Source organism: Porphyromonas gulae, assembly GCF_000765945.1.
GTDB classification, from domain to species: Bacteria; Bacteroidota; Bacteroidia; order Bacteroidales; family Porphyromonadaceae; genus Porphyromonas; species Porphyromonas gulae.
In genome coordinates this window covers 1-57,671 of record NZ_JRAT01000031.1, presented here as the reverse complement: position 1 = coordinate 57,671, position 57,671 = coordinate 1, and the positions used below count along the sequence as shown (strand labels likewise).

General features: G+C 49.5%; 46 protein-coding genes, 1 tRNA gene, 1 pseudogene and 1 riboswitch (1 of these 49 running past the window's edge). Of the genes and pseudogenes, 17 read left to right on the top strand and 31 right to left on the bottom strand.

Translation table 11 applies throughout. From position 1 onward, the window contains the following. On the top strand, nt 1-111 hold the final stretch of the coding sequence (locus HQ49_RS10220; protein ID WP_039419763.1) for a T9SS type A sorting domain-containing protein. Its footprint begins 732 nt before the window's first position; only the last 111 of its 843 coding nucleotides appear in the window; the start codon falls outside the window, past its left edge; the stop codon is at nt 109-111. Nucleotides 112-716: 605 nt separating this feature from the next. Here HQ49_RS10220 and HQ49_RS10215 read toward each other — a convergent pair. The 3 genes from HQ49_RS10215 to HQ49_RS10205 form a co-directional block, all read right to left on the bottom strand. Beyond that, on the bottom strand, nt 717-1,010 hold the full coding sequence (locus tag HQ49_RS10215) for an RNA recognition motif domain-containing protein (protein ID WP_039419762.1): 294 nt from the start codon (nt 1,008-1,010) through the stop codon (nt 717-719). A 249-nt stretch (nt 1,011-1,259) separates the two neighbouring features. After that, nucleotides 1,260-2,015 carry an LPS export ABC transporter ATP-binding protein gene (lptB, locus tag HQ49_RS10210; protein ID WP_010956092.1) on the bottom strand — a complete coding sequence of 252 codons (756 nt, stop codon included), beginning with the start codon at nt 2,013-2,015 and terminating at the stop codon, nt 1,260-1,262. Between the two features lie 57 nt (nt 2,016-2,072). Continuing rightward, nucleotides 2,073-2,939, bottom strand: coding sequence for an NAD kinase (locus HQ49_RS10205; protein ID WP_039419761.1), 867 nt, complete (start codon nt 2,937-2,939; stop codon nt 2,073-2,075). A gap of 77 nt (nt 2,940-3,016) precedes the next feature. Here HQ49_RS10205 and pdxJ point away from each other — a divergent pair, with 77 nt between their 5' ends. From pdxJ to HQ49_RS10180, 5 genes are read left to right on the top strand one after another with little or no spacing between them, the layout of a single operon-like run. Then, a complete protein-coding gene (gene pdxJ, locus HQ49_RS10200; protein WP_039419760.1) occupies nt 3,017-3,733 on the top strand; it encodes a pyridoxine 5'-phosphate synthase in 717 nt (238 codons plus the stop codon). A gap of 38 nt (nt 3,734-3,771) precedes the next feature. Beyond that, on the top strand, nt 3,772-4,506 hold the full coding sequence (locus HQ49_RS10195; RefSeq protein WP_046200628.1) for a MotA/TolQ/ExbB proton channel family protein: 735 nt from the start codon (nt 3,772-3,774) through the stop codon (nt 4,504-4,506). Further along, nucleotides 4,503-4,922: an ExbD/TolR family protein gene (locus HQ49_RS10190; RefSeq protein ID WP_010956094.1), complete on the top strand. Its 420-nt coding sequence runs from the start codon at nt 4,503-4,505 to the stop codon at nt 4,920-4,922. Before HQ49_RS10195 ends, HQ49_RS10190 begins: the two co-directional genes overlap by 4 nt. Nucleotides 4,923-4,926: 4 nt before the next feature. Next, the gene (locus tag HQ49_RS10185) at nt 4,927-5,754 is read left to right on the top strand and encodes an energy transducer TonB family protein (RefSeq protein WP_018965042.1); all 828 of its coding nucleotides are present in this window, start codon (nt 4,927-4,929) and stop codon (nt 5,752-5,754) included. A 14-nt stretch (nt 5,755-5,768) separates the two neighbouring features. Next, on the top strand, nt 5,769-6,314 hold the full coding sequence (locus tag HQ49_RS10180) for a DJ-1 family glyoxalase III (RefSeq protein WP_018965041.1): 546 nt from the start codon (nt 5,769-5,771) through the stop codon (nt 6,312-6,314). Between the two features lie 108 nt (nt 6,315-6,422). Here the strand turns inward: HQ49_RS10180 and prmA are convergent, their stop codons facing one another. The 6 genes from prmA to HQ49_RS12375 all read right to left on the bottom strand — a co-directional run bounded on the left by prmA (nt 6,423) and on the right by HQ49_RS12375 (nt 13,030). Beyond that, entirely contained in the window at nt 6,423-7,286 is an 864-nt protein-coding gene (prmA, locus tag HQ49_RS10175; protein WP_039419759.1) for a 50S ribosomal protein L11 methyltransferase, read from the bottom strand. Continuing rightward, the gene (locus HQ49_RS10170) at nt 7,283-8,647 is read right to left on the bottom strand and encodes an MATE family efflux transporter (protein ID WP_039419758.1); all 1,365 of its coding nucleotides are present in this window, start codon (nt 8,645-8,647) and stop codon (nt 7,283-7,285) included. The genes prmA and HQ49_RS10170 overlap by 4 nt, the downstream gene beginning before the upstream one ends. Next, entirely contained in the window at nt 8,640-9,680 is a 1,041-nt protein-coding gene (gene thiL / locus HQ49_RS10165) for a thiamine-phosphate kinase (protein ID WP_018965038.1), read from the bottom strand. The genes HQ49_RS10170 and thiL overlap by 8 nt, the downstream gene beginning before the upstream one ends. Nucleotides 9,681-9,685: 5 nt before the next feature. Then, nucleotides 9,686-10,759 (bottom strand): tetraacyldisaccharide 4'-kinase, encoded by a 1,074-nt coding sequence (lpxK, locus tag HQ49_RS10160; RefSeq protein WP_018965037.1) that lies wholly within the window; start codon nt 10,757-10,759, stop codon nt 9,686-9,688. A gap of 29 nt (nt 10,760-10,788) precedes the next feature. Next, nucleotides 10,789-12,576: a signal peptide peptidase SppA gene (gene sppA / locus HQ49_RS10155; RefSeq protein ID WP_026292179.1), complete on the bottom strand. Its 1,788-nt coding sequence runs from the start codon at nt 12,574-12,576 to the stop codon at nt 10,789-10,791. A gap of 292 nt (nt 12,577-12,868) precedes the next feature. Beyond that, nucleotides 12,869-13,030: a DUF1661 domain-containing protein gene (locus HQ49_RS12375; RefSeq protein ID WP_235290126.1), complete on the bottom strand. Its 162-nt coding sequence runs from the start codon at nt 13,028-13,030 to the stop codon at nt 12,869-12,871. Between HQ49_RS12375 and HQ49_RS12850 the strand changes: the two genes are divergently transcribed. Next, on the top strand, nt 12,972-13,094 hold the full coding sequence (locus tag HQ49_RS12850; RefSeq protein ID WP_021666012.1) for a DUF1661 domain-containing protein: 123 nt from the start codon (nt 12,972-12,974) through the stop codon (nt 13,092-13,094). The two genes, HQ49_RS12375 and HQ49_RS12850, sit on opposite strands and share 59 nt — an antisense overlap. Before the next feature lie 143 nt (nt 13,095-13,237). On the opposite strand, the gene HQ49_RS10150 is transcribed toward HQ49_RS12850, so the two are convergent. Genes HQ49_RS10150 through HQ49_RS10130 form a run of 5 tightly spaced genes read right to left on the bottom strand, consistent with a single transcriptional unit; the run spans nt 13,238 to nt 19,774 of the window. Further along, on the bottom strand, nt 13,238-15,358 hold the full coding sequence (locus HQ49_RS10150; RefSeq protein WP_021677691.1) for a TonB-dependent hemoglobin/transferrin/lactoferrin family receptor: 2,121 nt from the start codon (nt 15,356-15,358) through the stop codon (nt 13,238-13,240). A gap of 13 nt (nt 15,359-15,371) precedes the next feature. Then, on the bottom strand, nt 15,372-16,535 hold the full coding sequence (locus HQ49_RS10145) for an adenosylcobinamide amidohydrolase (protein WP_039419772.1): 1,164 nt from the start codon (nt 16,533-16,535) through the stop codon (nt 15,372-15,374). Between the two features lie 23 nt (nt 16,536-16,558). Further along, nucleotides 16,559-17,560: an ABC transporter ATP-binding protein gene (locus tag HQ49_RS10140; RefSeq protein WP_039419757.1), complete on the bottom strand. Its 1,002-nt coding sequence runs from the start codon at nt 17,558-17,560 to the stop codon at nt 16,559-16,561. Between the two features lie 7 nt (nt 17,561-17,567). Further along, nucleotides 17,568-18,602 (bottom strand): FecCD family ABC transporter permease, encoded by a 1,035-nt coding sequence (locus HQ49_RS10135; protein ID WP_039419756.1) that lies wholly within the window; start codon nt 18,600-18,602, stop codon nt 17,568-17,570. Next, a complete protein-coding gene (locus HQ49_RS10130; protein WP_039419755.1) occupies nt 18,599-19,774 on the bottom strand; it encodes an ABC transporter substrate-binding protein in 1,176 nt (391 codons plus the stop codon). Before HQ49_RS10130 ends, HQ49_RS10135 begins: the two co-directional genes overlap by 4 nt. A 158-nt stretch (nt 19,775-19,932) precedes the next feature. After that, nucleotides 19,933-20,121, bottom strand: a riboswitch (cobalamin riboswitch). A gap of 522 nt (nt 20,122-20,643) precedes the next feature. On the opposite strand from HQ49_RS10130, the gene HQ49_RS10120 reads away from it, so the two are divergent. From HQ49_RS10120 to HQ49_RS10085, 8 genes are all read left to right on the top strand, one after another. Next, on the top strand, nt 20,644-21,330 hold the full coding sequence (locus tag HQ49_RS10120; protein ID WP_039419754.1) for a 5'-methylthioadenosine/adenosylhomocysteine nucleosidase: 687 nt from the start codon (nt 20,644-20,646) through the stop codon (nt 21,328-21,330). A gap of 24 nt (nt 21,331-21,354) precedes the next feature. Continuing rightward, entirely contained in the window at nt 21,355-21,834 is a 480-nt protein-coding gene (locus HQ49_RS10115; protein WP_026292177.1) for an S-ribosylhomocysteine lyase, read from the top strand. Nucleotides 21,835-21,977: 143 nt separating this feature from the next. Next, a complete protein-coding gene (tgt, locus tag HQ49_RS10110; RefSeq protein WP_039419753.1) occupies nt 21,978-23,108 on the top strand; it encodes a tRNA guanosine(34) transglycosylase Tgt in 1,131 nt (376 codons plus the stop codon). Between the two features lie 16 nt (nt 23,109-23,124). After that, nucleotides 23,125-24,207, top strand: coding sequence for an LptF/LptG family permease (locus HQ49_RS10105; RefSeq protein WP_039419752.1), 1,083 nt, complete (start codon nt 23,125-23,127; stop codon nt 24,205-24,207). A gap of 32 nt (nt 24,208-24,239) precedes the next feature. Further along, nucleotides 24,240-24,701: an SsrA-binding protein SmpB gene (gene smpB, locus HQ49_RS10100; RefSeq protein ID WP_039419751.1), complete on the top strand. Its 462-nt coding sequence runs from the start codon at nt 24,240-24,242 to the stop codon at nt 24,699-24,701. Nucleotides 24,702-24,740: 39 nt separating this feature from the next. Then, a complete protein-coding gene (locus tag HQ49_RS10095; RefSeq protein ID WP_039419750.1) occupies nt 24,741-26,912 on the top strand; it encodes a S9 family peptidase in 2,172 nt (723 codons plus the stop codon). Nucleotides 26,913-27,025: 113 nt separating this feature from the next. Then, entirely contained in the window at nt 27,026-27,874 is an 849-nt protein-coding gene (lipA, locus tag HQ49_RS10090; RefSeq protein ID WP_018965023.1) for a lipoyl synthase, read from the top strand. Between the two features lie 258 nt (nt 27,875-28,132). After that, the gene (locus tag HQ49_RS10085; protein WP_039419749.1) at nt 28,133-30,343 is read left to right on the top strand and encodes a C25 family peptidase propeptide domain-containing protein; all 2,211 of its coding nucleotides are present in this window, start codon (nt 28,133-28,135) and stop codon (nt 30,341-30,343) included. Between the two features lie 503 nt (nt 30,344-30,846). Here HQ49_RS10085 and HQ49_RS10080 read toward each other — a convergent pair. The 15 genes from HQ49_RS10080 to HQ49_RS10010 all read right to left on the bottom strand — a co-directional run bounded on the left by HQ49_RS10080 (nt 30,847) and on the right by HQ49_RS10010 (nt 50,191). Then, complete coding sequence (locus HQ49_RS10080) at nt 30,847-31,449, bottom strand: HAD-IB family hydrolase (RefSeq protein WP_039419748.1); 603 nt, start codon at nt 31,447-31,449, stop codon at nt 30,847-30,849. 71 nt (nt 31,450-31,520) lie between these two features. Next, nucleotides 31,521-31,976, bottom strand: a complete 456-nt coding sequence (ybeY, locus tag HQ49_RS10075; RefSeq protein WP_039419771.1) for an rRNA maturation RNase YbeY — start codon at nt 31,974-31,976, stop codon at nt 31,521-31,523. Nucleotides 31,977-32,011: 35 nt separating this feature from the next. Next, complete coding sequence (locus tag HQ49_RS10070) at nt 32,012-33,244, bottom strand: nucleoside recognition domain-containing protein (RefSeq protein ID WP_039419747.1); 1,233 nt, start codon at nt 33,242-33,244, stop codon at nt 32,012-32,014. A 19-nt stretch (nt 33,245-33,263) separates the two neighbouring features. Continuing rightward, entirely contained in the window at nt 33,264-33,830 is a 567-nt protein-coding gene (gene gmk, locus HQ49_RS10065) for a guanylate kinase (protein WP_018965016.1), read from the bottom strand. Between the two features lie 32 nt (nt 33,831-33,862). Then, nucleotides 33,863-34,753: a YicC/YloC family endoribonuclease gene (locus tag HQ49_RS10060; protein ID WP_039419746.1), complete on the bottom strand. Its 891-nt coding sequence runs from the start codon at nt 34,751-34,753 to the stop codon at nt 33,863-33,865. Between the two features lie 91 nt (nt 34,754-34,844). Further along, nucleotides 34,845-38,168 (bottom strand): preprotein translocase subunit SecA, encoded by a 3,324-nt coding sequence (gene secA / locus HQ49_RS10055; protein WP_449421066.1) that lies wholly within the window; start codon nt 38,166-38,168, stop codon nt 34,845-34,847. Between the two features lie 112 nt (nt 38,169-38,280). Further along, nucleotides 38,281-39,876: an alkaline phosphatase family protein gene (locus HQ49_RS10050; RefSeq protein ID WP_039419744.1), complete on the bottom strand. Its 1,596-nt coding sequence runs from the start codon at nt 39,874-39,876 to the stop codon at nt 38,281-38,283. After that, complete coding sequence (locus tag HQ49_RS10045) at nt 39,855-41,102, bottom strand: lipoprotein N-acyltransferase Lnb domain-containing protein (RefSeq protein WP_039419743.1); 1,248 nt, start codon at nt 41,100-41,102, stop codon at nt 39,855-39,857. The genes HQ49_RS10050 and HQ49_RS10045 overlap by 22 nt, the downstream gene beginning before the upstream one ends. Before the next feature lie 34 nt (nt 41,103-41,136). Then, entirely contained in the window at nt 41,137-44,160 is a 3,024-nt protein-coding gene (locus HQ49_RS10040; RefSeq protein ID WP_039419742.1) for a PD-(D/E)XK nuclease family protein, read from the bottom strand. Next, complete coding sequence (locus HQ49_RS10035; protein WP_039419741.1) at nt 44,136-44,861, bottom strand: CPBP family intramembrane glutamic endopeptidase; 726 nt, start codon at nt 44,859-44,861, stop codon at nt 44,136-44,138. Before HQ49_RS10035 ends, HQ49_RS10040 begins: the two co-directional genes overlap by 25 nt. Nucleotides 44,862-45,069: 208 nt before the next feature. After that, nucleotides 45,070-45,156: transfer RNA gene (locus HQ49_RS10030), tRNA-Ser, on the bottom strand. 385 nt (nt 45,157-45,541) lie between these two features. Continuing rightward, the gene (gene groL, locus HQ49_RS10025; protein ID WP_039419740.1) at nt 45,542-47,179 is read right to left on the bottom strand and encodes a chaperonin GroEL; all 1,638 of its coding nucleotides are present in this window, start codon (nt 47,177-47,179) and stop codon (nt 45,542-45,544) included. 124 nt (nt 47,180-47,303) lie between these two features. Continuing rightward, on the bottom strand, nt 47,304-47,573 hold the full coding sequence (locus tag HQ49_RS10020; protein WP_004585060.1) for a co-chaperone GroES: 270 nt from the start codon (nt 47,571-47,573) through the stop codon (nt 47,304-47,306). A gap of 216 nt (nt 47,574-47,789) precedes the next feature. Beyond that, nucleotides 47,790-48,698: a tRNA (adenosine(37)-N6)-dimethylallyltransferase MiaA gene (gene miaA, locus HQ49_RS10015; RefSeq protein ID WP_039419739.1), complete on the bottom strand. Its 909-nt coding sequence runs from the start codon at nt 48,696-48,698 to the stop codon at nt 47,790-47,792. Further along, on the bottom strand, nt 48,695-50,191 hold the full coding sequence (locus HQ49_RS10010) for an IMP dehydrogenase (protein ID WP_039419770.1): 1,497 nt from the start codon (nt 50,189-50,191) through the stop codon (nt 48,695-48,697). The genes miaA and HQ49_RS10010 overlap by 4 nt, the downstream gene beginning before the upstream one ends. Nucleotides 50,192-50,888: 697 nt before the next feature. On the opposite strand from HQ49_RS10010, the gene HQ49_RS10005 reads away from it, so the two are divergent. Both HQ49_RS10005 and nifJ read left to right on the top strand, forming a co-directional pair. Beyond that, nucleotides 50,889-52,070, top strand: coding sequence for an AAA family ATPase (locus tag HQ49_RS10005; RefSeq protein ID WP_018965003.1), 1,182 nt, complete (start codon nt 50,889-50,891; stop codon nt 52,068-52,070). Nucleotides 52,071-52,251: 181 nt separating this feature from the next. Next, nucleotides 52,252-55,833: a pyruvate:ferredoxin (flavodoxin) oxidoreductase gene (gene nifJ / locus HQ49_RS10000; protein ID WP_039419738.1), complete on the top strand. Its 3,582-nt coding sequence runs from the start codon at nt 52,252-52,254 to the stop codon at nt 55,831-55,833. Between the two features lie 409 nt (nt 55,834-56,242). Here the strand turns inward: nifJ and HQ49_RS09995 are convergent. Both HQ49_RS09995 and HQ49_RS11010 read right to left on the bottom strand, forming a co-directional pair. After that, a pseudogene (locus tag HQ49_RS09995) lies at nt 56,243-57,333 on the bottom strand (transposase); the annotation flags it as partial. Nucleotides 57,334-57,342: 9 nt separating this feature from the next. Next, nucleotides 57,343-57,671 (bottom strand): transposase (locus HQ49_RS11010; protein ID WP_152569178.1); only part of this gene is annotated, 329 nt, incomplete at its 5' end.

The following is a 57,671-nucleotide window of genomic DNA, read 5'->3' as shown; positions in this document are numbered from 1 at the left end:
GGTAGTTCTAAGTTGAGTATCGATGTTTCCAATTTGGGACGAGGCAATTATGTCGTCGATATGCAGTGTAAAGGCCATAGGAAAATCAGCCGACTGATAACAAAAGAATAAATCGTTATTCTCTCCTGAAGGAGGAGGGGCCATCGATAGGAAGAGAAGGGTGTATCACAACCCCGATTTCGAGCTTGAGTCTCGTGGAATTGGAGTTGTCGATACACCCTTTTTGTCTTATCCTGTACTCAATGGATGGTAGGGCGGTGCTACCGGCTTATCTGGTAAGCTTATACGAGAGGATACTATGGTCTCACACGAGAGGATACTATGGTCGTCTCACATGAGAGGATACTATGGTCTCACACGAGAGGATACTATGGTCTCACACGAGAGGATACTATGGTCTCACATGAGAGGATACTATGGTCTCATGTGAGAGGATACTATGGTCTATTGATAGAGGATACTATCTACTCTGTATCGGATGGCAAGTTCGGGGGGTGGAATGTTCGGTGTGAGGTGTGTTTCGTTGCGGTTGGGATGGCTTGGGACAGGGGCCGTCAGGGTGCAAGCAGATGCAAGACAGGCCGCAGGTGAACACCGTATGATGGTGTGCCTGCGGCCTGTCTTGTAATTCGTGTCGTCAGAATAATAGAGGGAGACCTCTCAGAGAGAAAGCCGTATCGGCGTTGTGATACGGCTTGCCGGAAGTGGGAGAAGGATCAATAGCGATCTTCGTGACGGAAAGTACGGCGAGGAGCACGTTCGGGACGTTCCAGTGCTTCTTTGACGATCAGCTTGCGACCTTGAAATTCCTGGTCGAACAGCTCTTCGATGGCACGGCGTGCATCGTTCTCGTCTTCCATTTCGACGAAGCCGAATCCGCGAGAGCGGCCGGTCTCTCTGTCTGTGATTACTCTTGCGTTCGTTACGACGCCATACTGTTGCAACAGACCTGTAAGGTCTTCTTCGCGAACCCGATAGTTCAGATTCCCTACGTAGATGTTCATACTCATCTTTGGTTTTTTAATGAAACAAGGTAAAAGAGAAATTGCCGAATTCGGTTAACGATCTGTGTGTCATATCTTCATATCCGTACCAAAGAAATAAAGAAATCTACCGGTTCCTGCTAAACCATTCACTCTGCATTACTGCTTTCACTGAACGCAAAGGAAATCAAATAAACTGATTGGACAAGCGGACAGCATGCCTGAAATGACGAAAAAACAGCTATAAGGTACCGGCAGACGGCAGGTGCAGCGAAATCAGTCGAATCGTTTGCGGCGGAGTTCGAAGTCGCGTCCCAGATACTTTTCCCTCACCACTTCGTTCGCAGCCAACTCTTCGGCCGTGCCCTGATACAGCACTTTGCCCTCGAAGAGGAGATAGGCGCGATCCGTGATGCTGAGCGTTTCGTGGACGTTGTGGTCGGTGATGAGGATGCCGATGTTTTTGTCCTTGAGTTTGGCCACGATGGCCTGAATGTCCTGCACGGCGATAGGATCGACACCGGCAAAGGGTTCGTCCAGCATGATGAACCGAGGCGATATGGCCAGACAGCGGGCTATCTCGGCACGACGCCGCTCGCCGCCGGAGAGGCGGTCGCCAAGATTCTTGCGTACTTTCTCAAGGTGAAATTCGGCTATCAGGCTCTCCAGCTTTTCGTGCTGATAGGTCTTGGGCAATCCGGCCATTTCGAGGACGGAGAGGATGTTGTCCTCCACGGACATTTTGCGGAATATGGATGCCTCCTGTGCCAGATAGCCGATGCCGGCGCGTGCTCGTTTGTAGACGGGGTATTGGGTGATGTCCTGATCATTGAGGAATATCCGTCCTTCGTTGGGGACGACCAGCCCCGTGGTCATGTAGAAAGTCGTCGTCTTGCCGGCTCCGTTTGGCCCGAGCAGCCCTACGATCTCTCCTTGCCGAACCTCTATTGACACGTGATTCACGACCGTGCGGTTTCGGTAGCGTTTGACCAGATCTTCGGTGCGCAGCACCATGGTTGTATTTTCTTCCATTATGGGAGTAGTCTATGGTAAGTGTCTGTTGGCTCGTGTCCGCTGTCCTCAGTGTCTTTATCTTACGGCTGCTCCCCACATGAGCTTGCGCCTCAGGGTCTCGGCGAAGGAGTGCGGACGCAGACGGATCATTCGCAGCGTATGAGGAGCGCGTTTGAGTAGGATGGATGTGTCACAAGGGAGCGTTCTGGTTCGTCCGTCCAGCACCAAGAGGTAATTCCGACTGCGCGAGTCTACTTCGAGGCGGATCGCCGTATCGTCCGGAACGACCAGCGGACGCATATTCAACGAGTGGGGAGCGATGGGCGTAAGGACGAAGTTCCGGCAGGCAGGCATGATGATAGGGCCATTTCCGCTCAGAGAATAGGCCGTGGAGCCGGAGGGCGTGGCCACCACGAGACCATCGGCATCGTAAGCCGCCAGATAGTCGTCGTTGAGGTAGGCATTTACCCGAATCATCGAGCCGGTTTCGCGTTTCAGTATGGCTGCTTCGTTCAGGGCGTAGGAGGGAGAGGAGCCGTTGCCTTCGGTCACTTCCAGCAGGGAACGGGTCTCGATGGTGAAGTCGCCATCCAGCAGGCGTGTGATCAGCTCCGAGGCTTCGTGGCAATCGACATCGGTGAGGAAGCCCAGTCGGCCGGCATTCACGCCCAAGACAGGGATCTGCGAAACGCCGATCTGATGTGCCGTGCGCAGGAATGTACCGTCACCGCCCATACAGATCACGTAGTCGATATGCTCGGGCAGGGTGTCTATCACTCCGCAAATGGCCGGATGGAAGTCCAGATCCTGCTCAAGAAAGGAGAGGAATTTGCGCTCTATGTAAAGAGGTGTACCGGCTTCTTCCAGCTTCAGGATCAAAGCCTTGATGGAAGCTCCCTGTTCGCTTTTGTGATGGCTGCCGAATATGGCTATTTTCTTCATGAGTCTCTTTCTCTTCTCGTAGGGATCAGCAAATAAACGTTACATTTGCATGGTTCGCAAAATTAGTAATAATCAGAATGACAAGGCTAAGCGTAAATGTAAATAAGATAGCTACCCTCCGCAATGCACGCGGAGGCAATGTCCCCGATGTCCTCCAAGTGGCTCTCGACTGTGAGCGATTTGGCGCACAGGGGATTACCGTCCATCCGCGTCCCGACGAACGCCATATCCGTCGGTCGGATGTGTACGACCTGAAAAAGGCACTGACCACAGAGTTCAACATAGAGGGCAATCCCGACGAGCGTTTCATCCGGCTGATCGAGGAAATCCGTCCCCAGCAGGTGACCATGGTACCCGATGCCCCCGATGTCCTGACCTCCAATGCCGGATGGGATGTAGCCCGGAACTACGACCATCTCTGTCGTCTGGTGGAGCAGTTCCATACCTGGGGTATCAGGACTTCCATATTCATCGATACCGACTTGGACAATATCTCGTGGGCTGCCAAGACAGGCACAGACCGGATAGAGCTATACACCGAGCCGTATGCAGCCACCTATCATAAGGACATGGCTGCTGCCGTACAGCCCTATGTCAAGGCTTCGGCACACGCTCATTCGCTCGGTCTCGGTATCAATGCCGGACACGACTTGAATCTGGACAACCTCCGTTACTTTGCCGAGCGACTGCCCCATTTGGACGAAGTTTCCATCGGCCATGCACTGATTGCCGATGCTCTCTATTTGGGACTGGAGGAGACCATCAGACAATATCGAGACCAACTTGCGTTATAAATAAAAATCGAAACAGTAACAATCACATTGATAATCCAATGAATATCCCTAGCATTCCTTTTCTGCAAATCCCCGTTCAGTCGGCAGGGACTCCTATCGACTCCCTCGCCACCGTCAATACTCCCGTTGCCGCACCGGCAGAAGCTACCCTGTCCATTATGGAACTGGCTCTCAAAGGCGGTTGGATCATGGTCGTACTGGCAGTCCTTTCGCTTTTGGCCATCTACATATTCGTTCGCAAGGTGATGGAGATCAGGGCTGCCGGCAGGGAGGACAATTCGTTCATGGATCGGATCAAGGACTATATCCACGAGGGTAAGATAGAATCGGCCATGCGTCTTTGTCAGGACAGGGCTACCCCTTCTGCCCGTATGATAGCCAAGGGGATCACCCGACTGGGACGGCCGATGAACGACATACTGGTAGCCGTAGAGAATACCGGAAACATCGAAATCGGTAAGCTGGAAAAAGGACTGCCCATTATTGCCACCATTGCAGCCGGAGCACCGATGATCGGGTTCTTGGGTACCGTAACGGGTATGGTACGTGCTTTCTTCGATATGGCCAATGCCGGCAACGGTGGGGTGGACGTAGCGCTCCTGTCGGGTGGTATTTACGAAGCCTTGGTAACGACTGTAGGCGGCCTTGTGGTCGGTATCGTAACGCTCTTCGCCTACAACTATCTCGTAGCTCAGGTGGATAAGGTGGTCAACAAGATGGAAACCAAGACTCTTGAGTTTATGGATCTCCTTAACGAACCCATCAAAAAATGAGTCTGAAACGTAAAACCAAGGTCACGGAGGTCTTTAGCATGGCTTCTATGACCGACGTGATTTTCTTGCTGCTCATCTTCTTCATGGTGACCAGTACGCTCATCGTACCCAATGCGTTGCGCGTATCTCTTCCCTCTGCCAACAAACAACCTGCCCCCGAAGCTCCTTTGGCACGAATCACCATTTCAGAAGATATGCGCTATTTCGCCGCTTTCGGTCAGGACAAAGGGCATGAGGTCGCTTTCGAAGAGATACTTCCCCTCTTGCTTCAGGAGCAGAGTCGCAATCCCGAAATGTACGTAGCCATATACGCCGACGAGAATGTCCCGTATCGCGAGATCGTGAAGGTGCTGAGTATGGCCGGGGAGAATAAGATGAAGGTGGTGCTGGCCACCAAAGCCCAAAGTAAAAAGTAAGTTCATGCAACAAGAGAAAGTCAAACGCAATGCCGTTGCCATAGCCGTATCGGTGGGGGCACATGTCGCACTGATCGCCCTCTTGTTCGTGCTGCATCTTCGTGCCGCTCCGCGCGAAGAACCGGAAGAGCTGATACTCGTCAATTTCGGAATCACGGAGCTTTCGTCCGGAGCTTTCGAGCCGGCACCACAGGAAACGGCATCCAATCCCGATGTACAGACGGAACAAACTCCAACGCAGAAACAGCCCGCAGTCAAAAAGCCACAGGCACCGGCCGAGTCCGACCTCCATCAGGACGTAGAGCCGGCTCCTCATTTGGCCAAAGCCGAAAAGGCTCGTCAAGAAGCTGAAATGAAACGCAAGCGTGAAGCTGAAGAGGCTCGCAAACGGGCAGAGGCAGCTGCGGAAGCCGAGCGTAAGCGCAAGGCCGAAGCAGGCAAGGCCATCAATAATAATGTGGCCGGAGCATTCGGACGAGGTGCCGAGCAAGGCAATACACAAGGTACGGGCACACAGGCCAATGGCAATCAGGGCAATCCCGGAGGTAGCGGTTCTTCGTACTCGCTCACCGGCCGTACTATCGTGGGCAATGGTGGCTATCCGGAAAAGCCTCGCTACAGCAAACCTATTCGTGGCACGGTACGGGTAAACATCGTCGTAAACAATGCCGGACGTGTGACCGATGCTTCCATCCGTCTGCGCGGTACCAATATCACGGATGCTGCCGCTCAGCGAGCAGCTATAGAGGCAGCCAAGACTACTCGTTTCAATGCCATAGCAGGGGGCGGAGATCAGGAGGGAGTGATCACCTATCATTTCGACATCAAGTAAAAAACATAAGGAATATGAAAAAGACAGCATTAGTATTTCTGGCTCCCGGTTTCGAAGAGACCGAAGCCGTAGGCACGCTCGACATTCTTCGTCGGGGAGGCGTAGCCGCCGAATTTGTTTCCATTACGGATTCGCTCTATGTAGAGGGAGCCAATGGGATCACCGTTAAGGCCGATCGTCTGATGACCGATTTGCCGGCAGTGGATGCTTTGGTTTTGCCGGGAGGACTCCCCGGAGCCGATAATCTGAATAGCTGCGAACCTCTTCGCCGACTTCTAAGCGAACATTATGCCGCCCAAAAGCTTGTGGCAGCTATCTGTGCGGCTCCTTTGGTATTCGGTGGTTTGGGTTTTGTCCGTGGCAGAAAAGCTACTTGCTATCCGGGTTTTGAATCCAAACTCGAAGGTGCCGATTATACGGGTGAGGCTGCCACACGTGACGGACATGTTATTACAGGCAAAGGCCCTGCCTGTGTCTTTGCATTTGCCATAGAAGTGGTTCGTTACCTATGCGGTGATCAGGTAGCCGATGAGATCGCCGCCGGCACACTCTTCAGATAACTCGAATATCCTATACCTCACAAAAAGAAAGTGTCCCGTACTGCAAGGTGCGGGACACTTTCTTTTTAGTTTCCTGTGCTTCCCGAAGCTCTCGCCCCTTTTTATCTTTTAGGAGCCGGCGGTAAACCGCAGTGCAGCCCAGTTGTTACGTGAGCGCGTTTTCGAATGAGTCAGACCCAGCGTTCCGGCGCATTCAGTAAGGATCGGTATATCCTCCGTATAGAAACCGCTTAACAGCAGGGTGCCACCATTACCGAGTCGGGATCTGTATGCGGACATATCGTTCAGCAGAATATTACGATTGATGTTTGCGATAATCAGATCGAACATCGGACAATCGGCAAGAAGAGATGCGTCGCCTATACGAACATCAATATCCCGAATTCCATTGAGAGCTGCATTCTCGCCCGTGTTGCGTATGCACCAGTCGTCTATGTCGATAGCTGTGACAGAAGAGGCTCCGAGCTTGCGAGCTAAGATGGCAAGGATCCCCGTACCGCAACCCATGTCCAGAACTCTCAATCCACGCAAATCCATATCGAGAAGATAGCTCATCATCAGCGAAGTAGTCTCATGGTGCCCTGTCCCAAAGGCCATTTTAGGAGAAATAATCAGCTCGAGCGGTATATCCGGATCGGTCGGATGGAAAGGTGCTCGTACGAGGCATTTGTCTTCGATCCGAATGGGGCGGAAGAAGTTCTTTTCCCACTGTTCGTTCCAGTTGATGTCGGGCTGGATCTCGGATGAGTATTGCCACAGAAGATCCGGCAGCGGAAACTGCTCCAATAGTGCAGGAATGTTGGATACTATATCGGTGGAGGCAGGGATATAGGCACGAAGACAAGTCTCGTTTTGCTCGAAACTCTCGAATCCTATTTCGGCAAGTTCGGCACTAAGCAGGTCGTATGCCGTCTCCAAAGTCAGTTCGTCCGGTCGGCATGTGAGTTCGAATGTGTATGCGATGTATTTCATTGCGAAGCAGGTAGGGGTTGGCTATGTCGTTTGATGCGTCTGTTGAGATAGGGCAGTCCACACACGATGGCTACACCTTTGAGCATGGATGAGAGGCTGATCGCCCACCATACGGATTCCAGTCCGAAGCCCATACCGATAAGCAGCAAAGCCAGCGGAATCCGCAGGAGGTTCCCCCCGATACTGATAACGGCAGGGAAAACCGTCCGTGCTGTCCCGTAGAACAGGCCTTGAGTGGCTATTTCCAGCATCATCAGTAGCTGGGAATAGCCGCTGATGCGCAGATAGATACCTCCCGACAGGTAGGCTTCTTTTTCCGGTACTACGAGCCGGAAAACTTCATTACCGAAGAAAACGAAAAGCACTGTGCCGAGAATGCCGAAAACAGAGCAGTAGAGTAGGGTATAACGATAGGCAGAAAATATACGTTTGCCCTGACGGGCAGCGTAATTATGAGCCACGAAAGTAGCTAGTGCCGTGCTGAATCCTTGCGAAGTATTCCAAGTGATGGCTTCCAGCTGTCCGCCCGTAGTCAGCGTTGCCACTCCGATATGTCCTCCTTGCTGCGAAGCCAGACGGCCAAGCATCATATTGATGATGGCGAAGAGAGAGTTGAGAGCAGCTACAGGCAGACCGATACGCAAGATGCGACCGCTATGTATATTGTCCGGTCGGACGAAGAACGGGAAGCAATCCAACAGCTTGTCCTGCCATCTGAGCCTGTAAACGAACAGAACGAATACGAATATCTGAGCGATCAGCGTGGCTATGGCCGCTCCGATCGTCCCCCATCCCAGTCCGAATATCAGCAACGGATCCAGAATCATATTGAGTACCAGCCCCGTGCTACTGACCTTGAAGGGTATAGAGCTGAGGCCGGCTCCGTTGTAGATGCCACTGAATGCGGTGGCTGCAAAGGTGAAAGGCAGGCCGCATGCCACTATGCGCAGGTAGGTAAGAGCCAAAGCGTGTACATCGTCCTCCAAATGATATATGCCGAGGAAAAGGTGTGGGAAAAGGAAAAACAGAAGAGCGATGACGGAGGAGATCAGCAGGGACATCGAAACGTTGTGCGAAGCGTATCGTCGTGCTTCCTCGATGGAACCCTTGCCGAGACTGTGGCCTATCGTCACTTCACTGCCGGTCTTATTAATAGCCGATATGGAACTGGAGAGCCACGTCAGTACCGCCACAATACCTACGGCTGCTACGGACTTGCTACCCAACCGGCCTAACCAGGCCATATCGGTAAAGCTATAAGCCATCTGCACGAAGGAAGTACCCATGATGGGCAGAGCCAGTCGGAGCAGACGTCCTTTTATTTCCCCTTCTGTGAGGTTTTGTAGTCGGATACTACCCATTCAGAGCCTTTGCTGCATTCCATCCTTGTGCTACCAAGGTAATTTCCGTTCCGTCTCGTGCCACGAGAACGTGACCATCGGCCTCTTCCGTAATATGGCCGATCAGGCGGATGCCCTCTATTCGCTGAATATCATCGAGACGGGCGAGAGGTACGGTAAACAACAATTCGTAGTCCTCACCCCCGTTCAGAGCGGCTGTGGAGAGATTCATGTTGAACTCTTCCGCCATGGCTGCCGTCTGGTAGTCGATGGGCAATTTGTCGTCATATATACGGATGCCGACCTTTCCGGCATGCGCTATATGGAGGAGTTCGGACGATAGCCCGTCCGATATGTCCATCATGGCTGTCGGTTTGATGCCGGCTGAGCGTAGCTTCTCCACGATGTCTTTGCGCGCTTCCGGTTTCAGTTGTCTTTCGAGTATGTACTCATGACCGGCGAAATCCGGTGCAAAGTCCTTCTCTCCCCGGTAAACCGCTTTCTCACGCTCCAGTAGCTGGAGTCCCATATAGGCTGCGCCGAGGTCTCCGCTCACGCAGATCAGATCGGTCGGTTTGGCTCCGCTGCGATACACTATTTCCTCTTCTCGTGCCTCCCCGATGCAGGTCAGGCTCAGACACAATCCGGTAAGCGACGCCGAGGTATCGCCTCCTACGAGGTCTACGCCGTAGACATCGCAGGCCGTGAGGATACCCTGATAGATCTGTTCTATATCCTCTACCGAGAACCGTGCCGATACGCCGATGGAGACCGTCAGCTGCCGCGGTGTGCCGTTCATGGCATATATGTCGGAGAAGTTTACTACCGCACTCTTGTATCCCAAATGTTTGAGAGGGGTATAAGTGAGGTCGAAGTGGATTCCTTCGAGGAGCATATCGGTGGTGACAAGTGCTTTCATGCCTTCATCGAATGAGATGACGGCAGCATCGTCCCCTATGCCTTTGAGGGTGCCGGGGTTTTTCAGTCGGACGCAATCGGTGAGGTGCCGGATGAGTCCGAACTCACCCAGAGAAGATATTTCGGTACGTTTCATTACGCTTATTTTTTGTGTTGGATGACTCCCAGCAGCCTATCGACAAATACTTTTTCCTGATCGAACATCAGCTTTACTTCTACCGGCAGGTAATAAAATCTTTCCTGCATCTCTTGCGGAAAAGAAGATCGCCGTAGGGCCAGTCGCATGGCATCTTTCTCGGTACATACCACTATGGCATCGGCATCTTTCCGGCACAGTTCCTGCCAATCTTCGACGAGCAGACCGATCTCTCTGTCGGTGAACTCATGATGATCCGGATAGATGCGATCCGTTCCGGAGGGGAATCGGGTGCGGATCTCTCGGAAGAACAGTTTCGGACTTGCTATTCCGGCGATAGCCAGCACAGAGTGTACTTCTGCCGAAGGAGGCTGATCGGAAAACAAAGGCTTCAGTCCCTGCCCGTACAGGAATTTGGAGAAAAACAGCTTCTGATGCGGATATAAGGCCAAGTCGCGTTTGGCTGCTCGAAGATCTATGGGAGCAAGATCGTCGGGGCATTTGGTCAGGATTACCATGTCGGCTCGCTGTATAGAGCCGGCAGGCTCTCTCAGACGACCGGCCGGAAGCAGATAGTCTTTGGTCAGAATACGGTTGTAGTCTGTGAGTACTATGTTCAGGTCTGCTTTCACCTTACGGTGTTGGAAACCATCGTCCAGAATGATGAGCTGCGGCCTTTGTTCTTCTGCCAGATCGCATAGATAGCCGATGGCTCTGCTCCGGTCAGCATCTACGATGACGGTCAGGTCCGGATATTTTCGTTTGATCTGACGGGGTTCGTCTCCTATATCCCATGCAGTCGATCCTTCGGTTGCAACGATCATCCCTTTGGTTTTCCGCTTATAGCCACGGCTGACCACCGCTATGCGATAGCGTGGATGCAGGAGCCGAATCAGGTATTCTACGTGGGGAGTCTTACCGGTGCCGCCGATGGTGATATTGCCTACACAGACGATAGGGATGTCGAAAGAGTTCGAAATCAGGACGTTCTTGTCGAAGAGATAGTTGCGCAACCTCACGCCCACCCCGTAGAGGGCGGAAAGCGGTTTGAGCCACTTGTTGATACGAGGCGCATCCATCTCTTCGGCAATTACGGTTGTCTCATTTATCAGTACGGCATGAAGTAATAGGGGAGACGTGCCTGTATGCCCGAAGGACGGGTCGGCATGGAGCGGAGTTCGCGCAGAACTTCTATTTCCGGATCGGAGAGAATGGTACTCAGGATGGCAGACTTCATATCCGCCGCTGATGAGGAGAGCAACTCTTCGAAGAAGTTACGCTTGGTCTTGCCGTACTCTATGCTGTAGTTGCTACCGAGCTGAGCCAGTGTCGCAGCCCGTTTGATAGCTGTGTCCAAACCTCCAAGCTCATCCACCAAACCGAGTGCAAGAGCTTTGTCGCCGAGCCATACGCGGCCTTGAGCGATGCTGTCGATCTGCGCCTTGGTGCGGTTGCGGCCTTCCGATACGCGAGTGAGGAAGAGGTCGTAGCCCTGCTCTATGTAGCGTTGGATGAGGGCACGATCTTCGACCGTCATCGGTGCGAGAGTGTTGCCCAAGTCTGCATACTTGGATGTCTGTACGACGTCCATATTCACTCCTATCTTCTTGGCTACGCCTGCGAAGTTCGGGAACATGCCGAATATGCCGATGGAGCCGGTCAGAGTCGTATGCTCTGCCACGATGCTGTTGGCTGCGCAGGCTATGTAGTATCCACCCGAGGCCGCCACGTCGCCCATGGAGACCACGATAGGCTTTTTGGCCTTGAGATCCACTACCTGCTTCCATATCTGTTCGGAAGTGAAAGCACTACCTCCCGGAGAATTGACACGAAGTACTACGGCTTTGATGTCATCGTCATCGGCTGCTGCCTTGATTTCTTCGGCGAGTTCTTGTGTGATGGAGCTACCATCGGTGTCGAACGGCTTCTTTATTATTTCTTCCGTTATTTCACCTTCGGCAAAGAGAACGGCGATCCGGCTGCCTTTCGTTTTGTTCATCGGGCCATTGGCCAGAACCTGAGAAAGCGATACGAACCGAAGCTCATCTTTCTCTCCGCGCTGGGACATCTTTTTGAGTTCTTTCTCCACATCGGTACGGTAAGCCAGCTCGTCTACGAGCTTCATTTCCACCGCTTTCTCCGCAAGGCCGAACATTTCGCCTTTGTCGGCAAACATTTTCACGGAGTCCATTGCCGTCTTGCGCGACTCTGCAATATCGGATGTGATCTTGTCCCAAAGCCCGTTTATGTATGTGGTGATTTGTTCGCGGTTGGCATCGCTCATCCCGTTGAGCATGAATGGCTCTACGGCTGCCTTGTAGGTACCAACCTTGAAGATCTCCATTTTCACGCCGAATTTGTCGAGGGCATCTTTGTAGAACATCGTTTGGGTAGCAATCCCGATAAGCCCCAGCATTCCTTTCGGATTGAGGTAGAGTTTGTCTGCAATACTGGAGAGGTAGTAACCCTTTTGGGAGTATCTGTCGGCATAGGATACGACGAACTTGCCCGACATCTTGAAATCCTGCAACGCGCGACGCAATTCCTCTGCCGATGCCATGCCGACGGAAAGGTCGTCCAGATCGAGGAAAATACCGGTTATGTTAGGATTATTTTTGGCTTGGCCGATGGCTTCGACTGCCTGTGAGAGCGATACGGCTTCGTCCTTGCCTGTGAGTATGCTCCAAGGATTGGCCGATACGATCTCAGGGAAAGAGGAATTGTCTATATGTAGGATGGAGTTTGCTTCGATTTTCGGAATAGCTCCTCCCGTTGCCTTGGAGGCAATACCGGCTACGATGCCGAAAAAGATAAATAGAGAGATACAAAACAGGATGATTCCTGCCGTTATAACCCCGAGGACCGAGGCGAAAAACATTTTGAAAAATTCTTTCATTTCAGATTTGTTATTTGATTTTGTCTTTTTGTCGTTTTAATGTCACTATTGCAAAGGTAAGTATTTAATTTACAGTGTCGCACGGGTTTTCCCTGCCAATTTCTGTCATTTTCGACGTGAAAGAGTAACGCAAAAGATAGTGATCAAAATATTCAGACTCCCCATAAAGCAGCTTTTTTCGAATGATTTATCACTCATCGTTATAGCAAGGAGAAGATGAATAATTTAGCATAGACAGCGGCCAAATTTTGATCTTTCCTTTTCGATAGAGAAGACCGTTAAGACCTGATTCCTACAAGGCCTTAAATGTATATTTCGCCGGGCTTTTTGTTTGATGGAGAGAGGAGGAAAATGATTTTAGGAACCAAAATTCGCTGATTTTACGAACGTGTTTCTTGAAAAAAACGCGCGACTTTTTTCCCGTTTTGGTTCGGAAATTTTTTGCTTCTCGCACCAAAATCAAATTTTTCTCGCGCCATGTTTTTCAGTGTGTGAAACAGCGATTTTCACGAGCGTAAAGGGCGATGTCAAGAGGAGTTCGGAAGGATGTACAAATCAGAAAGCGGATACCCGCTCTCGATATGAGAGGAATATCCGCTTTGCTCTGTGAGGATTATGCAGGGAGACCGGCTCCTTTTATATCTGCTCTCGGGAAAGAGAATTAGAAGTTGACCATAACCTTACCCATGATGTTACGTCCGGGCATGTGGTAGCCGTCTTTCTCCGTATAAAGCTCATCCAGGATGTTGTTCAGATTCACACCGAAGGTGAGATACTTGTTCATGTGGTAGTAAGCAGAGGCATTGAACACCATTGCTTGCGGATGACGGAGCAGTCCCTGAGCAGCCAATTCAGGCTCTTCTGCTGCAAGCAGTTGCTGGAGTTCGGGGCGAACTTCGGGGTAGTAAGCGTACCAGTTTTGCTCGATCCTGCGTCCCATGAAGCGACCGTTGAGCATCACTTCAAGTCCTTCTTTGCCACGATATTCGATACCGAAGGTGATGTTCTGCTTGCGAACGTAGTACATTTCGCTCCAAGGGGCATCGGTCTGGCTTTTCTTCATCTCGGAATTGAGCATGATCGTGGCATTCGCAAATGCGCGGAGAGAGAACTTGTTGGCAAAGAGGCTGCCGAAGTCATAAGACAAAAGGGCCTCGATACCGCTCATACGAGCCTTGTCGGCATTGATGTATGTGGTGATATTATTAGCATAGTCAGGGCTGGACAAGATCAGATCTTTGTGGTCGGTGTGGAAATAGGTTACGTCGGCTTGGATCCCGCAGCGTGCATTGCTGTATCCGATACCGAAGTCCCAGGTCATGGACTTTTCGGGTTTCAGGTCAGGATTGCCTATGGTCGTGCCGAACGGGCCTACGTATTGGCCTGCTTTTTGGAAAGCATCGGGAGCACTGAATGCACTACCGAATGTACCATGAGCTGTAAGGCCTTTCACAAACTCATATTTGATTCCGACATTCGGATTGATTACGTTATGAGTTTCCTGTTTGGCTTCATTGTTGAGATACTCGTTCGCTTTCAGGTCAAAGAACATGAAGTCGGCACGTGCACCGGCAGAGATCGATAGAGCATCGTTCAGCAGGTAGAAATTGGCCTGTCCGAACAAACCGATATTGTTCGTGGCATATCCGGGGTTGTATGGCTTTGTATTCACTCCTGCCTGCTCGAATCTTTCTGACTCCATCGTCATGTTTCGGCTGTCGACACCGAGTACGATATTTTGTCCTCCAAAGGAAATTTTGTCCTGGAGTAGGGCACCATAGGTGTAGTAGTCGCTTTTGTAGTTGATGAAACCGGTGGGATCGGCATTGTTATAGTTCTCCGATTTCTCTATGTTGAAGTAGGGGGAGAATTGAAGCGTGTGGCAGCCTTGTTTGCCGAGCAGCTCGAAAGATGTCGAAGAACGATTCAGATTTTTCTTGGATTCTCCGTAAACGCCCCATATAGATCCTCCTACGGGAATCGCATCTCCGAGGAATACGTTCTGATACAGATTCAGCGACCATTCGGGCGTGAAGTCGATACCGAAACGCAGACGTCCCGTTGCTACAGTATAGTCGCTCCCCTTCATTTTCTTGTTTTTGGTAGCATTTACATCTACTATAGCTTCTTCCAGTTTGCTCAGGGATAGGAAATTGTTTGATCCGGTCTTATAGTCCTTGTTCTGCTTGTCCAAGCCCAGACTAAGATCGAATGAGAAAATATCCTCGAAGCGGCCACCCAAGTTGAATGATCCGGCCATGGTCTGGTAGCTACCGCCGAAGAGAGAAACGTTGCCATGGATCTTGTCCTTGGATTTGTGGGTGATGATGTTCACCACACCGCCCATGGCATTGGTGCCGTAGATGGAAGAGAACGGGCCTTTGAGGATCTCGATTTGTTCGATGTTGCTCGTATTGAGCGTAGAGATATTGTCCGTTCCCGCAGGGATGCCGTTTACCAATACGGTTACATACTTGCCGGAGGGCTTGAAACCGCGGATACCGATGTTCGAACTAAAGCCCGGGTATTGTATGACATCGAGCGAACTTTGCGTCTTGAGGATGTCGGTCATGTTGTTAAAGCCGGACTGCTTGATGTTGCGCGATGGAATGAGTTCCATCTTGGCCGGTATCTTTTTCAGAGGTACGGCCGTGCGTGTAGAATAGACCGTGACGGTCTGAAGATTGTGTACTCGTAGCGAATCTGTCGGGACATTGTCCGTCTTGGCAAAAGCCTGCGCTGAAATACCAATCGATAGTAGCGCGAAGAAAAACTTTTTCATAATTATTGATATGTTAAAGTGATGAATGAATAATTCTGTTGTGGAGTATTCTTGCAAGGGTATGGAGGCAGAAGGACAGCACTTGACGATATGCCGGCGCATCTTGTCCGCATACAATGTCCTTTCTGTTTGCCTCCTCGGAGATACCTTCCTCCGAAAGTATCGTATGCAATATGTTTTCGGCTGTGCAGGTCATGCTCTTGTCCGAGATGATTTGCCAGCGGTTTTGGTCGCACAAATGAGCAATGGCAGCCACTGCGGCTACCAGACGGTTGTCTCGATCGATACCGCCGATTCCTGCTTCTACAACCTCTTTTTTCAGATGTGGATACAGGCGCAGGCATTCGGAGACGATCGCTTCTCTCGTTATTCCGTAGCGTTTGGTCTGCCATTCGATCGAAGCCTGACGTGTAGGGGTCATCTTTGTCTGTCGGGATAAGGCTTCCGTAATAGCCTCTTTCACGCTTTGGCCTATCATTTCGCCCAAAAGCACGTGTTTGCCACTATTCTGAAGCACTATCTCCGACTCCTTATTGCAGATGGCTATCAGCGAATCCGTTCCTGAGCCGGTGGCCAAATCTTCGGAATACATGCTGTTTGCCATCAGTTCCTGCAGGGCTGCCGATTTCGCTTCGGTGGCGGTGACGAGGGCGCGTGTTAGTGTTCCTGCATCCAATGAGGCGTCGATGAACAGGAATACGTTGATGGTACCCGGCTTAATCAGGTCTGTTTGGGTAAATTCGTTGTATGCGGCAGGTTCTCCTGCGCGTCCCCCATTTACATCTATACCTGCCGTGGCAACCGCCATGACCGTTACTCCGTGGTATTGGCGGGAGGAGGTTGCCGTATTTTCGATCAGGGCAGCAGTACCCATGCCCGTTGTTTTGTCAAGAGGCAGACCCAATTCTTCCGCTAAGGCGGCGTAGTGTTCGGTCAGGGTCTTTCCTCGCATCCCGACAGAGCGTTTGGCTATTACGTCGGGATCCCTCCCGCAACTGTTGTTGAAGGCGTAGCGGAGGTCTTCTCGGTAGCCGCCGTTGAGATTGCAGGTGCTCACGACTCCTCTGCGTCCTGCGAAGCGAACGATCATACTTTCTTTCAAGTGGTAAAGAGGATCGCCCATAGGACTAAAAAACAGAGGCGTTTCTTTGTCGAAATCTATCGTAGGGTTTTGCATATAATTGTTTGTTTCACAAGCATTCATTCGTGGTGAGCGTGCAGCGTTTGTAGCAAGGAGCCGATGGAGTCGAAGCTTTTCGAGGAATCGCCCTCCTGCAGAATCCAGCAGCCCTCTCCCACGGTGATTTTGCGACTGGAGGCATCTGCAGATTCCACATAGCCATTCCGGTGCAAAGCGCTCAGTGTCCATTTGTAGGCAGCACCCTGTCCTTCTACAGAAACAGGTGTAGCCGTTTTATGTTTGACGGAGAAGGCTCCGCTGTCTATATTGAAGGAAAGAGTTTCGTTGCCGAATACTTTTTCAAAACAGTGGTTCAGTACCAAATCCTCCGGTGCCCCACGACAAATCTCCCCTTGGCTGTTCATCAGCCATACCGTGTCCGCCCATTGCAGGGCCAGATCCATTTCGTGGGTAGAAACGAGGATACTCTTGTTCGTTTTGCGTGCCAATTCGCGCAGCATGATGATCACCTCCAGACGGCTTGGCAGATCGAGGTGTGCCGTAGGTTCGTCAAGAAGCATCACGGGAGTCTGTTGGGCTAAAGCGCGGGCTATCATTACACGCTGTTTTTCTCCATCGCTTAGTTCCCCGTATTGGCGCGACTCGAATCCCATCAGTCGGCATGCTATGAGCGATTCATTCACAATCTCCTTGTCCTTTGCGGTCAGGCTACCCCGATAATTGACGTAGGGATAGCGTCCGATGACGACAATATCCCGAACAGTCAGATTCGTCGCTGCTATTTTGTCGGTCAGTACCAGACTGAGCATCTTGGCTTTCTCTCTCATGCGGAGACCGTGTATGTCGCGTCCTGCAATGGTGATATTCCCCGAAATAGGCGGCAGTAATCCTGCGATGGTGTGCATGAGCGTGGATTTGCCGCAGCCGTTCGGACCCATCAGCATTACCAGTTCGCCATTAAGCATGGAAAGGTCGATTAGCTTCGATACGATGCGCTCCGTTTTCTTGCTTCGGTATCCGGTAGATAGTCCCGTCAGGGTCACATTGTCGGTATGGATCATCGCCTGTTCAGTTGAAGATTAAACGCTTTTTGCGGTTGCGAGCGATCGTCATGATTACTACGGGAGCACCAATCATCGAGGTGATGGCGTTGATCGGCAATACAAAGCCTTTGCCCGGTACCTGCGTGATCATGTCGCACACGAGCATCAGCAGAGCACCGCACAGCATGGTGCCGGGGAGCAGTATGCGGTAGTCCGAACTTTTGAATAGGATGCGTGAGAAGTGAGGTACGGCTATCCCCAAAAAGGCAATAGGGCCTGTAAAAGCCGTAATCGTTCCGGTAATGATACTCGTGATGCCGATCAGAATAATTCGCTCTCGCTCCACGTGGATACCTACGCTACGAGCATAGTTCTCTCCTATGTTGAGCGCATTCATATACTTGGGCATCAGCATGGACAGGAAGAGACCGCCCGAAACGATGGGGATCATCAGGGATAGCTGTCGCCATGTCGTGCCGGCCACGCTGCCGAAAGACCAGATCAGATACCCTTTGAGCATTTCATTGTCGGAAAAGAACTGGAGAATGGATATAAACGAACTGGCCAAAAAGCCGACCATTACTCCGACAATCAGCACCGAGACCATATCTCTGAGCCACGCTGCTACAGCCGAGATGAGTAGAAGTACCAGCATGGAACCTATGCAGGCTGCCGTGGCTACGCCCCATGTGTCAGCCGAGCCGGAGTACAGACTGAGGCCCGGAATGATAGCGAACGACATGATATACAGAGCCACGCCAAGGCCTGCTCCGCTGTTGATCCCCAGAATGGAGGTGTCGGCCAGGGGATTGCGGAAGAGACTCTGCATTTGCAGACCTGCGATGGATATGCCGGCACCGGCAAAGAGAGCGGTCAGAGCCTTCGGCAGACGGAAATTGCGAATGACATAGTCATTGGTCGTTTGCATATCCGATCCGTTGGTCAGAGCTTGCAGCACGTCGGCCGGCGATATATCCAGACTGCCCCATATGAGGTCGGCCACGAAAGCCACGGCAGTCAGTAGAAAGAGTGTGCCGAATATCAATGAGGACCGCGTCATGGCCTTTTCAGTTCTATCCAGTATGAAGTCTCGTACTCGGGCAGAAGCTCCGGCCGAGTGATTTTGATGATGTCTTTGAGCAAAAGATCGGGACGATACAGTCCACTCTCCCAGTAGTCATTGCCCCCATTCTCGTTCACGCGCTTGCGGTCGATGTAGACCTTGCCGGTTTGGGTGGCATCGAAATGTCGGTAGCGTTCGTTCAGAGCGAGAAATTCATCTATTGTCTTGATGTTTCCCATCATCGTACATATCCAGATTCCGGCGTGACGATGGCGACTGAAAATATACTCGAAACTGCACGGCTGGCTACTGACTTTGCCGGCTGCATAGTCGAAAGATACTCGTGCATCTCTGAACATGGCTGTACTGTAGCTGTACTCTCCGGGCAGATACCAAGTCCCACTATAATCCTGCCCGTACATGATGGCAATGGTGTCGGTCTTATCTGCTACCAATTTGCGAGCATCCGCATACTCCGATTCTATCTGTTCGAAAACCTCATGAGCACGACGGTTGCAGCCGAGGAGCATCGCCGTCAGCTTCATCCATTCGGCACGGCCGAGCAGATCCCGCTCTTTCCATTCGTTGTATAATACGGTGTTGATGCCCGATGCGATCAGCTCTTCGTCCTTGTCTGAGATGTGGAATAAATCCTGCAGGAGGATCTCCGGGCGGAGTCCGGCTATCTGCTCTATATTTTTGGTCATACCGGTGCCGATCTCCTGTACATAGCCTTTCTTTACGCGGCTGCGGATGTCGGCGTTGCAAATGTTTTTCAGGTTGATGCAACCCACCAGTTTGTCTATCTGATCGAGTAGGGGAAGCGAGCCTATTTGTGTCGTGGACAGACACGCTATACTGCGTGCCGGTACGGGGATATAGAGGGCCTTGGGATGTCTTGTCGCAGGACGTTTGCCGTCACGGGGATAAAGGATATAGACGGCCATCGTGTCGGACTTGTCCGGATGGAATATATAGATGGTTTTGTAGCCGGTATGATTGACGGCCTGTATGCCTTTGGCATATTCGAATCTGACAGGGAAATTAAAATCGGCCGTGTCTATCGACACTGTTTCTGCTCGGGATCCTCTTCCTCGTGAAGAGCCGTTGCAGGAGTATAGGGCGAAGGCGATAAACGCATAGATGAGCCATCCGAACCTCTTGGACATAGCTGAATCGTTAGTCTGATTCGAGACGAATAAAACGGATTCTCAGACTATGCCATACCCTTGCGGAAGCAACTGCCCGATGTGAATCAATCCTCTTCGACCCGAAAGAATTAATACTGTATGATACCGGCCCCAAAAAATGGCAGCATCCTTTCGCCATGTACGGCAGGTCTTCCGACTCGGCCTAAATCGCTACGCCTTCCCGCGCCGGCGCGCAGTGGCATCGTTCTGTAGCGACAGGTACGACCATACGGCTACGGGGATAGTTTTGGCTTTGCACCAAATTCCCTTTTAATCATTCGGCAGACTTCCCGACAGACGGGAAAGTCCGCTTTGTGAACCGTACATATGCGGATCGGCTTTCAATGATAAGTCATGCCGGGAGGCATCGGCTTACCGTCTTCTATGAATCCAATCTGACACAAAGATACTGACAGACTGTGACATTACCAATAGTGTCGCCCGGGACGCTCCGGGGGCATGCGCAGGCTGCTATGATCGCCGGCCAACTCTCTTTTGAAAAAACTCCCACGTTCGGCGAGGCATAGCCGCGGAGATTGCTCAACCTTTTTGCACACCAAAATTTTCTTTTCCCACGTTCCGAAAAACGTGGTTCGTAAACTTTTTCACTTTGGTTCGGGAAGTGAAAATTTTACGCGTGGGATCGAAATTTTTTTGGCGCGACTTTTCCGGAATTTGCGCACCACGATTTGCGCTTTTCTCGTTCGGCAATTTTGTCGGCATCCCCATGCGGACGAATTCTCTCGAACGACTCTAAAGGGGATATGCAGCTGACAACTCTGCATACAAACATAATTGCGACAGATGATATACCTTTGGCCGATCGAAGAATAGAAGCCCGTACAGCAATGAACAAGACTATCGGTGTGGTAGTAGCCATGGAGAAAGAGTTTCGCCTGCTACCGGACATCCTCGAAAATAAGGAAGAAATACGGGATCCGGTTTTCCGTGCCGTCGTCGGAATTGTCGGAGGACACCGCGTTATATATGCCCTGAGCGGAATAGGGAAGGTGGCTGCTGCTGTCTGTGCCGGAGAACTGATCCACCGCTATCGTCCCGACTACCTCATCAATATAGGCGTGAGCGGAGGATTGGGGCAGAATGTGGCTGTCCATGATACGGTAGTATCCACGGCTGTGTGCTATCACGATGTGTCGTGCGGAGCCGATGTCGCTTGGGGGCAGGTGCAGGGCTTTCCCCTGTATTATCCCGTTTCGGAGGGCCTTCTCGCTCTTTTTCGTTCGCTTCCGGTACCTGTCCGAGAAGGTGTGGTCTGCTGTGGCGATCGTTTCCTGTCGTCATCGGAGGAGCAGGACTTTGTCCGTCGTACTTTTCCCGATGCCATTGCCGTGGATATGGAGTCTGCAGCGCTGGCTCAGGCTGCGTATATATACAGAGTCCCGTTCATCGCCGTGCGTATTATCAGCGATATTGCCGGCGAAGGTCGGGATAACTTCGCGGAGTATATGGACTTCTGGTGCAAGGCTTCTCCGGCTACCTTTTCTATTCTCGAAAGAGTATTTAGTGCAATGTAGAAATCAGACAATCCCGATATGGAGATGGAAAAAATACCCAGTTTTCAGTTAGATCATATTCGTCTCAAACGAGGCATATATGTCTCTCGCAAGGACTATGTGGGAGGAGAGGTGGTTACGACTTTCGATATTCGAATGAAAGAGCCCAATCGCGAACCGGTGCTTGGAGCACCCGAACTGCATACGATCGAACATTTGGCCGCAACTTATCTGCGCAATCATCCGCTCTATAAGGACCGGATCGTTTTCTGGGGGCCGATGGGTTGCCTTACAGGCAATTACTTTCTGATGCGAGGTGATTATGTGTCGAAGGATATACTGCCCCTTATGCAAGAGACTTTCCGCTTCATCAGAGACTTCGAGGGAGAAGTGCCGGGTACGGAGCCACGCGACTGTGGCAACTGCCTGCTGCACAACCTGCCAATGGCCAAATATGAGGCCGAGAAATACCTGCGTGAGGTGCTCGATGTGGCGACGGAGGAGAACCTGAACTACCCCGACTGACGATTGCCGGACTGTGCATGGGGCTTACAGTCCGCTCTGCTTCCTACACCTGCTCTCCCCCGCGCTGCTCCTCTTGCTTCCTGCGATGGCATGGGCTCGGGGAAAAAGACTATTTTTGTTTTCCGTAATCAGAGGAATAGCCCATGACATTCGATCTCCAATATACATGTGCCGACTGCGAAGCGCGTGCCGGTCTGTTGACTACAGACCATGGCGCTATAGAGACTCCCATCTTCATGCCGGTAGGCACGGTCGGGAGCGTGAAGGCCGTGCACATGCACGAGTTGGAAGAGGATATTCGGGCTCAGATCATACTCGGCAATACTTATCACCTCTATCTCCGTCCCGGACTGGATGTGCTCAGGCGTGCCGGAGGCTTGCATAAGTTCAATAGCTGGGAGCGGCCTTTGCTCACGGATAGCGGAGGTTTTCAGGTATTCTCTTTGGCGGAGAATCGGAAGATCACAGAGGAGGGTGCCACCTTCCGTTCCCATATAGACGGCTCCAAGCACCTTTTTTCACCCGAAAGGGTCATGGACATCCAGCGCGTTATCGGAGCGGACATCATCATGGCTTTCGATGAATGTTGCCCCGGTGATGCCGACCGCGAATATGCACGTCGCTCGATGCTCCTGACCGGACGCTGGTTGGAACGTTGCCTGCGCAGAATGCGTGAGACAGAGCCTCTCTATGGATATGAGCAGCAGCTATTCCCCATCGTACAGGGATGCGTCTATCCCGATCTGCGCCGCCAATCGGCCGAGATGGTGGCTGCCGTCGGTGCTGCCGGAAATGCCATCGGAGGATTGGCCGTGGGAGAGCCGACGGAAAAGATGTACGAGATGATCGAACTGACCAACGGAATCCTCCCCAAGGATCGTCCGCGCTACCTCATGGGGGTAGGTACTCCGATCAATATATTGGAAGCGATAGACCGCGGTGTGGACATGTTCGACTGCATCATGCCTACGCGCAACGGCCGTAACGGGCAGCTCTTCACTTGGCAGGGTACCATCAATATCCGCAATGCCAAATGGGCGGACGACTACTCGCCGCTCGATCCTGACGGTACATCGTACGTGGACAGCCGCTACAGCAAGGCTTATCTGCATCACTTGATCCATGCACAGGAGATTCTCGGTCTGCAAATCGCCTCTATTCACAACCTCGCCTTCTATCTCGAGCTGGTTCGGCAAGCGCGTAAGCATATTCAGATCGGCGACTATCGCACTTGGAAAACGGCTATGGTGCGACAGCTTGACAACAGGCTGTAGCTTATCATCGTGTCTCATGAAGAGGTTGAACAGGTTAGATAAGTATTTGATCAAGCAGTTTTTGGGGACGTTCGTCTTCTCCATCATCTTGATCATATCCGTTTCGGTCGTCTTCGACATCAATGAGAAGATCGACGACTTTATGAAGCCGGAGGTCAGCCTGCACAGTATCATATTCGATTACTACTTCAACTTCGTTCCCTACTACGCCAATCTTTTCAGCCCGCTCTTCGTCTTCATATCGGTGATATTCTTTACGTCGAAGCTGGCGGAGAAATCCGAGATCATCGCGATGCTTTCGGCCGGAGTCAGTTTCAAGCGGCTGATGGTGCCCTATATGTTGTCGGCAACGGTGATTGCCGTACTGACTTTCCTGCTCAATAGTTTCGTTATCCCACCGGGCAATGCTACACGAATTGACTTTCAGAACAAATACATCAAGAACAAGAAGGTACAGTATGCCGAGAGCGTTCAGCTCGAAGTGAAGAAAGGGGTCTTTGCCTTTTTCGGATCGTACAGCGATGCCATGCAAACCGGCTATCAGTTCAGTCTGGAGGAGTTCAAGGACAAACAGCTCGTCTCCCGTCTGACAGCAGACAGGATTCAGTACGATTCGCTTTACAACTGGCGCATCTTTAACTACAGGATCAGGCACTTCGGCAAGTACAAGGAGACGGTCGAGAGTGGGAGCGAGATGGACACGGTCATTGCTGTACGCCCTGCCGACTTCCTCGTGGCAGAGGACGATGTGGAGACTATGACGACTACCGACCTGCATACCTATATATCGCATCAGAAGCAAAGGGGCGTGGGCAACGTCAAGCTCTTTGAGATAGAGCTGCACAAACGCTATGCAGCCATCTTCTCGGCCTTTATCCTCACCATTATCGGTGCTTCCCTCTCTTCACGCAAAGTAAAAGGGGGGATGGGGATCAATATCGCTATCGGTCTGGGGCTTAGCTTTGCCTATATCCTGTTTATGACCGTTGCCGGCACATTTGCCGTCAGCGGATCTTTGCCTCCGTTTATGGCAGCTTGGCTGCCTAACTTCGTGTTTACGGTCATTGCCGTTTTCCTTTATAAAAAAGCTCCGCGATAGACAGACTTCCGGATCTAACGATACCCACAGCTATGAAAGAGAAAATACAGAAGAATATCCTCATAAAGAACAAACGTGCCACTTTCGACTACGAGATTTTGGACGTTTACACGGCAGGTATTGTATTGGTCGGTACCGAGATCAAATCGCTCCGATTGGGCAAAGGTAGTCTGGTCGATACCTATTGCTACTTCCATCGGGGAGAGCTGTGGGTGAAGAATATGTACATAGCCGAATACTTCTATGGCACCTATAACAACCATGTGGCTCGCCGCGATCGCAAGCTCCTACTCAATCGCAAGGAGCTGCGCAAGCTCGAGGAGGCTTCCAAGAGTGTAGGTACGACCATAGTGCCGATCAAGCTCTTCATCAATGAGAGGGGATTGGCCAAGCTGCAGATCGGATTGGCACGAGGGAAAAAACAATATGACAAGCGTGCATCCATCAAAGAGCGCGATGATCGCCGTGAGATGGATCGTGCGATGAAACGCTAAGCAATAAACCATTTAAGAGAAGATATAATACGCTTTCTTATGAAAAGACCGGTAATAATTCTGCTACTTGGCATCGTAACCATGTGTGCCATGGCTCAGACGGGACGCAAACCCGTGGATTTGAAAGAAATAACGAGTGGAATGTTTTATGCTCGCAGTGCAGGGGGCGGGATACGCTCCATGCCGGACGGGGAACACTATACGGAGATGAATCGCGAACGAACGGCTATCGTCCGCTACAATTATGCCTCCGGCAAGGCCGTAGATACGCTTTTCAGTGTCGAACGAGCGCGCGAATGCCCGTTCAAACAAATACAGAACTACGAGGTAAGCAGCACTGGCCACCATATTCTGCTCTTTACGGATATGGAGAGTATCTACCGGCATTCGTATTGTGCTGCCGTCTACGACTATGATGTTCGCCGCAATTTGGTAAAACCTCTGAGCGAGCATGCGGGCAAAGTGATGATCCCTACATTCAGCCCCGATGGTCGGATGGTAGCATTCGTCAGAGGTAACAATATCTTCATCAAGAAATTCGATTTCGACACGGAAGTACAGGTTACTACCGATGGGCAGATCAATTCTATTCTCAACGGGGCAACGGATTGGGTGTACGAAGAAGAGTTCGGTGTAACCAATCTGATGAGCTGGAGTGCAGACAATGCTTTTCTGGCTTTTGTGCGCAGCGATGAGTCCGCCGTACCCGAATATCGAATGCCTATGTATGAGGACAAACTTTATCCCGAAGACTATGCCTATAAGTATCCCAAGGCAGGAGAGAAGAATAGTACCGTGTCCCTGCACCTCTATAATGTGGCGGATAGGAACACCAAGTTGGTAAGCCTGCCGATCGATGCGGATGGATATATTCCCCAAATCGCCTTTACAGACAATGCCGACGAGCTGGCTGTCATGACGCTCAATCGTTTGCAGAACGACTTCAAAATGTACTATGTGCATCCGAAGAGTCTTGTCGCCAAGCTGATACTACAGGATATGAACAAACGATATGTGGACAGCGATTGGATCCAAGCCTTGAAGTTTACGGCGGGAGGCGGATTTGCCTATGTGAGCGAAAAGGACGGGTTTGCCCATATCTATCTCTACGATAACAAGGGGGTAATGCGTCGCCAAATTACTTCGGGAAATTGGGATGTGACCAAACTGTATGGAGTGGATGCTTCGGGAACGGTCTTCTACCAGTCGGCGGAAGAAAGTCCCATCCGTCGGGCTGTCTATGCCGTAGATGCCAAAGGTAAGAAAACGAAGCTCAGTCCGAACATCGGCACGAATGATGCCCTCTTCAGTGGCAACTATGCATACTATATAAATACGTATAGCAGTGCTGCTACCCCGACCGTGGTTTCGGTATTCAGAAGCAAAGGTGCCAAAGAGCTGCGTACACTGGAGGATAACGTTGCTCTCCGTGAACGGCTGAAAGCCTATCGTTACAACCCGAAGGAGTTTACCACTATCAAAACCGAATCGGGACTTGAACTGAATGCCTGGATCGTGAAACCTCTTGATTTCGATCCCTCTCGCCGGTATCCCGTCCTGATGGTACAGTATAGTGGCCCCAACTCCCAGCAGGTATTGGATCGCTATTCATTCGATTGGGAGCACTACCTTGCATCGAAAGGCTATATCGTGGCTTGTGTGGACGGGCGTGGTACCGGTGCTCGTGGCGAAGAATGGCGCAAGTGTACCTACATGCAGCTTGGGGTATTCGAAAGTGATGATCAGATAGCAGCGGCCACTGCTATAGGACAACTGCCCTATGTGGATGCAACTCGCATCGGTATATGGGGATGGAGCTATGGCGGTTATATGACCCTGATGAGTATGTGTAGAGGAAATGGAACGTTCAAGGCGGGCATAGCCGTCGCTCCTGTAGCTGATTGGCGTTTCTACGATTCGGTTTATACCGAACGCTTCATGCGTACGCCCAAGGAGAATGCCTCCGGATACAAAAAGTCTTCTGCTCTTGATGTGGCAAGCCAACTGCAAGGAAACCTCTTGATCGTAAGCGGATCGGCGGACGACAATGTTCATCTTCAGAACACGATGCTTTTTACAGAGGCACTGGTTCAGGCCAATATCCCCTTCGACATGGCGATCTATATGGACAAGAATCATAGTATATACGGAGGGAATACTCGCTATCATCTCTTTACTCGCAAGGCAAAGTTTTTGTTCGACAATCTTTAATAATAGTATCTCAGTAGCTGTAATGGGATGAGTGCCGAATGTGGCGAACGGGATGACCTTGTTGGCTTGTTCCATTCGACATCCATCTCTAATAGCTCTTTGCTGAAAAAACTATGGCCCAACACGTCAAGAAACCCGAATGGTTGAAAATTCGTCTCGCAGGGAATGAGAAGTTTACCGAGACCAAAAGCATTGTCGAGGGACATTGTCTGCACACTATCTGTACGAGCGGCAAATGTCCTAATATGGGAGAGTGCTGGAGTAGGGGTACTGCTACCTTTATGATCGGTGGCGATATTTGTACGCGTGCCTGTCGATTTTGCAACACTTTGACGGGACGTCCCAAACCGCTGAATGAAGCAGAACCTACCCACGTCGCATTGAGTATCAAGCTGATGGGGCTTAACCATGCAGTGGTGACAAGCGTTGACCGCGATGATTTGCCGGATTATGGTGCCGCACACTGGGTTAAGACTATTCAGGAAATCAGGCGGATCAATCCTGGGGTAACGCTCGAAGTCTTGATTCCCGATTTCAAAGGACAAATGGATTTGGTGGATATGATTATCGAGGCCGGTCCGGATGTCATCTCACATAATCTGGAGACGGTACGCCGGCTTACGCCATCGGTACGCAGTGTGGCCACTTACGATACAAGCCTTGCCGTACTTCGTCACATAGCTCAGTCCGGAAAAATGCCTGCAAAAACAGGAATGATGCTCGGCTTGGGCGAGACTGAAGAAGAAATACTGAAATTGATGGATGATGCTCTTGCAGTGGGAGTATCAGTTATTACTATAGGACAGTATCTGCAACCGTCGAGAAAGAATCTTCCTGTGGTGGAATACATCACGCCCGAACAGTTCGAGCATCTTCGGCTCGTGGGTATCGAAAAAGGCTTCCGTACGATAGAGAGTGCCCCGCTCGTTCGCAGTTCTTACCATGCCGAACGGCACTTATAGCGGATTCTGCGAAGTCGAAAATATGCCATTTCGATAGAAAAATGATATAGAGTTTAGCAGATATGAGAGAAATCTATCGAAAAGATATTGTTTCTGACTATTTTTTCTATATTTGCTGCCGACCTTTTCTAATGTAATCTGTTGCGCTTCAATAGCCTTGAAAGCGCGTAAACACAGAGAAGTTCTGTTTCGGTCAAGTATCGGACTGTGATTGATAGCATTAAGTTGTTTCTTTTAAAATAAAACTAACTCAAGCAGATGAAAAAGAATTTTAACAGGATCGTTTCGATCGTAGCGTTCTCCTCTTTGTTGGGAGGTATGGTCTTTGCACAGCCTGCAGAGCGTGGACGGAACCCGCAAGTGCGACTGCTCTCCGCTGAGCGGTCTATGTCCAAGGTTCAATTCCGTATGGACAATCTTCAGTTTACTGACGTTCAGACAGCCCAAGGAGTAGCTCAAGTGCCTACTTTCACTGAAGGCGTCAATATTTCAGAAAAAGGGATGCCCATACTGCCTATTCTTTCTCGTTCGCTCGCTGTTTCTGAAACGCGTGCGATGAAGGTAGAGGTGGTTTCTTCCAAATTCATCGAAAAGAAGAATGTACTGATCGCTCCTTCAAAAGGCGTTATCTCTCGCGCTGAAAATCCTGATCAAGTCCCCTACGTTTACGGACAGAGCTATAACGAAGACAAGTTCTTCCCGGGTGAAATCGCTACGCTTAGCGATCCTTTCATCTTGCGCGATGTGCGCGGTCAGGTAGTAAACTTTGCTCCACTCCAATATAACCCTGTGACAAAGACGCTCCGTATCTATACCGAAATCGTTGTGGCGGTGAGCGAAACTGCCGAAGCAGGCCAGAATGCGATTAGCTTGGTTAAGAACAGCACTTTCACAGGTTTCGAAGATATTTATAAGAGTGTCTTCATGAATTATGAAGCTACGCGCTATACTCCCGTTGAAGAAAAGGAGAATGGTCGTATGATCGTAATCGTACCTCAAAAATATAAAGATGACATCGAAGAGTTTGTTAAGTGGAAAGAGCAGCGTGGTTTGGAGACTGATGTAAAAGTCGCAGAAGAAATCGCTACTCCCATTACAGCAGAAGCTATTCAGAAGTTCGTTAAGGAAGAATATCAGAAGGAAGGCAATAATCTGACCTATGTTCTCTTGATTGGTGATCACAAAGATATTCCTGCAAAAATTCTCCCGGGAATCAAATCCGATCAGGTATATGGACAGATTGTAGGTAATGACCACTACAACGAGGTTTTCATCGGTCGTTTCTCTTGTGAGAGCAAAGAAGATCTGAAGACACAAATCGATCGGACTATTCACTATGAGCGTAATATAACAACTGAAGATAAATGGCTCGGTCAGGCTCTTTGTATTGCTTCGAATGAAGGTGCCGGAGGTCAAGGTGACAATGGCGAAAGTGACATACAACATCAAAATGTAATTGCCAATCTGCTTACCAAGTATGGCTATACCAAGATTATCAAATGTTACGATCCGGGGGTGACGCCCAAGCATATTATTGATGCTTTCAACGGAGGAATTTCATTGGCCAACTATACAGGGCACGGATCTGATACATTTTGGGTAACCTCTCATTTTGGAGTACAGCACATGAAGGATTTGACCAATTACAATCAGCTTCCTTTCATCTTTGATGTAGCATGTGTAAATGGTAACTTCTTGTTTAAGACTTGTTTTGCTGAAGCCCTTATGCGTGCGCAGAAAGATGGTAAACCCAAAGGTACTGTTGCTATTATCGCTTCTACGATCAACCAGTCTTGGGCATCTCCTATGCGTGGTCAGGACGAAATGAATAGTATCTTGTGCGAACAATATCCCTCTAATATCAAGCGTACTTTCGGTGGCGTTACGATGAACGGTATGTTTGCTATGGTTGAGAAGTACAAGAAGGATGGTGAGAATATGCTTGACACTTGGACCGTATTCGGTGACCCCTCACTGCTCGTTCGTACGCTTGTTCCGACCGAAATGCAGGTTACAGCTCCGGCCAACATCTCTCCATCTGCCCAGACATTCGAAGTAGCTTGCGACTATGATGGTGCTATCGCTACGCTCTCTGACGATGGCGATATGGTTGGTACTGCTAAGGTGAAAGATGGTAAGGCTATCATCAAAATAGATGAGGACATCTCTGACGAAACGAAACTGACCCTGACCGTAGTAGGATACAATAAGGTTACTGTGATAAAGGAAGTGAAAGTACAAGGTACATCTGTTGCCAACGTAGCCAATGACAAGCCTTATACTGTAGCTGTATCGGGTAAGACGATAACCGTTGAAAGCCCTGCTGCTGAGCTGACGATCTTCGATATGAACGGTCGTCGTGTGGCTGCTGCCAAGAATGGCATGGTATTCGAAGCACAAAATGGTGTTTATGCCGTTCGCATCGCTGCTGAAGGCAAGACATATACAGAAAAGGTTATTGTGAAGTAATTCACACAGCAATTCCCTAAAATAAATAGGGCTGTGCTGAAGAAACTATTCGGTACAGCCCTATTTGATTTATAGGTGTACACGCAAGAGGGGGGAGAAAGCAGGCGAGAAAAGAGTATGCTAAAGGAAGTAAATAGCGGCTCAAAACGATGTGGCTCCTTTATCTTATGCCAAGGTGCGTATGAGTCACGGGCCATACGCTTGAGATTATGTGCCATAGCCTCGTTTTAGGTAGAGATGTGGTTCTGTTATCAAGGAAATATATCCTGTTTGTGAGAGAAAGATTTTTTCTCGGCCGAGAAGAAATATTTTGCCGGCCGGCAAAATTTATGCTCAAAACAGAAATTCGCAAATCGTTATAATACAGCCATTTGTGTGGAGCCTTGTAGGAAGGTTTTTTCTACTTTGATGGCGATTCGTGGGCGAGCAGTGGAAAAGAAAATCGGTACCCATCGGGATACTGATCATTGCCAATCTCCAAACGAAATGGACGTAGCAGCAAGCTATAGGGCAGGGAAGTTTCTATAGTAGGAATGTGTGCAGAGACTGAGCAAGGGGAGGTCGGAAGGGCTATCGCCGTAGCCGTAGGAGATCGCATCCCGCCAGTGCGGCAGGGCGCGGTCCAACCTGCGGATTTTCTCCTTTCCCTTGCAGTTATTGCCTTCGAATCGACCTGTCAGAATGCCGGATTTTATCTCCGGAAGGGTGGCAATGACGGTATGAAAGCCCATCTTTTCGGCCCACGGCTCCACACAAGGCAGAAGTGAAGCTGTCAGTAGCACTAGCCGATGTCCTTCGTTGCGATGCCATTCCAAACAGCGAAGAGCTTCGGGACGAAGAAGGCTTTCGATCGCAGCTACGAATCGCTGCCCCATTGCTCGACATTCTGCATCCTTTTTTCCTTTCAAGACCGTGACAAGGATGGCCGCTTTTGTCCGGTCGGCCGAGGCCAGCCGAAGTTTGTAGCACATCCACATGGCGAGATAGAAAGGCAGCCTGATCCAAAAGAGAATAGTCGGCTGGGATTGCCGTAGAAAGGGAAGTAGGGAATCGCAACGGGTCAGTGTCCCGTCGAAATCGAATATGGCTATGGGGCTATCGGGCATAAGGGCTTATCGAATAATGCGTGCTTCCCGGGAAAGATTTTTTCTCTTTGGGGGCGAGTGTGAAGTCCGGATTATGTATGTAATAGGGAAAGCTCCGGTCCGATGGTCTCTCGCAGCATGACGAGGGCTTCCTCTTCGGCTGCTCGCATTTGGGCCTCGTCCTTTTTGCTCTTATCCTTCAGCCCACAAAGATGCAGTATGCCGTGGATTATAACACGATGCAACTCGTCTTCGTATCGGATGCCAAGAGTACGTGCGTTTGAGCGTACGGTATCGAGACTGATAAGCAGGTCGCCATTGATAGTATCCGCTTCGCAGGAATCGAAGGTGATGATGTCGGTGTAGTAGTCGTGATCGAGAAATTCTCGATTGGCTTTCAGGATATATTCGTCATCACAGAAGAGATAGGAGATTTCTCCCACCGCTTTGCCGTATTGGCTACATACTTCGGCTATCCACTTACTGACGATCCGTCTTCTGATCCGAGGGAGGCCGATGCCTTCAGCATAGAAATTGATTTTTGCCATTGTCTTGATTATCATTTTGCTCGGTTTCCGCACTCTCAACCAAAGAAAATATAAGTGGCAGCGATGGCTGTCAGTGCTCCGGCCAAATCGGCCAAAAGGGAGTAGCTCACCGTATAACGCGTATTGCGTATTTTGACGGCTCCGTAGTAGAGGGCTACCACGTAGAATGTGGTATCGCTGGAGCCCTGCACAATACTGCATAGCCGACCGACAAAGCTGTCGGCTCCGTACGTCTGCATGGCATCGACCATGAGCCCTCTGGCTCCGCTTCCGCTAAGCGGTTTCATCAGCATGGTCGGGATTCCTTCCACAAACTTCATATCCCCTCCGAAAAAGTCTATCAGCTTGCGCAATCCTTCCGTTATCAGATCCATGGCCCCGGAAGCTCTGAATATACCGATGCCGACCAGCATGGCTAGCAGATAGGGAATGATGGTCACTGCCGTACCGAAACCATCTTTTGCCCCTTCGATAAAGGCATTGTACACATTGATGCGTGCACGTAGTCCGCTGACGACGAATCCGCACATGATTCCAAACAGAAGAATGGACGCAAACGCAGTGCTGATGCTGCTGAATGTTTCCGGAGGAAGAGTACGTCCTGCATAGATTATCCCTCCGATGAAAAGAAGAGAAGAAAGAAGAAAAAGAAGAAGAGGTCTTTGGAGGAAATTGATGCGCTGCCTGATCCCTACGGCAAGGATGGCTACCAATGTGGAAGCAAACGTAGCGATCAGTATCGGGACAAAGATGTCGGCCGGATTTGCCGCTCCGGCCTGTAGGCGATAGGCCATGATGGAAGAGGGTATCAGCGTAAGCCCACTGGCATTGATGGCCAAAAACATAATCATGGCATCGCTGGCTTTATCTTTTTGCTGATTAATCGTTTGCAAACTCTCCATCGAACGGATACCGAGGGGGGTAGCAGCATTGTCGAGGCCCAACAGGTTGGCCGATATATTCATGAAAATATTGCCCAGCGCGGGATGGTTCTTAGGTACGGAAGGGAACAATCGGCTAAGGATCGGGGAGCTGACCTGTGCCAGCTTGCCAATAAGACCGCTTCTTTCTGCTATTTTCATCAGACCGAGCCACAGAGCGAGTACGCCGGTCAGTGCAAGTGCTATCTCAAAGGCATTCTTCGACTGGCTGAAAGAAGCCTGCACCATCTCATCGAATACGGACACATCGCCGAAAACTATGAATCGAACGAGTGCCACAATGAGCGAAACGAGGAAAAAAGCTACGAATATGTAATTAAGAACCATCTTGTAGGAAGAGAAACTATTATTTGGCCAAGAATTGGGCTATAGCCTTCCTGATCTGCTCTACACAGGTAGCCAAATCATCATTTACAAAGCGCAGGTCGAAAAGATGTGCATAACCGATTTCTTTCTCGGCCTTGTCCACGCGCTGCTTAATAGTTTCCACTGAGTCCGTGCCTCGTTTTTGCAAACGAGAACGCAGCTCTTCTATAGAAGGAGGCAGGATAAAGATGGCCAATGCCCTATCTCCATAATACTTCTTGATGTTCTGTGCTCCAACGACATCAACATCGAAAATGACGTTTTTCTCTTCCTTCAGGATACGCTCCACCTCGCTTTTGAGTGTGCCATAGTATTTGTCTCTGTACACTTCTTCGTACTCTACGAATTCATTGGCTTCTATTCTGCGTCTGAATTCTTCCGGAGATAAGAAGTAATACTCTCGTCCATGCTGCTCTTCTCCTCGGGGTGCACGGCTGGTCGCCGAAATAGAGAAATGAAGGTTAAGCTCTCTGTCCGTAAGAAGTTGTTCGATGACGGTGCTCTTGCCTGTTCCGGATGGGGCCGAGATGATGATTAGTTTGGTCATGGGTAATTTTGTCTAAATATGTAGTGGAATGGTTACAATACGTTCAGTACCTGCTCTTTGATCTGTTCTAATTCGTCTTTCATCTGTACGACGATTTGCTGCATCTCCACATGATTGCTTTTGGATCCGAGCGTATTGATTTCTCTACCGATTTCTTGTGCAATGAAGCTGAGCTTTTTCCCTTGTCCGGGTTCGCCTTGCATGGTTTGGATAAAATAGGAAAGATGATTCCGCAAGCGATGCTTCTCTTCGTTTACATCCAATTTCTCGATGTAATAAATCATCTCTTGTTCGAATCGGTTCTTGTCGTAGTCCTTCTCTGATATTTTGGTCAGGTTTTCCTCTATCCGCTCTTTGATTCGTTGGATCCTCTCTGGTTCATACTGCTCGATCTGCAAAAGCAAAGAAGAAATATTAGATATTTTCTCCGTGAACACCTGCTCCAGCATAGCACCCTCTTGTTTGCGGAATTCGATTAGCTGATCAAGAGCTTTCCGACAAGTTTCAATCATGACAGCCCATTCATCTTCTGGGATTTCTTCCTCTTTTTCTTCATCCACCCGAATGACTCCGGGGATCCGAAGCAGCTGTTCGAACCATCCTCCTGCAGGTACTTCCACTCCCATCTTTTCGCCAAATTCCTTGAGTTGGGAGAAATAAGAGGACATCTTTTCTGTATCGAATATCTGAGATACAACATCTGTACTGCCGGATTCTTCGAGAAACAGGCTGAAATCCACTTTTCCCCGCCCTATGTCGGCCGAAACCAAAGCCCTGAGAGGTAGTTCTCTATAACGGTAACGGCTGGAAATCTTCGCTGACAGATCGAGCTGTTTGCTATTGAGCGACTTGATGGTCGCAGTTATTTTTTTATCGGCAAATTGAGTTGTATGCTTGCCGAATCCGGTCATAGATAGAATCATAGTCTTTTTTATATGCGGTTAGGGGAGAAAATAAAAAGAGAATCACAGACTATCATCTATATATAGTCGGTGATTCTCTCATAAATCTATCTTACAGGTTACGCCCGTGGCACTGTTTGAACTTTTTGCCGCTTCCGCAAGGACAAGGATCGTTCCGCCCGATCTTATTTTCGTTTCTTATCGGTGTCTGGGGAGCAGCTGCGCCCTGAGGTCTGCTTGCCGCATCTCTTTGTGCTTTCTGCTGGGCTTCTATATCGTCTTTCTGTGTCCGATACTTGCTCATATCCGTACGCTGTTCGGCCGCGTGTCGGATCTCAATTTGCCGCCTACGCTCCAGCTCTTCCTGAGAAGGAGCATCCGGTACCGGTATCCGAGCACGCATTAGGATCGCTACGGTCTTACGATTCATGGCTTCTACCATTTTGCGGAACAGTTCGTAAGATTCGAGCTTATAGATAAGTAGTGGATCTTTGTTTTCGTAGCTCGCATTCTGCACGGAATTGCGAAGTTCATCCATCTCACGCAGATGCTCTTTCCAAGACTCATCGATAGTATGCAGTACGATAGCTTTCTCAAATTCTTTGATGATGCTTTTCCCTTGAGTTTCGTCTGCTTCACGCAAATTGCATCCAACATTATATACACGCTTACCATCCGTAATGGGGATTAGAATTCGCTCGTACACGGCAGCTTGGGTCTCGAACACCTGATGAACGACAGGATAAGCTACTTCTGCGATCAGGTCCATCTTACGTTGGAAAGACTTGTAAGCTTCATCGAAAAGCATATCGGTCAGCTCTTCTGCTTTCTTGCCTCTGAATGCTTCTTCCGTGATAGGAGACTCTATCGCAAGTGCACGCATCAGATCTTCCTTAAAGCCTTCGAAATCATTGGCGTCTGCATAATTGTCAATCAGAGCCTTACATACATCGTATATGGTATTGAGTACATCCATACCGATTCGCTCTCCCATCAAAGCATGACGGCGACGGGTATAAATGACTTCACGTTGCGAATTCATTACATCATCGTACTCAAGCAGATGTTTACGGATACCGAAGTTGTTCTCTTCCACCTTCTTTTGGGCACGCTCTACGGACTTACTCAACATGTTGTTTTCGAGCACTTCGCCTTCCTTGAAACCTAAGCGATCCATCAATGCTGCGATCTTCTCCGTGGCGAACAAACGCATCAGATGGTCCTCAAGCGAAACATAGAATATGGACGAACCGGGGTCTCCCTGACGACCGGAACGACCACGAAGCTGTCTGTCCACTCGTCTGGATTCGTGTCTTTCTGTACCGATGATGGCCAAACCTCCGGCTTTCTTAACCTCGGCAGAGAGCTTGATGTCGGTACCACGACCGGCCATGTTCGTTGCGATGGTAACAGTTCCTTTTTGACCGGCCTGAGCTACAATTTCGGCTTCCTTCTGATGCAATTTGGCATTGAGCACATTGTGTTGGATACCACGCAAGCGTAGCATTCGGCTCAACAATTCAGATATTTCCACAGAAGTCGTACCGACAAGTACAGGTCTGCCCTCTTCGACAAGGCGTACAATCTCTTCGATGACCGCCGCATATTTTTCACGCGCCGTCTTATAGATACGATCATTCATATCCTTACGGGCGATAGGCTTATTCGTCGGAATAACTACAACGTCCAGCTTGTAGATGTCCCAAAGCTCTCCTGCTTCAGTCTCAGCTGTGCCGGTCATCCCTGCCAGCTTATGATACATGCGGAAGTAGTTCTGGAGAGTAATGGTTGCAAAAGTCTGTGTCGCGGCCTCTACTTTCACACGCTCTTTCGCCTCGATAGCCTGATGAAGACCATCCGAATAGCGGCGTCCGTCCATGATACGTCCGGTCTGCTCGTCTACGATGAGCACCTTATTGTCCATAACCACGTATTGATCATCCTTCTCGAAGAGAGCATAGGCTTTGAGCAGCTGATTGACAGTATGTACACGCTCGCTCTTGATAGAATAGTTGGCTATGATCTCATCCTTGGCTTCGCGACGTTTTTCTGCATCGGATTCCATATTATCCAAAGCAGATAACTCAGCTGCAATATCAGGCAAGACGAAGAACTTCGGGTCATCTGTACGGGATGTCAGAAGGTCGATACCCTTCTCGGTAAGCTCTACGCTATTACGCTTTTCGTCTATGATGAAATACAATTCGTCTGTGACCAAATGCATATTCCTCATATTTTCGGCCATGTATGCTTCTTCGGTCTTCAGCATAGAGCTCTTGATGCCGGGTTCGCTCAGATACTTGATCAACTGTTTATTCTTGGGAAGGCCCTTGAACGAACGATAAAGTAACAGAGAACCCTCTTCCTGTTCTTTCTTGTCTTCAGATGCCATCTTATTCTTGGCATCGATAAGCAATTGTGAACAAAGTTTGCGCTGAGCCTCGACAACTTTCTCCACATTGGGCAAAAACTCCTCGAACAACTGATCTTCACCTTTGGGAGTAGGACCGGAAATGATCAACGGCGTTCGGGCGTCATCGATCAATACGGAATCGACCTCATCGACAATGGCGTAGTTGTGCTTACGCTGTACCAAATCCTTAGGACTCGTGGCCATATTGTCGCGCAAGTAGTCGAAGCCGAATTCGTTATTGGTACCAAATGTAATATCTGCATTATAGGCCTTGCGGCGGGCATCCGAATTGGGCTGGTGCTTATCTATACAATCCACGGTCAAACCATGGAACATATACAGTGGCCCCATCCATTCCGAGTCACGTTTGGAAAGGTAGTCATTGACCGTCACCACATGCACCCCATTACCGGTGAGAGCATTGAGGAATACAGGTAAGGTAGCTACCAGTGTCTTTCCTTCACCGGTAGCCATTTCGGCGATTTTCCCTTTGTGCAATACTGTACCACCGATGAGCTGAACATCATAGTGGATCATGTCCCACAAGATTTCATTGCCTCCTGCTACCCAGTGGTTTTGGTAGATGGCGGTATCTCCCTCGATCGAGACGAAGTCATGATTGATGGCAAGGTCACGATCAAGATCAGTGGCTTTAACTCGAATAGTTTCGTTTTGGGCGAATCTGCGAGCAGTATCCTTGATAATTGCAAATGCCTCGGGGAGAATTTCGTCCAAAACGACTTCCATTTTGTCCAAAATCTCTTTTTCGAGCTTGTCTACTTTTGTCCAAATCTCCTCTCGTTCGTCCAAGTCCTTGCCTTCCACCTCGACTTTCAGCTTGTCGATTTCTGCCCTCTCATCTTTTACATAGTCCTGTATCTTTTGGCGCAAGATGGCTGTACGTCCGCGAAGATCGTCGTCTGACAGCCGTTCGATTTCGCCATATGCAGCTTTGATCTTGTCCACAAAAGGTTTTACCTCTTTCAAGTCACGCTGCGATTTGTTGCCGAAAAGCTTCGACATGAATTCGTTGAATCCCATTTATCTTATTGTATTTTTTTGTAGCTGTTATGATGTGTGTGGAGTATTCGCCTAAGAGCTAAAGACTCCTTTCTCTTCTTTCCGAATAGTATGTTCAGAGAGCCACTTCGGGTAATGGCAAGGCACGAGCCTCTGTCGGAGGACGTATGCGGAGGATATACGCCAAGGTGGGAGCTATCTCTGTCGAAGAGATAGTTCGCTGCACTCTTTGTCCTTTTATGCCGGGTATCACCAAGATAAAAGGAGCTGCTACGGCATTATAGCGTATTTGCTTTTGACCTGAATTCGGGGATGCCTCCTCTTCTCCTTCTATCCATCCTCCTTGCAATTGCAAACATACATCCGCGGATTGCCCCAATCGGAACGAACGGACAAAACGATTCGCTTCTTCGTTAATTGCTCCCGAACCTATTTCATGTGCCGGCAATGCAAGTCGTACACCACTCATCTGTCGGGCAAATTCTGCCACTTCTGATTGAAGCCGGCGCATATCGACTTGCTTCTTTTCTGCCAGTTTTTTATCCAGAATCAACCGGCCATCTGCATAATCCAACACCCATTGTCCCTGTCCGTGCAGAGCCATCAAATACATATTGATCAAAGCTTTGCATCGCTTGGGGCTGAAGTAGCGACGGCGCTTATGGGGGAATATGCTTGCCTCCGGGATCGAACTATCGAAGTGGCCTGTTCCACTCAGAGCTATTATGCAGTTTGCCAAGCCAATCTTCTTGTCCAAAGCCGTGAACAGGCGAGCAAGTTGGGCATCCAAGCGACGGTATATGTCCACCATCTCGGCCTGATGCTCACTCTGATGTTTGGCAGGGTATCTTCCTGCATAATAAGTGAGCGATAGCAGATTGGGTTGTTTGGCCAGTTCCAATCCTCCATACTCGATCAGTCGGAGAGCCAAAGTCGTGACTTCTTCATTGATCGGGGCAGATCGTTTGAAAAGACTGATATTGGAATGACTGAATCTGTGAGAGAAAGCAATGGGATCTCCACCCACAGGCAAAGATTGGGGCGAGGACATAGGAGTCCATACGACATTGCTTAATTTAGAAGAGGGGGAGTCCGCCGAGGAGTTGAACTTATCGATGTACCAAGGGAAATCTTTGTAGTAGGTAGTCGTAGCCCACATCCCCTTACGATCTTCGATCCAGAATGCACCATTTCCTGACTGACCTGCGGCCACGATTGCCGCTACGGCATTCGGTGCTATCGCATAAACCTTGCTTCTTCCATCCGTTGCACTCCGTAGTTCGTCACCGATAGTGCCGGAAGTGAGCTTGAGAGGAGACAGATGCTCGGATGTATAATTGCCTAAGAAGTTTTTGTCTTCCAAAATGGATACCGACCTGTTCTTTTCTCTGTCGAATACAGTACTGCCTGTAATACTGTGACGATTGGGATAGGTACCGGTATATATACCTGCAATAGCCGAAGCTTCGTCTACGCCATCGAACCCGAAATCTACATTGCTAAAAACAAGTCCATCCTGCAGCAGATGATTGAATCCACCTGTGCCATATTGCGAGCGACAAAACGAGAGGAGATCACCCCTCAATTGGTCAATGGTAATTACCACCACCAGCTTGGGATGAACCGATTGCCCCTGTACCGTAACATTCCCTATAGCCAATACGGCCAAAAGGGTCGTTACCAGTCGTTTCACCGAACGTTCTTTTTCCATCTATTTACTAATATCCAGCGAGCGGAAAGCAACCATAGAGCAATGCCGGACACATAGAGTGGAAGCACTACTTGTTGGGGCAGAAACCATATTGCCAAACCGATCAAACTTAGCTCTGCAAAGTTAATAAAATGATAGACAAAGCCTGCTCGGTGAAAGCGTGGTACCGCAGTCAGAGGCAACCCGATAAGCAGATGAAGGGGATGAAGCAGGAAAAGATTGTAATTCGGGTTGGTATGCGGATGTTCTGAGAAAAATGACAGAATGAAAATAACACATCCTGATAGTCCCATAATGGTTAATAAAACAGAGTCATATAGATAGCATATATCCTTGCGACGGACATCCCAAACAGCTACTGCAATAGAAACTATCAGCAAAGCTATAGAAGCCAATAAAGGCGTAGGCCAACCCTCCTCCGCAGGCTCCATACTGGCCAGCTTAGCCGGAAACCATTCCTTGGTATCCCTGATGAGTGGCGTTGATCGACCATTGGGGTAGAGTAGAGTGGTACGTGGTAGCAGATCCAACATTCTATTCGGTAGGAATAGCTGCTCCTCCGGATTGGCATAAGTATCTGTTTCCGCTCCGAGAGCCAGATCGATACCGAACTTGACCCAAGGGGCATCGGTACAGCATTCGTCGATCAGCTGTCTCCACTTTCTCTCCTCACCCTCATGAGGGATTTGCAAGGTAGCTCCTGTAGTTTCTTTTATGATCTCGATGAGGCGAGTAGCACAGTTGTCATAAAAGATATTATAGCGGTATCGTTTATTTTCGGGGCGAATATTCCATGTCAAATACTGCTCGGCTTTCTCGATCTCTTCCTGTGTGAGATTCAATACTAATTCCACGATTCCTCTTCCGCTCCGAAGGTATTCTTCTGCATAATAGGATGTATAAAGAGCTTCAACGTAGTAATCTGTTTCTCCTCGCACAAATCGAAGCATGAAATTAGGTTCGTTATAGTCGAACATGCCATAATTGTAAGCAATATCCGTTCCTTGTACAAGATTGAGAATCCTGAATGCGACATGACCGTAGCGAGTATATACTGCTTCTGTGGAAGGAGAAGAGATCAAGAGGCTCATCTGCAGGCCTTGATCTTTCATCTCCGTGCTATCTGTCTGTGCATTGGCCGGAAGTCCGCTACCCAATAAGACAGTCAAGATGACGGAGAATAGTCCGGCCGAAACCTTCAGTGTACTTAGATATTTTTTTGCCATTGTGAATTGCCAATATGTATGAAAGTATTTCGTATTATTTTCCGCATAAGCTTGCGAACGGGCAATAGCTGCAAGTCCGTATATCCTCGGTTCCTGTAAAAGGAATATCGGGATCGAACAATTCGTCCAAACAAGTTCGCAACCTCTCTTCGAACATTTCGCAAATTTGATCAAAATCCGTAATCTGCTCAATTGCTTTCCCCACTTCCTTGAGAACGACCACACCCGTGTAATCCTCTTTCTGCTTGTACAGCTCCTTAAAGCCATATATCGTGGGACACAGGGGGAGTTTGGAACCCTCTCCCTCATTCTCCATTTGCATCTTGGCCATGAGGGCATATAAGAGCGTTTGGGCTATGGCTGTCGGATGTCTTTTGCCTTTTCCTGCCATCGGGTGTTGGAACATAAGGTCCCATGAGCCAAGCTCTGTGGTAGTATCTCCACTTTTGTAGTCCACTATACGCCGATATTCCTCATTCAACTCGTCAATGCGATCTATGATTCCGTGTAGCCGCACTCGGCTACCATTGCTAAGAGAGAAGCTGCCTTTGACTTTGCGCTCTGAGTCTATGTAGCGAAAGGGAGCCAATGATTTGTCATGCTCCAAGATCCGTCGCACATACTTCTCTATCATGATGCAATAAAGATGATTCAATCCCGACAAAGCTCTCTGAGTATCGGCCGATCGGAGATATTCTTCCGTGTATGCTTGCCTTACTATCCTCGCGATAGTAGCATTCTTCGGATCCAACCACCGAGATAAAATATCCGAAGAAACTATCCCACTACCACAACAAGGCTTGTAGATCAACTCCATGGCACGATGCACCACGGTACCGAAATCATTGGCAGCCATCAGTTCATCGGAAGCATTCTCCTCTCGTATCCCTCTGACGTTTTCAAAATAAAAACGAAGAGGACAAGCCACATATGTATTGATGCTGCTGGCCGAAAGAGCGGACAGACGTTCTTCCGGATCGAATGATTCTTCGTCCTCGCATTCGAGGAACCGGTGCAGTCTCGTCAGTACATCTCCCTCTTTCTTGACACATATAGCAGGAGTATGTGGAAGCGAACCTGTCAGGTGCAATTCCTGTACCTTTAGAGACATATCGAAAAGGAAATGCATCTGTCGGATATAACGGCTCTCCTCTCCTCCTCCAAGCTGGTCCGAACGAGCATCGTACAGCATCGTTACACTTTCGGCTCGCTGAATGAGACGGAAAAAATCATAAGATTGGGTGGCTTCGTTTACCTCATTGACCGGAAGTCCATATCCTCTTCGCAATGTGTAAGGTATCATTGTCGTTTCATAGACACGCGATGGAAGTTTACCCTCGTTGGCAGAGAGAATGATCAGGTGTTTGAAATCCAAAGTTCGCGTTTGATCTATTCCCATGATTTGCAGGCCTACCAGAGGTTCTCCCTCGAACGGGATGCTCACTCCGGATACCAATCCTTGCAACAGAAGAGCCGCAGAACGAACTGACATATCCATGGCATAGGATTCGACCAGTCCTCTGAGCCTGTTCAGCATATTGCGATAGTGATAGATCTGCTCCAGCTCCATATTATTGGTCTGTTCCGATTGGTCATACTCCGAATCGGTTAGTTGGAAGAGCATGCTTTCGGCAATTTTTTCAAGGAGCAGGAACAACCGGTCGAGTAGCTGCTGTCCACTATCCGGTCGGCTAAAAAGCAGATCGGTCAGTTCATCGCCCCAAAGTCTCTCCTCCGGTACGTAGTACTGCTTGCTTACTTCCCGATCCGAGAGAAGAGCACGCGAATGATCAGTCAATAAGGGAGCGAGAAGAACACTATTGAGCAAGTCAAGAACAGCATCCGTCCGAAAATGAGGAACTTTTTGAATAAGACGGATTTCTGCCTGTACTTTGATCCACTTCTCGACAAGAATGGAAATGGCATTCTGAGAGAGAGGATAGCCCATAGTCACATTGATACGTCCTACAGTCTCGGCCAGACTGCTCAATACGGGCATCAACATTCGTGTGTCGGGAAGAATGATAGCTGTTTCTATTCCTTCCTTGTCAGAATAGCCTTCAGGGTATAACTCCTCGATCAGCTGCGGCAAAAGTTTGGCCTGAACAATCTCGGAGGCGGTACGTATGATCCTGATATCAGGAGCCGGTTTGTCTTCCGATGAGCCTGTTCGACCGTTCTCGGAAGACTCTCGCCACGGAGTCTGTTGCCCGAAAATCTCTTTGTTATGATCCAGAATAGTGCGGGAAAGATTACCTGCCGAATGCAATAGAGAGAGGTCATCATCAAAGCAAAAATCACATATCCCTTCCGCTTTCATACGAACGAGAATATATTCCTCGACAGGAGAAAGGGCGAACAAACCGACAAAGACATATTTATCAGGATGCATATTCCCCCCTCTGTCTGCGGATGAGAGCAGCTCTCGTACCGATGTTTCTCTTTGCCGGAGGCGATCAGCAGTATGACGAAGGATCATCCCATGGTATCCGTTGCTTTGGTCTGCAAGGCGTTGGTTGAACCGAGTATAAAGTGGAGATAATAGCTTCCAGAAGTCCAGAAAGCTCTGCTGACATCCATTCTCCATTTTGCCGTTTGCCGGGGAAAAGGATTCCCAAAAACTGCGAATGGCTGCTACCTGTCTTTCGCTCAAAAAGGAGAAATCGTTCTCCATCTCCCGAAAGTCTTTCAGATTGCTGTACAAGGCTTTGGCCGATACGAGGTGTTTGTCTATCTCATTGAAGTCTTTCAGGATAATATCGCCCCAAAAAATAAACTGATCGAAAGGTTCCGCCTCAGGCCATATCTCTTTGTAAGTATTGTATAGCTCGAATAGCAAGGCCGTTCTGTCAAGCTCTTTGTAGGGAGACAGCCCCAGCAGCAAATCCTTCAGATTCGTGGTCCGAGGTGCAAACAAAGGCTTTGGGCTAATCTCCGACAGATGGCGCTTGAAAAAAAGACCGGCTCGTCTTTCAGGAAAGACGAAGCAAAGCTGGTGGATGTCCTCCCCGAACTCTTTGTAGTAGTGGGTTGCTATCTGTCTAAGGAAAGGGAGCATAAGGCAATAGCGTTATTCAAGATGTGTAGAGCCATGGGGGCATATATACTGCGCGTATGATAATAGACATAACCCAAGTAAGCACCCAAGACGATTCGGGGAAAAAATCCCATCAGTTCGAGATGCGCAATGCTGAAAACGATGGCAGTCAGCCAAACGGCAGCATGCCATCTATTGCGAGTAACACGACGCATCCAGCGCAATACGGCTCCTCTAAAAAACAATTCTTCCGTAATGCCCGGTATTATTGCAATAGCAAGCAAAGCCCATCCTTTGCCTCCCTGTATCATCTCCTTTATCAGACTTGTATAATGGGTACCGCTACGGTCGATTTCTTCTTGCCAAGCCGGAGGGAGAAAGGGTAGAAGGAGCTTTACGCCTTTGGTCGTTAATACTACGGCCAAAAGGCATCCGGCATAAGAGAGTAACAGCAATACTATTTTGTGCCAATCGGTCTGATACGGTTGTAAGCCCAAAAAAGATGCAGGCCTGTCTGAAAATAAAAAGGCTTGCCATAAAGCCCCTCCCCCGAATACCACGACGCTGAATAAGCTTGTCGCCAATAGCAACGGCAAGCCTTCCTGTCCGTACCCGAACAGAGTAGGGGCTAAGTGAAGCACAGAGATCAGGAGATAGCCAATAATGAGTATCAGAGCGAGATGACTGAGTATAGACCAATTCTTAAAAAGAGCCTTTTTCATTGCTTACAAAAATACGATGGAAACTCAACAAAGCCAAAGCCTCGGAAAAAGCATTTCTCAGCAAGAATACGACCAATGGCTATAGATCGATGCCGATAGTAGAGAAATAAGGGACATTGTTAGTGCTTTGCTTGACGGAAAATACAAGGAAAAGGCAGATAAAAAAAGAGAAAAGGCTGATAAAAACCGACCTTTTCTCTCTCTAATGCGGAAGCGACGAGATTCGAACTCGTGGTACAGTTACCCGTACGACAGTTTAGCAAACTGTTGGTTTCAGCCACTCACCCACACTTCCGTAGTACAAGGGGTTGCCCGAATACGATCGCAAAGATACTACATCTTTTGATTTACACAACCCTTGCAGGCGTGTAATTTCTCTCGAATTTTTAGTCAAAGAGCTTGAAAGGAGCAGATTCTGAGCGATAGCCCAAGAGATTGCACAGTCTTTTATCTCTATCTGTATCCATGTATGCTCGGATGGGAGCCTCCTCTCTCGGAGCAGCTGTGCCGGATTTGTTCGTTGCAATGTCTTGAGAAGACCGTGCGTTAAGTGTGCAAAAATGAAGGCTGTGTAGTGAGGGAGAACCTTCTGCACAGCCTTCGGCTTGTAATGTGATACGAATATTCTACAGGATGTTTTTTCGAAAGGAATCAAAAAAGCATCCTTCTTGGACTCATGCTTACATCATGCCGCCCATTCCTCCCATACCTCCGGGTATGGCCGGTGCGGCAGGATTGTCTTCTTTCTTGTCAGCGATAACGCACTCCGTAGTCAGGAACATACCTGCGATAGAAGCCGCATTTTCCAATGCTACACGCGTTACTTTGGCCGGGTCGATAACACCGGTGGTGTAGAGGTTTTCGAAAACATCCGTACGGGCATTGTAGCCGAAGTCGTCCTTGCCTTCTTTCACCTTCTGTACCACAACGGCACCTTCTTTACCGGCATTCGCTACGATCTGACGAAGCGGCTCCTCGATGGCGCGTTTTACGATTTCGATACCGGTGGTCTCGTCTTCGTTCTCTCCCTTGAGACCATCCAAAGCAGCTATGGCACGAATGTATGCCGTACCGCCACCGGGTACTGTACCCTCTTCGATCGCAGCACGCGTTGCACTCAGAGCATCTTCTACGCGATCCTTCTTTTCCTTCATTTCCACTTCGCTGGCGGCACCCACGTAAAGAACTGCTACACCGCCGGCGAGCTTGGCCAGGCGTTCTTGCAGTTTTTCGCGGTCGTAGTCGCTGGTCGTATTCTCGATCTGAGCTTTGATCTGCGTGATGCGTGAAGCGATGCCTTCTTTGTCTCCGGCTCCATTAACGATAGTAGTATTGTCCTTATCCACCGTTACTTTCTCAGCCGTACCGAGCATGTCCATCGTAGCATTTTCGAGCTTCAGGCCGGTCTCTTCGCTGATGACTGTTCCGCCCGTCAGGATAGCAATGTCTTCGAGCATAGCCTTGCGACGATCGCCGAATCCGGGAGCTTTCACGGCACAGATCTTGAGGCTGCCGCGCAGACGGTTTACAACCAAGGTAGCCAGTGCTTCGCTATCGATGTCCTCTGCAATGATGAGGAGGGGCTTGCCCGTCTGAACCGTTTGTTCGAGGATCGGGAGCATCTCTTTCAGTACGGATATTTTCTTGTCATAGATGAGGATGAAAGGATTCTCCATTTGCACTTCCATCTTATCCGTATTCGTCACGAAGTAGGGAGAGATATAGCCGCGGTCGAACTGCATACCTTCCACTACTTCTACCGTAGTGTCGGTTCCCTTGGCTTCTTCTACGGTGATAACGCCTTCTTTCTTCACCTTGCGCATGGCTTCGGCAATGAGGCTACCGATATTCTCGTCTCCGTTGGCGGAGATCTTGGCTACGTTCTCGATCTTTTGGAAGTCATCGCCCACTTCCTTAGCCATACCTGCGATGTGAGTTACCACAGCCTTTACAGCCTTGTCGATACCACGCTTCAAATCCATCGGATTGGCTCCTGCCGTAACGTTCTTCAGACCCACGCCGATAATGCTCTGGGCGAGGATCGTAGCCGTAGTCGTACCGTCACCGGCATCGTCATTGGTCTTGGAGGCTACTTCTTTCACCAACTGGGCACCCATGTTCTCGAACGGGCACTCCAATTCTATTTCTTTCGCTACGCTCACACCGTCCTTGGTAATGTGCGGAGCTCCGTACGTCTTGCTAAGGATAACGTTACGACCTTTCGGCCCGAGGGTAACTTTAACGGCATTTGCCAGTGCATCTACGCCCTTTTTCAGAAGGTCGCGAGATTCCATATCGAATTTGATTTCTTTTGCCATAGTCTTTATTATTTATTGTTTTTCTTTTTTGGAGGATTATTGTCTCTTCCTTTACCACTGGGGTTTCCTGTTTTTGAAGGCCAACCTGCAGTGTTACCTTGTTCTGATTTTTTTGTTTTGCCCATTAGATGATTGCCAAGACATCGTTTTGGCGCATGATGATATATTTTTCGCCCTCCAGCTCTATTTCTGTGCCGGCATATTTGCCGTAGAGTACGGTGTCTCCTGCTTTGAGCACCATCTCTTCGTCTTTCGTGCCGTTCCCGACAGCGATTACTTCACCCTTGAGAGGTTTCTCTTTGGCCGAATCCGGAATAATGATACCGCTCACTGTTTTTTCTTCTGCTGCAGCCGGCTTTACGAGTACGCGGTCTGCCAATGGTTTGATGTTCATTGTTGCTTGGTTTGTTATTGTTAGTTGATTGTTTGCTTGTACAAATGGGAAGCTTCTTATGTAGCTCCGCAATTTTTATGTCAATAGCTATACCAATGCCGATTTCCTGACTGATTCCTGTCGGAATATACTTTTTTCGCTGTCAGAATGGCAGGATTGTGCAAACTGTCATTTGCACGTGGCAGAAAAAAGGAGGAGTCGGCCGGAAAAAAGGTGTTATCCGTTGGCGGTGTAGAGCTTCATAACGGCTTCGCACTGTTCGTCCGCTGGGAGCAGGGCATCTATCCAATGAATGAGGAATCCGCGACGCTCCATGCCACGGAACCATGTCATCTGGCGTTTGGCGAATTGGTGAATGGCCGTTTCGAGTCCGGTAAACATGGACTCGTAGTCCGTCTGCCCCGTCAGATACAGGGTGACGAATTTGTATTCCAGCCCGTAATAGATCAGATCATCGGCCGGAATGCCACTGTCGAGAAGTCCCTTGACTTCCTCTATCATACCCTCGTGCATACGGGCATGGAGCCTGTCCGTTATCCTTGTGCGTCGGGTGTCGCGATCCAGATCGAGACCGATGATCAGACTGTCGATAGGAGGAAACTCGGTGCTTTCGGCCGGATTGTTCTTGATGTATTCGGCTATTTCGATAGCCCTGATAGCTCGCTGTGCCGAGTCCACGTCCGTCTTGTTGTGCAGAGGGCCGTATGCAGCCAGTATAAGAGTCAGCTCTGTCAAACTCTTTCCTTGCAGGCGATCACGAAGCGTCGGGTTGGGCGGAACATCGGGGAGGTGGTAGCCTTTGAGCACGGCTTCGATATACATACCCGTACCTCCGCAGAGGATCGGATCCATGCCACGAGCGAGGATCGATGCGTAGGCTTGGTGAAAGTCGTGCTGATAAGCAAAGAGGTTGTATTTGTCCCCTGCCGGTCTTATATCGATCAGGTGGCAAGGGATTGTAGTCCCTCCCACCTGATAGTCGGCCAAGTCTTTGCCTGTGCCGATGTCCATGCCACGGTATATCTGTCGCGAGTCGGCACTGATGATCTCGGTTTCCAACCGATATGCGAGGCTTACGGCCAGACGAGTCTTGCCGCATGCCGTAGGCCCCAGGATCGTTATCATCCGCGATCTTTTAGTATGACGTCGTGAGCACCGCCTTCGACGATACTGGTGCTGCTCACGAGGGTAATCTTGGCTTTCTCTTGCAGCTCGGGAATGGTAATGACACCGCAACTGCACATCGTAGCCTTGATCTTGCCGAGTGTGATGAGCAGGTTGTCCTTCATCTTACCGGCGTATGGAACGTAGCTGTCCACTCCTTCTTCGAACTTGAGCGTCTCGGTGCCGCCGCTGTCGTAGCGTTGCCAGTTCTGAGCGCGGTTCGATCCTTCGCCCCAGTATTCTTTGACGATATTGCTGCCTATCTTCATCTTCTTGGTCGGCGACTCGTCGAATCGAGCGAAATAGCGTCCCATCATCAGGAAATCGGCACCCATGGCCAATGCCAGCACCATGTGGTAGTCATGTACGAGCCCTCCATCGCTACAGATGGGAACGTAAGTGCCCGTTCGTCGGTAATAGTCGTCACGTGCCTTGGCTACGTCTATTACAGCCGTTGCCTGACCGCGACCGATCCCTTTCTGCTCGCGTGTGATACAGATGGAGCCTCCTCCGATCCCTACTTTGATGAAGTCCGCACCGGCCTCGGTCAAGAAGTTGAACCCATCGCGATCGACCACATTCCCTGCACCTACGGGCAGGCTGTCTCCGTATTTCTCCTTGATCCAACGGATCGTATTGCTCTGCCAGTCGGAATAGCCGTCCGATGAGTCGATGCACACCACATCCACACCGGCCTCCACCAGTGCAGGTACTCGCTCCTTATAGTCGCGCGTATTGATACCGGCACCCACGAGGAGGGTCTTGTCCGTGTAGTTGGAGAGTTCGAGCGGATTGTTCTTGTGGCTGTCGTAATCTTTACGGAAGACGAAATACTGCAGATTCTGATTTTCGTCGATGATCGGCAGCGTATTGAGTTTGTTTTCCCAAATAATATCGTTGGCTTCGCTCAGCGTAATACCGACCTTGCCCACCGTAAGTCTCTCGAACGGCGTCATAAAATCTTTGACCGGCTTCGAGGGCGAGTCCGTGCTGACGCGATAGTCTCTGCTCGTGACGATACCCATCAGACGGCCATTGGACGAACCGTCGTGAGTGATACCTATATTATTATGTCCTGTCCTTTTGACCAGATCCAATACATCGGCCAGCGTATTGTCCGGCCTGAGGTTGGAGTCGCTGGTGACAAATCCGGCCTTGAACTTCTTCACACGACGAACCATCTCGGCCTGACTCTCTATACTCTGCGACCCGAAGATAAACGAAAGTCCCCCGTTGCGTGCCAATTCGATAGCCAGTGTATCATTGGAGACCGACTGCATGATGGCCGAAACGAATGGGATATTCAGCTTGATACGGGGACTCTCATCGCGATCGAACTTAATGAGAGGAGTCTGAAGAGAGATGTTTTGGGGAGTGCACTGTTCTGTAGTGAGGCCGGGAATAAGAAGATATTCGCCGAACGTCCTGGAAACTTCATTGATGAAGACAGCCATGTTCTGATGTGGTGTTAGGTGTGAAACTCTGAAATTTCCTGCCAAATTTATATGCTTTTTCCCAAACAGCCAATCTTTGATCGCAGGTGCAGATTCGAACAACGTGCCGGCGGCATTACGATCGAGCTTGCCCTCATCATGTGACACCCCGTTGCCGGAATGAAAACCATGCTTTCTGCCACGAATCGGGCAGTGTCGCTTCCTTCGTATCCGGCTAAGGGAATATCCTATCCTGCGAGAAGAAAAAAATGACTCGTGGGGCATGCTGCTCACATTGCCGTCTCGGTTCCAAAATCGGCTCTATTGTCGTTCTGAAAAACGTGGCGCGAGAATTTTTTTGTTTCCGGAAGGAACGAAAATTTTCTCGCGCCACGTTTTTCAGAACGAATTAAAGGGAAAAATTTTGGTGCGTAAATATCCTAAAGCGAGATTATAGAACATTGCCTCTTGCATCCTTTGTCAAATAAGCTTGTTATACGTATTGAAAGAATTCGTCTGCCATCCATCGCCCTCTTCTTTCGATACTCCGTTCGGCTATGGGTATTGTCGGTTCATTTGTGGCTCGCAGTGCGGCTATCACCTTTTATTTGTAATAAAAAGGTCTCGATCGGGGATTTTGCGCCTATTTTGTAAAGTCTGTTTTGCAAAATAGAAAAACTATACTACCTTTGTTACCTAAACATTGCGATACCCAATCATGAATAACTTTTTCAAAATACACGACAACTTGCTACGCAACCTATCACCTTCGCTGCGTAGGGGATTGATGGATGAGATCGATTGGAACGACAGACTGATCGGTATCAAGGGTGCACGAGGCATGGGGAAGACCACGTTCCTCCTCGACTATGCACGCGAAAACTTCGGTATAGGCAATAGAAAATGCCTGTATATTAATCTGAATCAACTCTATTTCACTACAGAATCTTTGGTGAAGTTCGCCGGTGAGTTTGTCAAGCAGGGTGGAGAGACACTGCTACTCGACCAAGTATTCAAATATCCCAACTGGTCTGTAGAGCTGCGTCAGTGTATGGAGCTATATCCGGACTTGCGCATTGTCTTTACAGGATCTACGGTGATGCGCCTGAAAGAAGAAAATCCCGAGCTGAACGGACTGGTTACATCGTACGTTCTGAACGGTTTTTCATTCCGCGAATTTCTCAATCTCAAAACAGGGCTGTCGCTCCAGCCTTACAGCTTCGATGAGATCGTATCCAACCACGAACAGATAGCCCCACGAATCCTCGAGCAGGTGAATCCTCTTGACTGGTTTCAGGACTATCTTCACCATGGATACTATCCCATATTCCTGGAGGATAAGAACTATTCGGAGAATCTGCTGAAAACGCTCAATATGACGCTTGAAGTAGATGTGCTTTTCATCCGACAGATCGAACAGCGATTCCTGCACAAACTGCGCAAGCTGCTCTACCTGCTGGGACAACGTGCTCCCGGATCGCTCAACATATCGAACATTGCGAAGGAAGTAGACACTTCTCGCACGACGATAACCAACTATCTGAAGTATCTGTCCGAAGCCAGACTGATCAAGGAGCTTCACCGCGAAGAGGAGACGGGAGCCAAGAAGCCGGCTATGATCTATCTGGACAATACCAATGTGGGATACGTAATCCAGCCGGAACCTCTCAACTATATAGACGTACTCAAAACATTCTTCCTCAATCAGGTCAAGAGTCGCAACGAAGTATGTTTGGGCTCTCGATCTCAAATCGCATTCTGCGTTAATCGCCAATATCAGTTCTGCATAGATGAGAAGATGAGCCGTCGCTACAGACCCGACCGCTACTATGCCATCCAGAACATGCGCAGCGGTACGCGCAACATGATCCCCCTCTGGCTCTTCGGATTCCTGTACTAAAAAGGGCAACGGGCTATGAAGGTCGATCGGGGCATCCGCTTGTCCTCACTTTGCTCTGATCCCTTAGTGTGCAGACGAAGAATATGGACAGAGCCGTTGCATCCGCAACAACCGACTCTGTTTCAGAGTTGCTAATTAGAATACAAGACCGAATTATTACTTTTTATAACTAAAAACCAAAATGGCTAAAGAAAAAAAATTCCTAACTTGTGACGGGAACCAAGCTGCTGCACATATAGCTTATATGTTCAGCGAAGTGGCTGCCATTTATCCGATTACACCTTCGTCTACGATGGCTGAGTACGTGGACGATTGGGCTGCTGCCGGCCGTAAAAACATTTTCGGCGAAACGGTAAGAGTCCAGGAGATGCAAAGCGAAGCCGGTGCAGCCGGTGCAGTTCACGGCTCGTTGCAGGGAGGAGCACTAACCACAACCTTTACGGCATCACAGGGCCTATTGCTCATGATTCCGAATATGTACAAAATTGCGGGAGAGTTGCTACCCTGTGTTTTCCACGTTTCGGCACGTACTATCGCCTCCCATGCCCTCTCCATCTTCGGAGACCATCAGGATGTCATGGCTGCACGTCAGACCGGCTTTGCTCAGCTCTGTACCGGATCCGTGCAGGAGGTCATGGATCTGGCCGGCGTAGCACACTTGGCAACGCTGCGTACTCGCATCCCCTTCATTCACTTCTTCGACGGTTTCCGAACCTCTCATGAGATTCAGAAAATCGAAGCCCTCGACAATGAGGACTTAGCCCAGTTCATCGATTGGAACGATGTAAAGCGTTTCCGCAAGCAAGCTCTCAATCCGGAGTCGCCCGTGACTCGTGGCACAGCACAGAACGGTGACATCTATTTCCAGAACCGTGAAGCATGTAACCGCTTCTACGATGCAGTGCCCGAAGCTGTTCAGTATTACATGGATCAGCTGGCTACGGTCACCGGACGCCACTACCATCTGTTCGACTATTACGGAGATCCCGAAGCCGAGCATGTGATTATTGCCATGGGTTCGGTGACAGAAGCTATTCGCGAAGTGATAGACTTCCTCCGTGCCAAAGGCGAGAAAGTCGGACTGCTCAGCGTACACCTGTACCGTCCTTTCAGTGCGAAGCACTTCCTTGCTGCTATGCCGAAGACCGTGAAGCGCATAGCCGTACTCGACAGGACAAAAGAACCCGGAGCAACGGGCGAACCGCTCTACCTCGATGTAAGGGATTGCTATTATGGCATGGAAGACGCTCCGTTGATTGTGGGTGGTCGCTACGGTCTTTCTTCCAAGGATACTACTCCGGCGCAGATGAAAGCCGTATTCGACAATCTGAAGCTGAATGTCCCGAAGGATCATTTCACCGTAGGCATCGTCGATGACGTTACTTTCACCTCTCTGCCTCTCGGAGAAGATCTGATCTTCGATAATCCGTCACTGGTGGAAGCCAAATTCTATGGACTCGGTGCCGATGGTACTGTCGGAGCCAACAAGAACTCGGTAAAAATCATCGGTGACAATACGAATAAATACTGTCAGGCTTACTTCGCTTACGACTCGAAGAAATCGGGTGGATTCACCTGCTCGCACCTTCGTTTCGGCGATACGCCCATACGCTCTACCTACCTTGTGGTGACACCGGACTTCGTGGCTTGCCACGTGCCTGCCTATCTACGTATGTACGACGTGCTGAAAGGTCTGAAGAAAAAAGGAACTTTCCTGCTCAATTCGATTTGGGCTCCGGAGGATATAGAACAACATCTGCCCAACAAGGTAAAGCGTTATTTGGCGAAGAACAACATCCGATTCTACACGATCAACGCTACCGCCATAGCACAACAGATCGGACTGGGCAACAGGACGAATACCATCCTTCAGTCGGCATTCTTCAAGATTGCAAACGTGATCCCGTACGATCTGGCTGTAGAGCAGATGAAGAAATTCATCATCAAGAGCTATGGCAAGAAGGGTGAAGACGTAGTCAATAAGAACTTCGCCGCAGTGGATCGAGGTGGCGATGTGGTGGAGATAACGGTGAAACCCGAATGGGCTGACCTGCCCGACGATCCCGTGGTACGCCACGAGGGAGACACGGACTTTGTCCACAATGTGGTACGTCCGATCAACGCACAAGCCGGAGACGACCTCCCTGTATCCGCTTTCCTCGGACGCGAAGACGGTACATGGGATTCAGGAACGGCCGCTTCCGAAAAACGCGGTGTGGCAGCATTCGTTCCTGTATGGGAAGCTGACAACTGCGTACAGTGCAACCAGTGTGCCTACGTTTGTCCTCACGCTACGATTCGTCCGTTCGTCCTCACCAAGGAAGAAGAGGAGAAAACCGGCGTTAAGGTGCTCAAGGCTGTCGGAAAACAGTTCCCCGACATGGGTTTCCGCATCCAGGTGAACGTAATGGATTGTCTCGGCTGTAGCAACTGTGTGGATGTATGTCCGGGCAATAAGAATGGCAAGGCTCTGACCATGCAGCCTATCGAGGAGCAGTACGAAGAACAAAAGAACTGGGATAAGATGATCTCCGGCGTGACCAGCAAGGCACACTTGGTGGACATCGCGGCCAATGTGAAAAACTCGCAGTTTGCTACCCCGCTCTTTGAGTTCTCGGGCGCATGCGCCGGTTGTGGTGAGACTCCCTATGTGAAGCTGATCACCCAGCTCTATGGAGACCGCCAGACGGTGGCTAACGCTACAGGCTGTTCTTCCATCTACTCTGCTTCGGCTCCTTCTACTCCTTACACGAAGAACGAGCGCGGCGAAGGCCCGGCATGGGCCAATTCATTGTTCGAGGACAATGCAGAGTTTGGTCTCGGTATGCACTTGGCATATAAGAAGATGCGTCGTCGCCTTGTGAATCTTGCAGAAGAAGCTCAGCAGTCTCCCTGCTGCTCGGACGAGCTGAAAGCTCTCTTGAGAGAATGGGTAGAAAAGCGTCAGGATGCTGCCGCCAGCAAAGTTCTTGCCGATAAGATCAAACCTCTTGTCGCTGCTTGTGATTGTGATATCTGCAAGAGAATCGGCCGTGTCGATTCATTCTTCATCAAGCGTGCACAGTGGATCATAGGTGGAGACGGTTGGGCATACGATATTGGTTTCGGTGGTTTGGATCACGTGATTGCCACCGGCATGAATGTGAATATCCTCGTTCTCGATACAGAGGTTTATTCCAATACGGGAGGACAGTCGTCCAAGAGTACTCCGATCGGAGCTATAGCCAAGTTTGCTGCAGCCGGTAAGCGTATCAGGAAGAAAGACCTCGGCATGATTGCTGCTACCTACGGCTATGTCTATGTAGCACAAGTGTCTATCGGAGCCAATCCGGCACAGACTCTCAAAGCTATCCGCGAAGCGGAAGCCTACGACGGGCCTTCTATCGTTATCGCCTACTCGCCCTGTATCTCACACGGTATCAAGAGCGGTATGGGCAAGACTCAGGCCGAAGGTAAGAGAGCCGTTGAGTGTGGCTACTGGCACCTCTGGCGCTACAATCCCGAACTCGAGAAAGAGGGCAAGAATCCATTCCAGATGGATAGCAAAGAACCGAACTGGAGCGAATTCAAGAACTTCCTCAAAGGCGAAGTCCGCTATGCTTCGCTGTACAAGGAATTCCCCGAGGATGCCGAACAGCTTTTCGACGCTGCGTTCGAAAATGCCCAATGGCGCTATCGTAACTACATGCGTATGAGTGCGGCAGACTGGTCATTGCCTCTCGGTGTTCAGGACATCAAGGAAGAGAAAGACCGCGAGAACTAAGCGTATAAAATACGTCCTCATAACAAAATCGAGGCTGTGCAGCAAGGATTCCATCCTTAGCGACACAGCCTCTACTGTTTCTACACGTATTCATTTGTTTCTGCTCAAACTGCAGCCTCAGTTCTCTTCTCTTGTTTTTTCTCCTCTTGCCGATTTCAGGAAAGATATTGGGAGTGCCTCGCGAAAAGTGTGTATTGGCAGAGTGCCGTGTGCTGCAATATGAAAAGATAGCCCTGTAAAGCGATTTGTACAGCTCTGTAATCAAGCCTATTCAGAAGGTGGGGGCAATAGATTCTTGCTTTAAGTCGTACAATCGTATAACCCAATCTATTGCTTCAAACAAAGAAATGAAGGGGCTGTGTCAAAATTCATTTTTGGCGCAGCCCCATTTATTTTGGTTTGGGGTTGGTTAAGCCACCGGTTTTAGCCTTTGAGGGATATTTTTGTGTCTTTCGAGGAGGTAGAAGCGTATGAGGCCGAGATTGAAGGTTGATATAGGTGTTTTCAGAGTGTTTTTCTCCTTTCGAGCAACCTTAGCACATAGTTTCTTCAGATTAAAGGCCATAGCTAGAAAGGCGAAGTCCATCTTTACCAGCTCTAAACCCATATGTCTGAAACGGCGATACCCCATGTTGGCCTTGAATTGCCCGTAGACTGCCTCCGGCTCAATACATCGTCGCTTGCGGTGCTCTAACCCTTGCTCAGAAGTAAGCCGATCTCTAGCCTGAGCTTTGTATGCATTGAGGCGATGATTCACTTCAATAATCCTGTTGCCCTTGGCCTTAAAGCATAATCCTCTCAGCGGACAATCTGTGCAATTCTCTGCCGGATGGAAGGGATTGGGTTTGTAGCGCGGGCGTTGCTCCAGATGAAAACGATTGTACTTGACATAAGCCTGACAATCAAGTTGCTGCATCAAATGATAGTTTTCCTCCGAACCGTAGCCTGCATCGGCCACTACAGTTTGTGGGTAATGTCCATAACGCTCCTGTATTGAGGATAGAAAGGCTGGGAAGGTCAGTGTATCGGTGGGGTTGGGGAAGAAGTCAAAGGCCGTGATGAATTTTTCATTGGTGGCTACCTGCAGATTGTATCCGGGCTTAGTCCGGCCGTTGTTCATCGCATCCTCCTTCATGCGCATAAACGTCGCATCGGGATCGGTCTTAGACATCGAATTACGTGTCCCGGTTCTCTTCAAGCGGGCATTGTAATGAGCCAATTTAGTGCGATGTTCGTTCAGTTCTTTGAGTTGCCTCTTACGCCTCTGCGTACCTCTGCCTTTTCTTCTTTACTCTTAGCCTCTGCTTGCTTGATCTCGAGTGAGGTATTCAGCTCTTGGGCTATCTCGCCCAGAAGTTCCGGAGAAAGCTCGACAACCTCTTCAAGGGACTCTTGATCTTGGGCGATGACATCGTCCACCTGCTCAAGCAACACCTTAATTTTCTCTTCAAGTTTAGCCTTATTACGCTCGACACTCTTGCGTCAGACAAAGGTGTATTTAGTCATCCCTTAAAAAGCATTTGCAAGTGAGAAGTCATTCATCGATGGTCTCTCGCTTAGCTTTTCGCTTATTATTTTGAGCAGGTGCAAAAGAGCCTTCATGGCTCTTTTGAAGTTGTAAGCAGCAGCTGCCAATAGTATGTTCACAGCATCCCCTGCCACTCCCTTGTAAAAGTTGCGGTTTAAACGATGATCTGATTTCAAGTGTCCAATGGTAGGTTCTATGCCTGCTCGCTTGCAGAATAGTTTGTGTTTCTTGCGCTTCTGATACCTGCTATCTGAGGGCTTGGGAACATCCGGTATTAAAATCTGAGTGCCATTAACCTCTTTCTTACCCC

Bases quoted from the DNA above. Each gene is read 5' to 3' on its own strand.
- sppA (WP_026292179.1), bottom strand. From the start codon at position 12,576: ATGAAAGAATTTTTCAAAATGTTTTTCGCCTCGGTCCTCGGGGTTATA.
- thiL (WP_018965038.1), bottom strand. From the start codon at position 9,680: ATGAAACGTACCGAAATATCTTCTCTGGGTGAGTTCGGACTCATCCGG.
- gmk (WP_018965016.1), bottom strand. From the start codon at position 33,830: ATGACCAAACTAATCATCATCTCGGCCCCATCCGGAACAGGCAAGAGC.
- ybeY (WP_039419771.1), bottom strand. From the start codon at position 31,976: ATGGCAAAAATCAATTTCTATGCTGAAGGCATCGGCCTCCCTCGGATC.
- HQ49_RS10180 (WP_018965041.1), top strand. From the start codon at position 5,769: ATGAAAAAGACAGCATTAGTATTTCTGGCTCCCGGTTTCGAAGAGACC.
- HQ49_RS10045 (WP_039419743.1), bottom strand. From the start codon at position 41,102: ATGGCAAAAAAATATCTAAGTACACTGAAGGTTTCGGCCGGACTATTC.
- HQ49_RS10070 (WP_039419747.1), bottom strand. From the start codon at position 33,244: ATGGTTCTTAATTACATATTCGTAGCTTTTTTCCTCGTTTCGCTCATT.
- secA (WP_449421066.1), bottom strand. From the start codon at position 38,168: ATGTCGAAGCTTTTCGGCAACAAATCGCAGCGTGACTTGAAAGAGGTA.
- HQ49_RS10215 (WP_039419762.1), bottom strand. From the start codon at position 1,010: ATGAGTATGAACATCTACGTAGGGAATCTGAACTATCGGGTTCGCGAA.
- HQ49_RS10120 (WP_039419754.1), top strand. From the start codon at position 20,644: ATGAACAAGACTATCGGTGTGGTAGTAGCCATGGAGAAAGAGTTTCGC.
- HQ49_RS10105 (WP_039419752.1), top strand. From the start codon at position 23,125: ATGAAGAGGTTGAACAGGTTAGATAAGTATTTGATCAAGCAGTTTTTG.
- HQ49_RS10190 (WP_010956094.1), top strand. From the start codon at position 4,503: ATGAGTCTGAAACGTAAAACCAAGGTCACGGAGGTCTTTAGCATGGCT.
- smpB (WP_039419751.1), top strand. From the start codon at position 24,240: ATGAAAGAGAAAATACAGAAGAATATCCTCATAAAGAACAAACGTGCC.
- HQ49_RS10150 (WP_021677691.1), bottom strand. From the start codon at position 15,358: ATGAAAAAGTTTTTCTTCGCGCTACTATCGATTGGTATTTCAGCGCAG.
- HQ49_RS10205 (WP_039419761.1), bottom strand. From the start codon at position 2,939: ATGAAGAAAATAGCCATATTCGGCAGCCATCACAAAAGCGAACAGGGA.
- nifJ (WP_039419738.1), top strand. From the start codon at position 52,252: ATGGCTAAAGAAAAAAAATTCCTAACTTGTGACGGGAACCAAGCTGCT.
- groL (WP_039419740.1), bottom strand. From the start codon at position 47,179: ATGGCAAAAGAAATCAAATTCGATATGGAATCTCGCGACCTTCTGAAA.
- HQ49_RS10035 (WP_039419741.1), bottom strand. From the start codon at position 44,861: ATGAAAAAGGCTCTTTTTAAGAATTGGTCTATACTCAGTCATCTCGCT.
- HQ49_RS10195 (WP_046200628.1), top strand. From the start codon at position 3,772: ATGAATATCCCTAGCATTCCTTTTCTGCAAATCCCCGTTCAGTCGGCA.
- HQ49_RS10130 (WP_039419755.1), bottom strand. From the start codon at position 19,774: ATGTCCAAGAGGTTCGGATGGCTCATCTATGCGTTTATCGCCTTCGCC.
- HQ49_RS10135 (WP_039419756.1), bottom strand. From the start codon at position 18,602: ATGACGCGGTCCTCATTGATATTCGGCACACTCTTTCTACTGACTGCC.
- HQ49_RS10080 (WP_039419748.1), bottom strand. From the start codon at position 31,449: ATGCCCGATAGCCCCATAGCCATATTCGATTTCGACGGGACACTGACC.
- prmA (WP_039419759.1), bottom strand. From the start codon at position 7,286: ATGAAATACATCGCATACACATTCGAACTCACATGCCGACCGGACGAA.
- miaA (WP_039419739.1), bottom strand. From the start codon at position 48,698: ATGATAACGATCCTGGGGCCTACGGCATGCGGCAAGACTCGTCTGGCC.
- HQ49_RS10020 (WP_004585060.1), bottom strand. From the start codon at position 47,573: ATGAACATCAAACCATTGGCAGACCGCGTACTCGTAAAGCCGGCTGCA.
- HQ49_RS10060 (WP_039419746.1), bottom strand. From the start codon at position 34,753: ATGATTCTATCTATGACCGGATTCGGCAAGCATACAACTCAATTTGCC.
- HQ49_RS10170 (WP_039419758.1), bottom strand. From the start codon at position 8,647: ATGGGTAGTATCCGACTACAAAACCTCACAGAAGGGGAAATAAAAGGA.
- lpxK (WP_018965037.1), bottom strand. From the start codon at position 10,759: ATGGATGCGCCTCGTATCAACAAGTGGCTCAAACCGCTTTCCGCCCTC.
- HQ49_RS10115 (WP_026292177.1), top strand. From the start codon at position 21,355: ATGGAAAAAATACCCAGTTTTCAGTTAGATCATATTCGTCTCAAACGA.
- HQ49_RS10005 (WP_018965003.1), top strand. From the start codon at position 50,889: ATGAATAACTTTTTCAAAATACACGACAACTTGCTACGCAACCTATCA.
- HQ49_RS10185 (WP_018965042.1), top strand. From the start codon at position 4,927: ATGCAACAAGAGAAAGTCAAACGCAATGCCGTTGCCATAGCCGTATCG.
- HQ49_RS10140 (WP_039419757.1), bottom strand. From the start codon at position 17,560: ATGATCCATACCGACAATGTGACCCTGACGGGACTATCTACCGGATAC.
- lipA (WP_018965023.1), top strand. From the start codon at position 27,026: ATGGCCCAACACGTCAAGAAACCCGAATGGTTGAAAATTCGTCTCGCA.
- HQ49_RS10040 (WP_039419742.1), bottom strand. From the start codon at position 44,160: ATGCTCCCTTTCCTTAGACAGATAGCAACCCACTACTACAAAGAGTTC.
- HQ49_RS10050 (WP_039419744.1), bottom strand. From the start codon at position 39,876: ATGGAAAAAGAACGTTCGGTGAAACGACTGGTAACGACCCTTTTGGCC.
- HQ49_RS10010 (WP_039419770.1), bottom strand. From the start codon at position 50,191: ATGGCTGTCTTCATCAATGAAGTTTCCAGGACGTTCGGCGAATATCTT.
- HQ49_RS10085 (WP_039419749.1), top strand. From the start codon at position 28,133: ATGAAAAAGAATTTTAACAGGATCGTTTCGATCGTAGCGTTCTCCTCT.
- lptB (WP_010956092.1), bottom strand. From the start codon at position 2,015: ATGGAAGAAAATACAACCATGGTGCTGCGCACCGAAGATCTGGTCAAA.
- tgt (WP_039419753.1), top strand. From the start codon at position 21,978: ATGACATTCGATCTCCAATATACATGTGCCGACTGCGAAGCGCGTGCC.
- HQ49_RS10095 (WP_039419750.1), top strand. From the start codon at position 24,741: ATGAAAAGACCGGTAATAATTCTGCTACTTGGCATCGTAACCATGTGT.
- HQ49_RS10145 (WP_039419772.1), bottom strand. From the start codon at position 16,535: ATGCAAAACCCTACGATAGATTTCGACAAAGAAACGCCTCTGTTTTTT.
- pdxJ (WP_039419760.1), top strand. From the start codon at position 3,017: ATGACAAGGCTAAGCGTAAATGTAAATAAGATAGCTACCCTCCGCAAT.